General features: G+C 52.8%; 56 protein-coding genes and 4 tRNA genes (1 of these 60 cut by a window edge). 32 read left to right on the top strand and 28 right to left on the bottom strand.

Annotation, left to right across the window (positions count from 1 at the left end; genetic code table 11):
• The 5 genes in view from OGX89_RS00895 to OGX89_RS00875 are tightly spaced (at most 22 nt apart) and all read left to right on the top strand, a layout consistent with a single transcriptional unit that may run on beyond the window.
• Positions 1 to 100 carry the 3' end of a hybrid sensor histidine kinase/response regulator gene (locus OGX89_RS00895; RefSeq protein WP_125112828.1) on the top strand. 2033 nt of this gene lie to the left of the window's left edge, so the window shows 100 of its 2133 coding nt (coding positions 2034-2133); its start codon lies beyond the left edge, outside the window; it ends in the stop codon at positions 98 to 100.
• A 22-nt stretch (positions 101 to 122) separates the two neighbouring features.
• Entirely contained in the window at positions 123 to 482 is a 360-nt protein-coding gene (locus OGX89_RS00890) for a response regulator (protein ID WP_003825854.1), read from the top strand.
• Positions 483 to 499: 17 nt separating this feature from the next.
• Positions 500 to 2176, top strand: a complete 1677-nt coding sequence (locus OGX89_RS00885) for a diguanylate cyclase (RefSeq protein WP_003825856.1) — start codon at positions 500 to 502, stop codon at positions 2174 to 2176.
• Between the two features lie 11 nt (positions 2177 to 2187).
• Complete coding sequence (locus OGX89_RS00880; RefSeq protein ID WP_003825859.1) at positions 2188 to 2712, top strand: chemotaxis protein CheW; 525 nt, start codon at positions 2188 to 2190, stop codon at positions 2710 to 2712.
• Complete coding sequence (locus OGX89_RS00875) at positions 2696 to 3055, top strand: hypothetical protein (protein WP_003825861.1); 360 nt, start codon at positions 2696 to 2698, stop codon at positions 3053 to 3055. The genes OGX89_RS00880 and OGX89_RS00875 overlap by 17 nt, the downstream gene beginning before the upstream one ends.
• Positions 3056 to 3113: 58 nt before the next feature.
• Here the strand turns inward: OGX89_RS00875 and OGX89_RS00870 are convergent, their stop codons facing one another.
• The 8 genes from OGX89_RS00870 to OGX89_RS00835 form a co-directional block, all read right to left on the bottom strand.
• A complete protein-coding gene (locus OGX89_RS00870) occupies positions 3114 to 4736 on the bottom strand; it encodes a serine hydrolase (RefSeq protein WP_003825862.1) in 1623 nt (540 codons plus the stop codon).
• A 94-nt stretch (positions 4737 to 4830) separates the two neighbouring features.
• Positions 4831 to 5553 (bottom strand): cysteine hydrolase family protein, encoded by a 723-nt coding sequence (locus OGX89_RS00865; RefSeq protein ID WP_003825864.1) that lies wholly within the window; start codon positions 5551 to 5553, stop codon positions 4831 to 4833.
• A 163-nt stretch (positions 5554 to 5716) separates the two neighbouring features.
• Complete coding sequence (gene sitD, locus OGX89_RS00860) at positions 5717 to 6568, bottom strand: iron/manganese ABC transporter permease subunit SitD (protein ID WP_032944764.1); 852 nt, start codon at positions 6566 to 6568, stop codon at positions 5717 to 5719.
• Positions 6565 to 7422, bottom strand: coding sequence for an iron/manganese ABC transporter permease subunit SitC (gene sitC / locus OGX89_RS00855; RefSeq protein ID WP_008785642.1), 858 nt, complete (start codon positions 7420 to 7422; stop codon positions 6565 to 6567). The genes sitD and sitC overlap by 4 nt, the downstream gene beginning before the upstream one ends.
• A gap of 2 nt (positions 7423 to 7424) precedes the next feature.
• The gene (gene sitB / locus OGX89_RS00850; protein ID WP_003825870.1) at positions 7425 to 8240 is read right to left on the bottom strand and encodes an iron/manganese ABC transporter ATP-binding protein SitB; all 816 of its coding nucleotides are present in this window, start codon (positions 8238 to 8240) and stop codon (positions 7425 to 7427) included.
• On the bottom strand, positions 8237 to 9154 hold the full coding sequence (locus OGX89_RS00845; protein ID WP_125112827.1) for a metal ABC transporter substrate-binding protein: 918 nt from the start codon (positions 9152 to 9154) through the stop codon (positions 8237 to 8239). Before OGX89_RS00845 ends, sitB begins: the two co-directional genes overlap by 4 nt.
• Before the next feature lie 182 nt (positions 9155 to 9336).
• Entirely contained in the window at positions 9337 to 10110 is a 774-nt protein-coding gene (locus OGX89_RS00840) for an SGNH/GDSL hydrolase family protein (RefSeq protein WP_003825874.1), read from the bottom strand.
• 10 nt (positions 10111 to 10120) lie between these two features.
• Positions 10121 to 11161 carry a porin gene (locus tag OGX89_RS00835; RefSeq protein WP_125112826.1) on the bottom strand — a complete coding sequence of 347 codons (1041 nt, stop codon included), beginning with the start codon at positions 11159 to 11161 and terminating at the stop codon, positions 10121 to 10123.
• Between the two features lie 405 nt (positions 11162 to 11566).
• On the opposite strand from OGX89_RS00835, the gene OGX89_RS00830 reads away from it, so the two are divergent.
• Positions 11567 to 12937, top strand: a complete 1371-nt coding sequence (locus OGX89_RS00830; RefSeq protein WP_125112825.1) for a class-II fumarase/aspartase family protein — start codon at positions 11567 to 11569, stop codon at positions 12935 to 12937.
• A 46-nt stretch (positions 12938 to 12983) separates the two neighbouring features.
• Here OGX89_RS00830 and OGX89_RS00825 read toward each other — a convergent pair whose 3' ends face one another.
• On the bottom strand, positions 12984 to 13877 hold the full coding sequence (locus OGX89_RS00825) for a MurR/RpiR family transcriptional regulator (protein WP_003825882.1): 894 nt from the start codon (positions 13875 to 13877) through the stop codon (positions 12984 to 12986).
• A gap of 354 nt (positions 13878 to 14231) precedes the next feature.
• Between OGX89_RS00825 and dcuC the strand changes: the two genes are divergently transcribed.
• From dcuC to OGX89_RS00810, 3 genes are all read left to right on the top strand, one after another.
• The gene (dcuC, locus tag OGX89_RS00820; protein ID WP_003825883.1) at positions 14232 to 15599 is read left to right on the top strand and encodes a C4-dicarboxylate transporter DcuC; all 1368 of its coding nucleotides are present in this window, start codon (positions 14232 to 14234) and stop codon (positions 15597 to 15599) included.
• Between the two features lie 51 nt (positions 15600 to 15650).
• Entirely contained in the window at positions 15651 to 17345 is a 1695-nt protein-coding gene (locus tag OGX89_RS00815) for an NAD-dependent malic enzyme (RefSeq protein ID WP_125112824.1), read from the top strand.
• Between the two features lie 86 nt (positions 17346 to 17431).
• Positions 17432 to 17776 carry a nitrous oxide-stimulated promoter family protein gene (locus OGX89_RS00810; RefSeq protein WP_003825888.1) on the top strand — a complete coding sequence of 115 codons (345 nt, stop codon included), beginning with the start codon at positions 17432 to 17434 and terminating at the stop codon, positions 17774 to 17776.
• Positions 17777 to 17898: 122 nt separating this feature from the next.
• Here the strand turns inward: OGX89_RS00810 and OGX89_RS00805 are convergent, their stop codons facing one another.
• The 7 genes from OGX89_RS00805 to hypA form a co-directional block, all read right to left on the bottom strand.
• Positions 17899 to 18327: a TOBE domain-containing protein gene (locus OGX89_RS00805; protein ID WP_003825890.1), complete on the bottom strand. Its 429-nt coding sequence runs from the start codon at positions 18325 to 18327 to the stop codon at positions 17899 to 17901.
• A 44-nt stretch (positions 18328 to 18371) separates the two neighbouring features.
• Positions 18372 to 20450, bottom strand: a complete 2079-nt coding sequence (gene flhA / locus OGX89_RS00800) for a formate hydrogenlyase transcriptional activator FlhA (RefSeq protein ID WP_032944751.1) — start codon at positions 20448 to 20450, stop codon at positions 18372 to 18374.
• A gap of 220 nt (positions 20451 to 20670) precedes the next feature.
• Positions 20671 to 21681, bottom strand: a complete 1011-nt coding sequence (hypE, locus tag OGX89_RS00795) for a hydrogenase maturation carbamoyl dehydratase HypE (RefSeq protein ID WP_003825897.1) — start codon at positions 21679 to 21681, stop codon at positions 20671 to 20673.
• The gene (gene hypD, locus OGX89_RS00790) at positions 21678 to 22799 is read right to left on the bottom strand and encodes a hydrogenase formation protein HypD (protein WP_003825899.1); all 1122 of its coding nucleotides are present in this window, start codon (positions 22797 to 22799) and stop codon (positions 21678 to 21680) included. The genes hypE and hypD overlap by 4 nt, the downstream gene beginning before the upstream one ends.
• Positions 22800 to 23072, bottom strand: coding sequence for a hydrogenase 3 maturation protein HypC (hypC, locus tag OGX89_RS00785; protein WP_003037411.1), 273 nt, complete (start codon positions 23070 to 23072; stop codon positions 22800 to 22802).
• Positions 23063 to 23935 (bottom strand): hydrogenase nickel incorporation protein HypB, encoded by an 873-nt coding sequence (gene hypB, locus OGX89_RS00780; RefSeq protein ID WP_003037409.1) that lies wholly within the window; start codon positions 23933 to 23935, stop codon positions 23063 to 23065. Before hypB ends, hypC begins: the two co-directional genes overlap by 10 nt.
• A gap of 103 nt (positions 23936 to 24038) precedes the next feature.
• Complete coding sequence (gene hypA / locus OGX89_RS00775) at positions 24039 to 24410, bottom strand: hydrogenase maturation nickel metallochaperone HypA (RefSeq protein WP_003825904.1); 372 nt, start codon at positions 24408 to 24410, stop codon at positions 24039 to 24041.
• 198 nt (positions 24411 to 24608) lie between these two features.
• Here hypA and hycA point away from each other — a divergent pair, with 198 nt between their 5' ends.
• The 9 genes from hycA to hycI all read left to right on the top strand — a co-directional run bounded on the left by hycA (position 24609) and on the right by hycI (position 32487).
• On the top strand, positions 24609 to 25067 hold the full coding sequence (gene hycA, locus OGX89_RS00770) for a formate hydrogenlyase regulator HycA (RefSeq protein ID WP_003825906.1): 459 nt from the start codon (positions 24609 to 24611) through the stop codon (positions 25065 to 25067).
• 143 nt (positions 25068 to 25210) lie between these two features.
• Positions 25211 to 25822 (top strand): formate hydrogenlyase subunit HycB, encoded by a 612-nt coding sequence (gene hycB, locus OGX89_RS00765; protein WP_003825909.1) that lies wholly within the window; start codon positions 25211 to 25213, stop codon positions 25820 to 25822.
• A complete protein-coding gene (gene hycC, locus OGX89_RS00760) occupies positions 25819 to 27645 on the top strand; it encodes a formate hydrogenlyase subunit 3 (RefSeq protein WP_003825912.1) in 1827 nt (608 codons plus the stop codon). The genes hycB and hycC overlap by 4 nt, the downstream gene beginning before the upstream one ends.
• 2 nt (positions 27646 to 27647) lie before the next feature.
• The gene (locus OGX89_RS00755) at positions 27648 to 28571 is read left to right on the top strand and encodes a respiratory chain complex I subunit 1 family protein (RefSeq protein WP_003825914.1); all 924 of its coding nucleotides are present in this window, start codon (positions 27648 to 27650) and stop codon (positions 28569 to 28571) included.
• 17 nt (positions 28572 to 28588) lie between these two features.
• Positions 28589 to 30298 (top strand): formate hydrogenlyase subunit HycE, encoded by a 1710-nt coding sequence (hycE, locus tag OGX89_RS00750; RefSeq protein ID WP_125112823.1) that lies wholly within the window; start codon positions 28589 to 28591, stop codon positions 30296 to 30298.
• A gap of 9 nt (positions 30299 to 30307) precedes the next feature.
• On the top strand, positions 30308 to 30850 hold the full coding sequence (locus OGX89_RS00745) for a formate hydrogenlyase complex iron-sulfur subunit (RefSeq protein WP_003825918.1): 543 nt from the start codon (positions 30308 to 30310) through the stop codon (positions 30848 to 30850).
• Entirely contained in the window at positions 30850 to 31617 is a 768-nt protein-coding gene (hycG, locus tag OGX89_RS00740) for a formate hydrogenlyase subunit HycG (protein ID WP_003037388.1), read from the top strand. Before OGX89_RS00745 ends, hycG begins: the two co-directional genes overlap by 1 nt.
• Positions 31614 to 32024: a formate hydrogenlyase maturation HycH family protein gene (locus OGX89_RS00735; RefSeq protein ID WP_003037385.1), complete on the top strand. Its 411-nt coding sequence runs from the start codon at positions 31614 to 31616 to the stop codon at positions 32022 to 32024. Before hycG ends, OGX89_RS00735 begins: the two co-directional genes overlap by 4 nt.
• Complete coding sequence (hycI, locus tag OGX89_RS00730; RefSeq protein ID WP_003037382.1) at positions 32017 to 32487, top strand: hydrogenase maturation peptidase HycI; 471 nt, start codon at positions 32017 to 32019, stop codon at positions 32485 to 32487. The genes OGX89_RS00735 and hycI overlap by 8 nt, the downstream gene beginning before the upstream one ends.
• A 56-nt stretch (positions 32488 to 32543) precedes the next feature.
• Here hycI and OGX89_RS00725 read toward each other — a convergent pair whose 3' ends face one another.
• From OGX89_RS00725 to ascF, 3 genes are all read right to left on the bottom strand, one after another.
• Positions 32544 to 32783 (bottom strand): SymE family type I addiction module toxin, encoded by a 240-nt coding sequence (locus tag OGX89_RS00725; protein WP_008785630.1) that lies wholly within the window; start codon positions 32781 to 32783, stop codon positions 32544 to 32546.
• A 172-nt stretch (positions 32784 to 32955) separates the two neighbouring features.
• A complete protein-coding gene (locus OGX89_RS00720) occupies positions 32956 to 34380 on the bottom strand; it encodes a 6-phospho-beta-glucosidase (RefSeq protein ID WP_125112837.1) in 1425 nt (474 codons plus the stop codon).
• A gap of 22 nt (positions 34381 to 34402) precedes the next feature.
• Positions 34403 to 35857: a PTS cellobiose/arbutin/salicin transporter subunit IIBC gene (gene ascF / locus OGX89_RS00715; RefSeq protein WP_003825926.1), complete on the bottom strand. Its 1455-nt coding sequence runs from the start codon at positions 35855 to 35857 to the stop codon at positions 34403 to 34405.
• Between the two features lie 264 nt (positions 35858 to 36121).
• Here ascF and OGX89_RS00710 point away from each other — a divergent pair, with 264 nt between their 5' ends.
• The 3 genes from OGX89_RS00710 (at position 36122) to hypF (ending at position 40210) form a co-directional block, all read left to right on the top strand.
• Positions 36122 to 37135, top strand: a complete 1014-nt coding sequence (locus OGX89_RS00710) for a LacI family DNA-binding transcriptional regulator (RefSeq protein WP_125112836.1) — start codon at positions 36122 to 36124, stop codon at positions 37133 to 37135.
• A 145-nt stretch (positions 37136 to 37280) separates the two neighbouring features.
• Positions 37281 to 37826, top strand: coding sequence for an electron transport protein HydN (hydN, locus tag OGX89_RS00705; RefSeq protein ID WP_003037366.1), 546 nt, complete (start codon positions 37281 to 37283; stop codon positions 37824 to 37826).
• A 143-nt stretch (positions 37827 to 37969) separates the two neighbouring features.
• Positions 37970 to 40210, top strand: a complete 2241-nt coding sequence (gene hypF / locus OGX89_RS00700) for a carbamoyltransferase HypF (protein ID WP_125112822.1) — start codon at positions 37970 to 37972, stop codon at positions 40208 to 40210.
• 148 nt (positions 40211 to 40358) lie between these two features.
• Here hypF and norW read toward each other — a convergent pair whose 3' ends face one another.
• Both norW and norV read right to left on the bottom strand, forming a co-directional pair.
• Positions 40359 to 41492 carry an NADH:flavorubredoxin reductase NorW gene (gene norW / locus OGX89_RS00695; RefSeq protein WP_003825933.1) on the bottom strand — a complete coding sequence of 378 codons (1134 nt, stop codon included), beginning with the start codon at positions 41490 to 41492 and terminating at the stop codon, positions 40359 to 40361.
• On the bottom strand, positions 41489 to 42937 hold the full coding sequence (norV, locus tag OGX89_RS00690; RefSeq protein WP_003825935.1) for an anaerobic nitric oxide reductase flavorubredoxin: 1449 nt from the start codon (positions 42935 to 42937) through the stop codon (positions 41489 to 41491). The genes norW and norV overlap by 4 nt, the downstream gene beginning before the upstream one ends.
• A 191-nt stretch (positions 42938 to 43128) precedes the next feature.
• Here norV and norR point away from each other — a divergent pair, with 191 nt between their 5' ends.
• Positions 43129 to 44649 carry a nitric oxide reductase transcriptional regulator NorR gene (gene norR / locus OGX89_RS00685; protein WP_125112821.1) on the top strand — a complete coding sequence of 507 codons (1521 nt, stop codon included), beginning with the start codon at positions 43129 to 43131 and terminating at the stop codon, positions 44647 to 44649.
• Here norR and gutQ read toward each other — a convergent pair.
• The 7 genes from gutQ to srlA form a co-directional block, all read right to left on the bottom strand.
• Positions 44646 to 45611: an arabinose-5-phosphate isomerase GutQ gene (gutQ, locus tag OGX89_RS00680; RefSeq protein ID WP_286559747.1), complete on the bottom strand. Its 966-nt coding sequence runs from the start codon at positions 45609 to 45611 to the stop codon at positions 44646 to 44648. The genes norR and gutQ overlap by 4 nt on opposite strands.
• Entirely contained in the window at positions 45604 to 46377 is a 774-nt protein-coding gene (srlR, locus tag OGX89_RS00675; protein ID WP_103285685.1) for a glucitol operon DNA-binding transcriptional repressor SrlR, read from the bottom strand. Before srlR ends, gutQ begins: the two co-directional genes overlap by 8 nt.
• A gap of 70 nt (positions 46378 to 46447) precedes the next feature.
• The gene (gene gutM / locus OGX89_RS00670; RefSeq protein ID WP_003825941.1) at positions 46448 to 46807 is read right to left on the bottom strand and encodes a transcriptional regulator GutM; all 360 of its coding nucleotides are present in this window, start codon (positions 46805 to 46807) and stop codon (positions 46448 to 46450) included.
• A 55-nt stretch (positions 46808 to 46862) separates the two neighbouring features.
• On the bottom strand, positions 46863 to 47642 hold the full coding sequence (srlD, locus tag OGX89_RS00665) for a sorbitol-6-phosphate dehydrogenase (RefSeq protein WP_003037345.1): 780 nt from the start codon (positions 47640 to 47642) through the stop codon (positions 46863 to 46865).
• 17 nt (positions 47643 to 47659) lie between these two features.
• The gene (gene srlB / locus OGX89_RS00660; RefSeq protein ID WP_125112820.1) at positions 47660 to 48022 is read right to left on the bottom strand and encodes a PTS glucitol/sorbitol transporter subunit IIA; all 363 of its coding nucleotides are present in this window, start codon (positions 48020 to 48022) and stop codon (positions 47660 to 47662) included.
• A gap of 13 nt (positions 48023 to 48035) precedes the next feature.
• Positions 48036 to 49007, bottom strand: coding sequence for a PTS glucitol/sorbitol transporter subunit IIB (gene srlE / locus OGX89_RS00655; protein ID WP_125112819.1), 972 nt, complete (start codon positions 49005 to 49007; stop codon positions 48036 to 48038).
• Complete coding sequence (gene srlA / locus OGX89_RS00650; RefSeq protein WP_003825953.1) at positions 49004 to 49567, bottom strand: PTS glucitol/sorbitol transporter subunit IIC; 564 nt, start codon at positions 49565 to 49567, stop codon at positions 49004 to 49006. The genes srlE and srlA overlap by 4 nt, the downstream gene beginning before the upstream one ends.
• Before the next feature lie 264 nt (positions 49568 to 49831).
• Between srlA and mltB the strand changes: the two genes are divergently transcribed.
• The 10 genes from mltB (at position 49832) to OGX89_RS00600 (ending at position 57307) form a co-directional block, all read left to right on the top strand.
• On the top strand, positions 49832 to 50911 hold the full coding sequence (mltB, locus tag OGX89_RS00645) for a lytic murein transglycosylase B (protein ID WP_003037336.1): 1080 nt from the start codon (positions 49832 to 49834) through the stop codon (positions 50909 to 50911).
• Between the two features lie 191 nt (positions 50912 to 51102).
• A complete protein-coding gene (gene pncC, locus OGX89_RS00640; RefSeq protein ID WP_003825955.1) occupies positions 51103 to 51600 on the top strand; it encodes a nicotinamide-nucleotide amidase in 498 nt (165 codons plus the stop codon).
• 92 nt (positions 51601 to 51692) lie between these two features.
• A complete protein-coding gene (gene recA / locus OGX89_RS00635) occupies positions 51693 to 52757 on the top strand; it encodes a recombinase RecA (RefSeq protein ID WP_003037330.1) in 1065 nt (354 codons plus the stop codon).
• Positions 52758 to 52843: 86 nt separating this feature from the next.
• Positions 52844 to 53344 (top strand): recombination regulator RecX, encoded by a 501-nt coding sequence (gene recX / locus OGX89_RS00630; RefSeq protein ID WP_125112818.1) that lies wholly within the window; start codon positions 52844 to 52846, stop codon positions 53342 to 53344.
• Positions 53345 to 53472: 128 nt separating this feature from the next.
• Positions 53473 to 56100: an alanine--tRNA ligase gene (gene alaS / locus OGX89_RS00625; protein WP_125112817.1), complete on the top strand. Its 2628-nt coding sequence runs from the start codon at positions 53473 to 53475 to the stop codon at positions 56098 to 56100.
• A gap of 238 nt (positions 56101 to 56338) precedes the next feature.
• Entirely contained in the window at positions 56339 to 56524 is a 186-nt protein-coding gene (gene csrA, locus OGX89_RS00620) for a carbon storage regulator CsrA (RefSeq protein WP_000906486.1), read from the top strand.
• A gap of 336 nt (positions 56525 to 56860) precedes the next feature.
• Positions 56861 to 56953 (top strand) — tRNA-Ser (locus OGX89_RS00615).
• A 3-nt stretch (positions 56954 to 56956) separates the two neighbouring features.
• Positions 56957 to 57033 (top strand) — tRNA-Arg (locus OGX89_RS00610).
• A 60-nt stretch (positions 57034 to 57093) separates the two neighbouring features.
• Positions 57094 to 57170, top strand: a tRNA-Arg gene (locus tag OGX89_RS00605).
• A 60-nt stretch (positions 57171 to 57230) separates the two neighbouring features.
• Positions 57231 to 57307, top strand: a tRNA-Arg gene (locus tag OGX89_RS00600).

Raw genomic sequence — 57307 nt, 5'->3', positions numbered from 1 at the left:
CCGGCGACGGGGGATTCAGGTGGGCGCGGATGCCTACATCGCCAAGGGCGATTTTGAGCAGGACAGTTTGATAAAAACATTAAAAATGCTTTTGTGCTGATGGCGCAAAATCGAGAGAGAAAATGCGAATTTTATTAGTTGATGATGATCTTTTTGCGGCTGAACTGGCATCCATATTTTTGCAAATGGACGGCTACGATGTGGTGATTGTGGAAAGCGCGATTTCCGCCCTGGCATGCCTGGACTCGGATAACAGCATCGACCTGGTGATTAGCGATTTGCATATGCCAGAGATCAGTGGGTTGGATTTGCTGGCGCTGTTACGCGCTCAGGATTGGGCTAAGCCTTTTATTTTACTGAGTGCCAATGAAGTAACGGGCAGCGACGCTCTGTACGACCGTTGGGTGAAAAAAGATGAAAACCTCGCGGAAAATCTGGGGGCTGCTGTCAATGCGCTACTGCAACCATCTGCGATTAACTGAATAAGCCTACGTGTCTGATGAAACAAGAAAATAAGCATATAGCGATGGCGGCAGCGCAGGAAAAAATAGCGCGTTTGCGGCAGGGGTTTCTACGCCGAATTCCCGACATGCTGGCACAAGCGGAAAGATTACTCGTTCAACTGGTCGCAGAGCCTAGCGAAGCCTGCCGCAAACAGCTACATATCCTGCTGCACAGTATTCACGGTTCGGCAGGGTCCTTTGGCTTTAGCCCGCTGGCGAATGCCTCAGCAGAAGGTGAGCGTTTACTAACAGAGCCGGAAACAGAGCAAAGCACATTGCATTACGATGAGCTGCGGCGAATCATCAGGTGGTTGTACACCCTGACCCAGGAGCAGCTCAATCTTGAACATCGTATCAGCGATACGGAGTTCACATTACCGATCACCGCGCAGCGCCCGGAAGAGGGATATGTTCGGCGGGCCAATAAGCCTATCTACCTGTGTGATGATGATATTGACCAGGTCGAGCTTCTCGCGACCCAACTGCGCTGTTTTGGTTTTACCTGCCATGTGTTCGCGAACACGCAGGATTTCACTCAGGCCGTATTGTCGCAACCGCCCGCCGTGGTGATTATGGATGTTAGCTTTCCGGACAACGCCTACGGTGGACCGCTGGCGATGTCGGATCTGAAACAAAAAGTGGGCAAACCTTTCCCGGTGCTGTTCCTCTCGTGTCATAGCGATTTCAATGCCCGCGTCAACGCCATCAAATCTGGCTGCGATGGCTACTACGTAAAACCTGCGTCTATCACCGATTTAGTCCAGGAACTTCATCGCCTGACTCAACCGTCGCTGAAAAAGCCTTACCAGGTATTGTTGATCGATGACGAACCGGCGGTGGCGGAATACAACGCGGAGATGCTGCGCTTGGCGGGCATGGAAGTGCATGTGCTGGAAAAACCTCACTATCTACTGCATGTACTGAATGCGCAGCCGATCGATCTGGTGTTGATGGATTACCACATGCCGGAGTTCAGCGGTGAGGAACTGACAAAACTGATTCGCCAAATACCGCAGCATATTGGCCTGCCTATCGCCTATCTCTCCAGTGAGACCAACAAGCATGCGCAGTTGGGAGCAATGAGCATCGGCGCGGAGGATTTTATCCTCAAACAGAGCGACCCTGAGGAGCTGATCCGCGCCGTATCGATTCGCGCGGAAAGAATGCGCGTCCTGCGTGCCCGTATGTCGCAGGACAGTCTGAGCGGGTTATATAACCACTCAACGACCACCCATTTTCTCAAAAGCGCGATTGCCGAGTCGAACTACAGCGGCAACCCGTTTTGTATGGTGATGGTGGACCTGGATCGCTTTAAAAGTATTAACGATACCTACGGCCATGCGGTCGGTGACCAGGTAATTGTCGGTATTTCGCAGTTGTTCTCCCATCGATTACGCAGCACCGATATCGTTGGCCGTTACGGTGGTGAAGAGTTTGTCATCATTATGCCCAACACCAGCAGTGACAAGGCTGCGCGCGTGGTCGAACGATTGCGCAGGGATTACGAGCAGGTCACGTTTTCCGTTAACGACGCCAGTTTTCACAGTACCTTCAGCGCGGGCATTGCCCAGTGGCAGTTTGGCGATCGGATTGAAACGCTGCGCGAGCGTGCCGATCAGGCGCTGTATGCCGCGAAGCAAAATGGCCGTAACACTTTCTGCATTGCCGAGTAAAAGGAGTCAATATGAGCCAACAGCTGGAGCAGATGCTTGCGCTGAACCATGGTGAAAAACCGGAGTGTGAAAACGTTGATGAACCCCAGCGCACGCTGGTGTTATTTCAACTGGCGGGTAAAAATTTTGCCTTCTATGGGGCGCAAATTAAAGAGATCCTTGCTGAGCGCCCGATCTCCTGGGTTCCCTGTTGTGCGCCAATGCTTGAAGGGGTCATCAACTATCGTGGACGGGTGGAATCGGTGATGAGACTGGACAGCCTGATCGATAAACCTACCGTTAATTCGGCAGGTAAGCGCACTATTCTGATTGGATGCGCCGAGAAAATGCAAAGTGGGATCCTGATAGATAAATTGATTGATGTGTTGGAAGTCGCCGAAAGCCAAATTCATTTGCCAGGAGATTCGTTGCCCCCGGCGTTACAAAGCATCGCTGTGGGGGTGGTTAACGTGATGGAAACCTGGTACACGCTGCTCGATCTGAATCTGGTCTTTGAGCGTTATCAGGAGACCAGCGGTTATGACGGCTCCCACTAATTTGGCGGCGGTACGTATTACTTTGGGAGCGCTAACGTTGTATATACCGGCAAACCAGGTTGGTGTGTGCTCGTTAGTGACTCAGGTTGTGCCTGAAATCCCCCGATTTAGCCAGTGGCTGGGGATTGCGGATGAGCCGCAGGAGGGATGGCATTTGCATTTGCGCGTCCCTGACAGTGGCGTTGAAACCGGCTGGTACCTATGGGGACAACTTGAGAATGTGATGCTCTCCGGCGACATTATTTTTGCCGTACCTCCGCTTCTGGCGCGTAACTGTCATCTACCTGCGCTTCGGGCCTTGGTGGGCCGCGAGGCGTTTAGCCCGCTATTAAGCTGGCGCTGACACGCTGCGGGAGCTTTAACGGTCCCGCAGCATGAGAAGGCTGGAGTGCTATATCCCGTTACTGGATATAAGCATCAACAGCCCGACTGACCAGCTTAGTCATAAAGTTGTCAATCTTATCAATGGTCTGCTTGTCCTGAAGATCGTAGGTTTTTGCTACGTCATCCAGGTTTTCATAACCGACCCAAACTCGCCCGATCTTATCCTGCCATACGGAGACACGTAACGGCAGATCCAGCGCGACACCCTGTTTATCCTGCATCAGTTTTGTGCCGACTTTAGGGTTACCAAATACCAGGACTTTCGTTGGCCTCAGGTTCATTCCCGCGCCCTCGGCATTTTTCTCGTGATCAATTTCAGTGAATACCGGAACGCCTTCGCTTTTCAGAATGGCTTTCAGTCGGGAGACCGTTTCATCGACAGAGAATTTACTTTCCTGGTTTTTGATCTTCTCTGAATTTAACCCAGAACCCAGCCCGATTTTATAGGCTTCAGCGATATCACGAGCCACCTGAGTCATGTCTACGCCTTCTTTGTTGGTCAGCATTGTCACGCAAACCAGTTCATCACCGGCGGTAAAACGACTCAGATAGGCACTAAATCCACCTGTGGTTCCTTTGATTTCCAGAAAACCAGGATGGCGGGTAAATTCCCAGCCTGCCATGGCAGGCACGACTTTGCCATTTTTCAGTTTTGCCGGGCTATAGATAATGTCGCGCAGCTTTTTGTCTTTAACCAGCGTGCTGCCGGCAAGACCGATATCCCACTTACTGATGTCTTCCGCTGACGACCACAGACCACCATAGGCGTACAGATTATCAGTGGCGATCGCGCTGACAGGCGCCAGTTTGTCACCCGCTGCGACGTAACCTGTTGCAGGCTCAACAGGGTTGATCCAGTCAATTTCTGACTTAAATTTCGAATGCTGATTATGTTGCTTATCAGGCGTCGGGCGATCAAGGAATGCTTTCGTTGGCATGTCTTTTGCGAACATGGTGCTTTGCAGACCTAACGGCGCAATTTGGTATTTGTTGACGAAGTCCACGTAACTCATTCCGCTGACTTTCTCGATAGCCATACCTAGCAGGATAAAGTCAGTTGCGCTGGAGTTGATATCCGTGCCGTTTTTAAATTCGAGCGGTTTATCTTTAACAAGATCAACCAGCTGCGCAGGTGTATATTTTTGCTCTTGTTTATAGCCGAAAGATCTGAAATCAGGGATCCCGGATGAGTGCTGCATTAATTCCAGAATCGTAATGTTATGCCAGCTTTCCGGTAGGCCAGGCAAATAAACACTCACAGGAGTATTCAGATCCAATTTGCCTTGCTCTACAAGTTGCATTACTGCGACTGCAGTAAAAGCTTGCGTGATAGGGCCAATTCCCCACATGGTTTTGGTGGAAGCAAGCTCATCATTGGCTGCTGTTGCCAGACCGTATCCCGCTGAGCGCGGAATATAAGGCGCCTGAACAATCGCCATGGATAAACCCGGCAGATTATTTTTCGCCATTACCTCAGCAATGATCTGATCGATATATTTGCCGTTGACCTTTAATTGTGGATCACCACGGTTAACTAAGTAAGTTGTCTCATTTGTATTGGCAGCGGCCAATACCTGAGTAGCTGAAACTGACATGGAAAGTAAAATACATGCCGAAATAACCTTTAACTTAAGATTCATGGAAAAGCTCCGCGCTTAATGAAATTTATTTTGATGGCTAATGGATAAGCGATGTTGTACATACAATTACCCTCGGTAACCGTACTCATAGCTATTACTTAGCTGCTGCCTTTACCTTTTCAACCGTGGTGTCGGTGTCCCATAAATCATTGGCAATGATGCGGTAGTTGGTTAGAGCGGCGAGATAACCGTCACCTTCCGGAATGCGCGGACCCGCTGTCGCATCTTTAACGACGACAACTTCAAAACCTTGCTCAATCAATTCACGCATATGGGATTCAATACACAGATTGGCAGCCATACCGGCGAGAATGACCTGTGAGACACCGCGTTTTCTTAATTGCAGTACCAGGTCGTTGGTCTCTGGTCCGAAAATCTTATGCGGTGAGGCAATGACCGTTTCGCCATCATAAATATATGGCTTAAACTGCGGTAAAAAGTCTGCGCCGGAATTTTCAAAATTTTCCATTGTCAGTGGACCTTTACGATTGAACATTCCAGTGCCGTGCATAAATGTTTCTCCCGGTGCGGTAGATTGCCATTTATGGTCGTGCGGAAAGTAATAATGCGGAGAGACAAAAACAGGCATTTGTGCTTCTTTTGCCATTTTGAATAACGTCTCGAGATTTTCTACGGTATTATTTTCAATAATGCTGTCTTTGAAAACCTCCCAGCCAATACCCTGAGGGCTTAAAAAATCGATCTGTGGATCGACTACCACCAACGCAGCTTCCTTATTATTAAGTGTTATACCTTTGCGTGGTAAGCCATAGGCCTCTGGTTCAGAATAGATTTCTGACATGCTCATCTTGCTCATAAAATTTACCTGTATTTTTATCTAATGTGATAGTGACTATCTGATTATTAAATAGCGCTGGTAAATATGGCATGGTTTCAGAACGGGGCATTTGTTCAGGACGCTGGGAATATTGTCATTACGTATTCTAAAAACGATAGCGGGCATATCACTGCCCACTCCATCAGAGGTCGTATTGCTGGCGTCGCCGTTCTAAACGACGATCGCGCAGGGTGGAATAAATAAAGGTCATCACAAACAGTAGCGAAAATAGTACGACGATGGTGGGGGCCGGTGCACTGTCGATGAAAAAAGACAGGTACACGCCCATAAACGAGGTAACGACCGACATAATCACCGCCAGCCACAAGGCGTGGGAAAATTTCCGCGTCATTAAAATCGCAATGGCGCCAGGCGCAATCAGTAAGGAGATCGACAAAATAATCCCTACTGATTTTAGCGTGGCGACAATCGTCAGGGCGATCATGCACAGCAGGCCGTAATGTAGCAGCGCAGTATTAAGCCCACTGGCCTTTGCCTGATGCGGGTCGAACGCATGCAGCAGCAGATCTTTCCACTTAAGCCCAATAATAAGCGCTATCCCAAGCGTAATAACCGCGGTTTGTATGATGTCGCTGAACGATACGCCCAGCATGTCGCCGAACAGAATATGATCGAGATGGACCTCTGACTGGATAGAGACGTACAGCACCAGTCCTGCACCAAACATGCCGGAAAAGACGATTCCCATCAGGGTATCGCGTTTGATGCGGCTGTTATCGTCGAGATAACCCGTCGCCACCGCACAGAACAGCCCGGCGATAAATGCGCCAATTGCCAGTGGGATGCCCGCAATCCACGCCAGTACAATTCCCGGGAAAACCGCGTGGCTCATTGCATCGCCCATCAGAGCCCAGCCTTTGAGTACTAAAAATACAGACAGCAGCGCGCAGGGCACGGCGACAATGGTGGAGATGACCAGCGCATTGACCATAAAACCAAACTGAAAGGGTTCCAGCAGCGTTGTTAAGATCATACTGACTCCTTGTTCACCAGACGGGCGCGGCGGCGATTCGCCAGCAGACCGTGTTTTGGCGCGAAGACAAATGCCAGCAGGAACAGCAGCGTTTGCAGAACGACAATAATTCCGCCGGTTGCACCGTCCAGCCAGTAGCTCAGCCAGGCGCCGAAAAAGCTGGTCAGGCTGCCAATAGCTACGGCGATAGTGAGCAGGCGTGGAAAACGATCGGTCAGCAGCCAGGCCGTTGCACCTGGCGTAACCACCAGGCAAATCACCAGAAATGCGCCGACGGTTTGCAGCGCGGCGACTGTGGAAACGGAGAGCAGCGTAAAAAATAACAGCTTCAACCGGCCCGGATTCAGACCGATAGAGCGCGCGTGGTTTTCATCAAAAAAAACCACCATCAGATCTTTCCACTTCAAAAACAGGATGGTTAGCGAAATAACCCCGATGATGGCCAGTTGTAGAATATCTTCTGGCGCAATCGCCAGCACGTTGCCGAGAATAATGGTCTGAATGTTCACCGACATCGGATTGAGCGACACCATAAACAGCCCGATACCGAAAAAAGACGAAAAAATCAGTCCGATAATCGCATCTTCCTTCAGGCGCGAACGTTGATTAAGAAACAGCATACTGCCCGCCGCCAGTCCGCCGGAAAGGAATGCGCCAAGCGCGAAGGGAAGCCCTAACATATAAGCGCCTGCCACGCCCGGAACGATAGAATGCGACAGCGCATCGCCAATCAGCGACCAGCCTTTGAGCATCAGATAGCAGGAGAGAAACGCACACAGGCCGCCGACCATCGCCGAGACCCACATGGCGTTGAGCATGTACTGGTAGCCAAACGGCTCCGTTAGCCAGTTCATGGTTATTCCCCCTCGTTTGCCGTGCGTCGCGAAATAAACGGGCGTTCATCATCGGTAATCACGTGCTGTTCACCGCCGCTCAGCGCAACGTGACGCAGTACGCCGCTGAATGCCAGTTCAAGATTCTCGGGGGTAAAGGTGGTTTCGGTGGGGCCACTTGCCAGCACCGTGCCCTTAATCATCACCGTGTAATCACAAAACTCAGTGACGGATCCCAAATTATGGGTAGAGACCAGCATGGTTCGACCCTCATCACGCAGTTCACGCAGCAGGTCGATGATCCGGGCCTCGGTTTTTACATCCACACCGGTAAAGGGTTCATCCAGTAAAATAACCTGTCCGTCCTGTGCGATGGCCCTTGCCAGAAAAACACGCTTTTTCTGCCCACCGGACAGTTCACCTATCTGACGATGGCGATAATCCAGCATATCAACCCGCGCCAGCGCCGCATCTACGCAGGCGTGGTCAATTTGTTTTGGTCGACGCAGCCAGCCCATATGGCCAAAGCGTCCCATCATCACCACATCTTCCACCAGTACCGGAAACGACCAGTCCACCTCTTCTGACTGGGGGACATAGGCGATCAGATTCTGTTTGAGCGCCTTATTTACCGGCTGTTGCAGAATTGAGATTTCCCCCTGCGCCAGGCGGACAAAACCCATCAGCGCTTTAAAAAGCGTTGATTTTCCTGAACCGTTTACGCCGACCAGAGCGGCAATTGAGCCGCCCGGAACCTGAAAAGTGGCGTCCCGCAATGCGGTATGACCGTTGCGATACGTCACCGTAACCTGATTTACGGTAATCGCAGAGTGACTCATGGTTGGCTCTCCAGACCCTTGTTGATGCCGTTAACAATGGTTTGCGTGGTGACGCGCAGTAAATCCAGATAGGTCGGTACCGGACCGTCGGCTGCACTGAGCGAATCGACATACAGCACGCCGCCGTAATGTGCGCCAGACTCACGGGCAACCTGACGCGCAGGTTTGTCGGACACGGTGCTTTCGCTAAATACCGTTGGAATATGATGCGCTCTGATGGCATCGATAACCTTGCGTACCTGCTTGGGCGTACCTTGCTGATCGGCATTGATCGGCCACAGATACAGCTCCTTGAGATTGTTATCACGAGCTAAATAAGAGAATGCGCCTTCGCTGGTGACCAGCCAGCGTTTATCAGCAGGGAGCTTTGCCAGCTCTGTATGCAGTGGCGCCAGAGTCTGCTGGATTTTCGCTTTATAATTCTGCGCATTATTCTGGTAGGTTGCGGCATTGTCCGGATCGTATTTGATCAGCGCATCACGAATGTTATCCACGTAGATAAGCGCGTTCTCCGCTGACATCCAGGCGTGCGGGTTTGGTTTACCGTTGTACGGCCCTTCGCTGATGCCCATTGGTTGCACGCCGTTTGAGACCATCACTTCCGGTACGCCGGACAAATTTTGGTAGAAGCGGGCAAACCATAGTTCGAGGTTAAGGCCGTTGGAGAGAATAAGCTGTGCGCCTTGCGCCCGTTTAATATCGCCTGGGGTTGGTTGATATTCGTGAATTTCAGCACCCGGTTTGGTGATAGAACTAACGTCCGCCGCGTCGCCTGCCACATTGCTTGCCATATCGGCAATCACCGTAAAGGTGGTTACCACTTTGAATTTTTCTTTCGCCCAGGCGGGTGACAGCGTCAGCGCTGTTAACACGCTGGCAAGGAGAAATGACTTCAGATGGGGCAGATGCGGCATAGTATCCCTCGCAACAAAATGGTTAATTTATCATCGAATATAGCCTTTGCTATGTTATATAGCACATGGCATAAATAAATGAAAATAATTCTTATTTGCGTAGGTTGCTAAGGAATAGACGGGGGATAATGTATTTTACGCCGGCACGATTGCCGGCGTGTTGGGGATGAATAACCCGGTGATTATGACTTTTGGAACTCAGTAACGGTTTCCCATGCTACCTGTTGTAACGCTTTGGCGGTGGCAGGGGTCATGTCCGTATCAACAGGAAGCGCGCCGCCGACCGGAGACTGGTTATACAGGGTGGCGAAGAATACGCAAGCGGCGAGATACGTTCCAGAAATAGAAGGGTGGACACCATCATGATAATACAGGTTGATTTCCGGATGGGTCTTGCGCGCTTTCTCGAAAGCAAGACCTACCGGAGCCACATATCCCCCCGTTTTCTGCGCAATCGAGATATAAGCATCCGCCAGCTTTTGGCTATCTTCGGGTTTAGCTTTCTTCGGCCAGGTCATGAAATAGACAACTTTTGCACCTGCTTTATGCGCCATCTCAGCCATTTGGGTTGCAGAGTCAACGAAATTTTGCCGGGTACTTTCTTTCTTTGAAATTGTTTCTGTGGAGTTCCCCTGTAATACCACTACATCCCATTTCTGTAACGTGTTCTGGTAGCGCATATTCTCAATTTGCCAGCCTAAATGACCGCTGGAAATCGTGATCCCCCGATATTTATAGCCTTTGGCATGGTCAGGCAATAAAGACTGCGTCAAATCCCGTAATCGGGTATTGATATTATTATTATAGAACGTGAACGAGTTTCCATAAAGCGCGACGATTTTATTCTCGCCATCCATTTTAGCATGTGCGGAAGGCGCTAATAACGTATCCGCGTGAGCGCAGATACTGCTCAGTGCCAGGGCCGTTGCTGCAGCAAGTAAAGTTATCTTTTTCATCGGTTATCTCTTAGAAGTCGTAACGGAGTCCAACGATGAGCGCATCATCATTGGTTTTTTTGTTCTTACTGGCGAATTCTTTATCGTAAGTAAATGATAACCACGTATCCTCAGCTAATGTTAATTGCGCTTCAGCACGCCAGTCTTCTTTTTCAGCGATATCTTTACCATCTTCATTTAGAAAACTATATCCGGTGAGAACCTTGACGGTGCCAAATTTGTAGGAAATAAGTGAATCCATCCCTTTATAATTATTATCACTTTTGTTATCGCGAGAAATAGAAGTACGCAATGCGGTTACCGCGACTTCATAGGCTTTATAGCTGAGTTGTAATCCTCCCATAATTTGATCGTTTTGATTACGCCCATCGGTGGTCACTACGCCATCCTGTCGTTTGTAACGACTGGCCGCGAGTGCTGGTGTAATTCTAAAATCACCAAATTTGAAAGACTTACGATAGCTGGCCATCGCGCCGTAATCCAGGGCTTCGTTATCGCTGTTGCCATTACCGGAAACCCATGCCAGCTGAATTTCATTTCCGGCAAATTTGGCGTTCCACTGAACGGTGCCATCCTGTCGGTTGAACTGGTATGAATCATCAATGGTTGTAATGCCATAGCTGTAGATATTGGGAGTGAAGTTTTTGTACTTATCGGTCATTTTCATTACCTGATATAACGGGTTTTTGGTTCTCCCGGTGATCAGTTCACCCCATGTTTTATTTGACAGACCGACATAGGAATAACGGGCCTCCATATCGCTTTCACCGGTATTGTTATCATTTTTTTCGGTACGTACCTGCCATTCCAGGCGACCCACGATTTTGGTATCTGGCAGAATATCCAGATCTCGGGTGAGGTAAATACCTACACGGCCACCCAGATCGCTTCGGCTTTCACTGCCAGCAAATGAATTCTGGCCACTTGCTATTTTTCCCTCAACGCGGCCATAGATATCCAGCGTATTTCCATCCTTATTATAGACATTTAAGGCGAACGCCGAGGAACTCATACCCATTAGTAATATTAGTGAATAGTTTTTTAGCTTCATGTCATCCCTCAAACCAGCATTAGTTTCCTGACCATAAAATAAAGTGCACAGCGGGATAATTGTTTGTGGAAAATGAATATCAGCGGTATGGGAATTATTTTTTCTCGTAATGAAATGTGATTATTCACGCATAAATATCACTAATTTCACTATTGTATTAATGGTTCTTATATTTAATGTGCATTTTTGTTGAAATATTACGCCTGTTTGGAATGTAATTCGCAAATTACTGTGAAATACATCGCATTTCTACTTGATGGAAAAAATGAAAATGGGAATATTGTATTCTCATAGCCATTTTTGGGGCGGGAATACTATTTTCCCCTATAATCTGGAAAACAGATCCTGCAAAATTGATTAATCACATTTCGATTATGACGCATTCATTGGCCGGAGAGGCGCTGTATGTTCGGTAAGCAAACAACGGTATTTGATTCTGATCTTTATTCTTCATTGTTCACCCAGGGGCGGATGCGGGAAATATGGTCTGACGACAATCTGCTGCGGTGTTGGTTGCGGTTTGAGGCAACAGTCGCTCGCGTGCAAGGCGAGCTGGGCATTATCCCTGAGCAAGCCGCCGTCGAAATTGAAAAAACGTGCAGGGAAATACAGATAGATTGGCCAGCCCTGGCACAGGAAACACAGACGGTTGGTATGGCGATAAAACCGCTGATCGATCAGATCTCTGCTTGCGGCACACCGTTAGTAAGTCAGTATCTGCACTGGGGATGCACTACCCAGGACCTGCTGGACTCTGGCATGGCGATGAGACTGCAACAAACGTTGCAGCTGCTGCGCGAGCAATTGCTCGATGTTGGCGAAGCGATGAAAGCGATGGCAATACGTCATACCCGAACGGTGATGGTTGCGCGCACCAATTCAGTGGATGCTTCTGCGACAACGTGGGGGCTGCATGTTTGCAGTTATCTGGCAGAGATTAACCGCCATCTGATAAGACTTCAGCAGCTGTACCCGCGAGCTGTAACCGGGCTCTTTGGCGGCGCGGTAGGTAATTTGGCCTCCGTAGGCGAGCAGGGAATGGAAACACGTGAACGACTGATGTTGGCACTGGGTCTGAACGTACCCTGCGGCATTAATAATGCCAGCCAGGATGCGGTTGTTGAAGTTGTGCAGTTTTTTGCCCTTGTTCACGGCACGCTATGTCGTCTGGCCAACGATGTCGAAACAATGGGACGCACGCCGATTGCTGAAGTGCTTGAGGGAGAAGGTGGCGGAGGGTCGAGCACGATGCCGCACAAGGTTAATCCGCGCGCCAGTAACATGATGCAAACGCTGGCAAGGATGGGATGGATGTATGCGTCTGGCGCTCCGGCCATGCTGGATCAACAGGATGTGCGAGCCGCCTCAATGAGGGTATTAAACTGGACAATCCTCCCGGAGGCCTCAAATGCTTTATCGACCAGCCTGACACGCGCAAAGAATCTGCTTTCGCATCTCATCATTAATGAAGAGAAGATGCGTGCTAATTTCGATTGCTCAAAGCACTTTATTATGTCGGAATCACTGACGATGAAACTTGCCGCCAAAATTGGCAGAGAGTCCGCCTATAACTTAGTGAAAAACCTGCTAAAGCATGCAACTGGAGAGCACAGCTTCATGGAGATCGTGCAGGCTAGCCCGGAAATCCGCGCATCATTGTCTGTAGAGGAAATTACCGCTGCCTGCGAGCCGCTGTCATATATCGGGGCTAACGACGCGCTAATCGCTGAAACTATAGCTGAGTTCGATCGCGTGAAAACCGCAGAGATAGCTTGATTCGTCATGTTGCCAGGAGCCAGAATACTTCTGGCGGCTGGCGGAGCTAAGTGTTGTGTGCTGATGCAGAAAACGTTTCGAAAAAGACAAATAATTCCTCCAGTTGGGCAAAATTCCCCTCGTTATCTCCTTTCTCGTAAGCCAAATGCAATATGAGTTCGATAAAAAAGAAGCCGAGTATACGGCTTTGAAAAATGGACTGTACGTCGCTGGGAAGAACAAACTGCAGATCGCAGAACTTGCCGTAAGGGTTCGCTTCTGAATTGGTAACCAGTACCACGACGGCATTCTTTTTTCTGAACCACTTTGCAATATTGAGGGCAACCCGATTAAATCGATAGTAGGAGAACACAATCAGGACATCCTCTTCCTCAATATTGATGAGACATTTGGGGAGTTCGCTGATGTCCGTCGGTAACAGGGTGATGTCACTGCGAAAGTACTTTAGCAGTGTACAAAAATGCGTTGCCATTGCATGAGATGATGACGGGCCGACGACATAAATATGACGTTGATTGTTCAGTACCAGATCGATAAACGCATTAAGGCTTTCAATATCGATATTATTTTTAAATTGATTAAATAATTCTGATACTTTATGGGTGAAATCAGTAACGATACTTTCAGTGGTAATGCTGGGATTGTTACGTAGTTTGATGTTTTTCTCAAAAGGTGCGGATATTTTATTTTTTGACAGAGTAATGTCTAATGCTTTGCGAAAAGCGGCGTAACCCGTAAACCCAATCTTATTTAAAAATCGGCCAATGGTTGCTTTGCTTACCATCGCATTTTGCGAGAGGTCAACAATGCCATGATAGGGAAGTTCATTGAAGTGTTTATTAATGTACTCATTGAGTCGGCACTCAGATTCAGTTAGATCACCCATATTAAGAGTAAGTAAGTTATACTCATCCAGACTTAACGTGTTTTTTTTGTACATGGATAACACCCGATGACTATTGTATATCAACGTTGTTATAGGGTAATACACTTTCGACGTCAATCATAGAATGAATATGTTGGAAACCCGCACCCAGCCTTTTCTGAGGTCTGCGACTACATTCAGATGTAGTTGCGATCTTACTCACAAAAAGAGGTGGGAAAACACCTTTCCCGTATTTTACAACCACACAACCCATTACAATTAAATCTCAATATTTGAGTATGTAATACGATAAATTTACGTACATATTATAGCTGCTTATATATGGGGGTGATTTTTTATTATCCTATATAAGCTATGATGATATGACAGGTAACCCTACCCGATTTGTATGGCATAGGAATTGTTATTATGACGGCGTTTATTATAGCAATAGTGATAACAGTTATTGCTGCATGGTTAATTGTGAAAAATTATCAGCCGCAAACTGTTTTATTACTCGCTGGACTGGCATTATTGACCATTACCGTACTGTTTTATCCTGAAAACAGCATTCTCTACGATAAAGCAAAATCCACGGGGTCAACCTGGTTGGATATCTTTAGCTTTGCAAAAGAATCGCTCACCACACAAATTGCAGGTATTGGTCTTATCATCATGGCTGCGGGTGGATTTGCCAGCTATATGGATCACATTAAAGCGTCGAATGCGATGGTCAATATGTGCATTCGACCGCTGCAGGTGATTAAAGCGCCTTACCTGATCCTTGCGCTGGGGTATATCTGCGCACAGCTTCTGCATGTGGCAATTTCAAGTGCGGCGGGGCTGGCGATGTTGCTGTTGGTGACATTCTTCCCGGTTCTGGTTCGTCTGGGGGTCAGTAAAGCCTCTGCGGCCGCGATGATTGGTCTGTGCGCGTTTATGGATCTAGGGCCCGCGGTAGGTACTGCGAATCTGGCGGCTAAACATGCTGGCATGGAAAGCGCGATCTACTTTGCGCATTACCAGATGCCGGTGGCGGTGGTGGTGATGCTGGCCGTTGCGGTGGTGATTTACTTTACCGCGAAGTATTTCGACAAAAAAGATGGCTTCGTACCGGGAGCGCAAAGCGTGGCGCAAGCGGAAGAAGAAGGCCGAAAGGTACCCGCTATTTACGCGCTGTTACCCGTCCTGCCTGTCGTACTGGTGCTGGTCTTTAGCCCTTTGGTTATCAAGTCCATCAAAATAGACGTGGTCACGGCGATGATCCTTGGCGCTGTCGTCGCATTTTTCTTTGAACTGGTGGCTACTCGGGATTTCAAAAGCTGTTGCAAAGGAATTCAGGTCTTTTTCAAAGGGATGGGCAGCATGTTTACCAGCATCGTTTCCTTGCTGGTGTGTGCGGATATCTATGCCCAGGGGCTGCAGAAAATTGGCGCGGTGGACTACCTGTTACAGTCAGTGCAAAACGCAGGACTGGGCTTTACCAGTATGACGCTGGTGATGACCGCGCTGGTGGGCGTCACCGCCGTCCTGACAGGCTCTGGTGTTGCCGCCTTTTTCTCCTTCTCCGGCCTGGCCCCCTCCATTGCGGCAAAATTTGGTGAGAGCGCCGTTAATATGATCCTGCCTATGCAGTTAATGGCGGGAATGGGGCGCTCAATGTCTCCGGTGGCTGGAATCATTATTGCGGTGAGTAAAGCAGGAGAATGTTCGCCGTTTATGATCGTCAGAAGAACGCTGCTTCCAGCGCTGGCCGGTATCGCGGCGATGCTGGTTGCCAACTATGTCCTGATTTGAATCCCGGGAGCCTGCTAATGCAGGCTCTTATTTTTTATCTGGTTGTAATTTATGGATGGCAACGTGACAAACGATGTTTTATACGTCCCGTTTACGGGGAAGTTACTGCTTGAATCTCCGTTATTAAACAAGGGAAGCAGCTTCACGCAGCAAGAAAGGCATGACTTTAACCTGAGTGGGCTACTGCCTTGTGCCATTGAGAATATTGATGAACAAGCCGAACGGGCGTATCAACAATATCTTGAGGCTGAATCCCACAACGCTCGACATATTTACCTGCGTAATATCCAGGATACTAACGAAACGTTATTTTATTACCTGTTGAAAAAGCATCTTCCAGAGATGCTGCCCATCGTTTATACCCCGGTAGTCGGGGCCGCCTGTGAAAAATTCTCGTGGATATATCGTCGTGCACGCGGTGTCTTTATCTCCTGGCCCGATCGTGATCGTATTGACGATATTTTGCATGATATTCCACGGCACGATATCAAGGTCATCGTCGTCACCGATGGTGAGCGCATTCTGGGGCTAGGTGACCAGGGCGTTGGCGGTATGGGGATTCCTATCGGGAAACTGTCGCTCTATACCGTCTGTGGCGGGGTAAATCCGGCGAATACGCTACCTATTCTACTGGATGTCGGTACGAACAATACGCGACTGCTTGACGATCCGCGCTATATCGGCTGGCGACATCCGCGCATAACTGGTGAAGACTACTTCGCATTTATTGGAATGTTTATTGCTGCCGTAAAACGGCGCTGGCCTAACGTTCTGCTGCAGTTTGAAGATTTTGCCCAGCATACTGCGGTGCCGCTGCTGGACCGTTATCGCGATGAGATGTGCTGTTTTAACGATGACATTCAGGGCACGGCGTCGGTGGCTCTGGCGACTCTGGTTGCGGCCTGCCGAGGCAGCGGTCGTGACTTCCGTCAGCAATCAATCGTAATTGTGGGGGCGGGTGCTGCAGGATGTGGGATCGCCCGGCATATTATTGCCTGCCGCATCAGTGAAGGAATGAGCGAGGCCGAAGCCAGACGGACCATTTTTATGGTGGATCGCGACGGTCTGGTGATGACCACCAATAATGCCTTAGCTGATTTCCAGCAACCGCTGGCGCAGTCTCCCGAGGCTGTATCTGACTGGCAGTATGAGGGGCTGGCACCGTCGCTACTGGAGGTTATCCACAATGCCAAACCCACGGTGATGCTGGGTGTGTCGGGTCAGGCTGGATTGTTCTCGCAGGAAGTCATTAGCACGATGTACCAATACTGCGGCCGCCCGATCGTTATGCCGTTGTCGAATCCCACTTCGAGAATGGAAGCGCGACCAGAAGATATCATTCGCTGGACCGAAGGGCAGGCCATCATCGCGACCGGCAGTCCCTGCGATGCGGTTGAATTTAATGGACGCTCCATTCCGGTGGCGCAGTGCAATAACGTGTATGTTTTCCCGGCCATCGGTCTGGGGGCCATCGCCAGTGGCGCGACACGCGTAACAGAAGCTATGCTGATGGCGGCAAGCCGTGCGCTGGCCGATGCTTCCCCGTTAGTGCGTATCGGGGAAGGCGCTCTGTTGCCGGAGATTGGGACAATCGGTGAGGTGACCCGCAGCATTGCCTTTGAGGTCGGTAAGGCAGCGCAGCTGTCGGGCGTGGCAGAGAAGATGAGCGACGACGCGCTGTTGCAAAGCATAAAAGATAACTTTTGGTTACCACACTACCGTCCTTATAAACGCAGGGCAATTTAGCCGTTGTGACGAGTAAGCGGTACTCGGGTCTTGGTTGCCTTCATGATTAAGGTGTATTATTTATGCAACTTAATTGTGGAGGCATCATGTCCGGCAAACGCATTGCACGTGAAAAAATGACGATCCAGAGAATGATTTCGCTCTACGAGAGCCAGTGCCCGCAGGCTTCAGACGAGCCGGGGCATTACGATGCGTTATTTGCCTATGCGCAAAAGCGCCTCGACAAGTGCGTATTTGGTGAGGAAAAACCGGCCTGTAAACAGTGTCCAGTGCACTGTTATCAACCGGCTAAACGCGAAGAGATGAAGCAAATTATGCGTTGGGCTGGGCCGAGAATGCTCTGGCGTCACCCGATTCTGACCGTACGCCACCTGATTGATGACAAACGTCCAGTGCCGGAGTTACCCGAGAAGTACCAGCGGAAAAAATAAGGTCGCTGTGCGCCGGATGGCGGCTGCGCCTTATCTGGCCTACGAGAATAAGTGCATCTGCCGCGTAGGCCCGATGCGCATTGCGCCATCGGGCAACTTAGCCATGCGGTGATGAATGGCGATTACGCTTTGGTGGCAATCAGAATAGCTGAGGCTTTGATCAGCGCAACAACACGGCTTCCCTGACTCAGTTTCATCTCTTGCTGACTTTCGTTGGTGACGACGGCAACAATCTCGAAGCCTGCGTCAGTTTTGATATGTACGGTGGCGTTGACTGCGCCTTCTGTGACCTGGGAAACACTGCCAGCAAACTGGTTGCGCGCAGAGAACTTCAGACCACAGTCTTCAGTTGCCAGCGTCACCCATGGCGCTTTAATCAGAGCAATTGCTTCTTTCCCTTTCGCCAGACCCAGCGCCTGCTGGCTGCTATGGGTTACAATCGCGACCAGTTTTGCGCCGCCAGCCAGCGTCAGTTCAACTTCATCATTCACTGCGCCCGTAGCGACTGCGCTCACCGTACCGGTTAATTGATTACGTGCTGATACCGCCATACTGCCTCCTTTCGTTGAGATATCACCCAGTATAGCCACACTAGCTAAACCAGTGCATCCTTATCAATACCCAATCTCTTCATGCGTGAGAGTAACGTTGTACGTTTCAGCCCCAGCCTTTGTGCCGCGCCTTTGGGACCGGCAACCACCCCGTTGGTTTCTTTCAGTACGCGCATAATCAACTGGTATTCATCTTCACCGTCCTGTGCAACTTCGGTTGCCACCGGAGGCGTAGACGGCGTCAAAGGGGCAATATCCGGAAGGGACAGTTGCAGTACGTTGCCTCGGGTAAGCAGAACCGCACGTTCCACCACGTTTTCCAGCTCACGCACGTTACCCGGCCATTCCATACAGCTCAGCGTGCGCAGAGCCTCGGCGGGAATACTGTCGATATTGCGTCCCATCCGACGAGCAATTTTAAAGGTGAAGGCTTTTACCAGCAGCGGAATATCTTCCGGGCGCTCACGCAGCGGCGGCAGATGGATCGGGAAGACGTTCAGTCGGTAATACAGATCGTTACGAAATTCGCGATCGGCAACCATCTTCTTCAGATCGCGGTTGGTCGCGGCGATCAAGCGCACGTCGGTCTGGATCAGCTTATTACTGCCCAGGCGTTCAAATTCCTGCTCTTGCAGAACCCGCAGTAGCTTAGGTTGAAGCTCCAGCGGCATATCGCCAACTTCATCGAGGAACAGCGAACTTTTATCTGCCAGCTCGAAACGACCAATCCGCTGCGTGCTGGCACCGGTAAACGCGCCACGCTCGTGACCAAACAGATCGCTTTCCAGTAATCCGGCAGGCATTGCCGCGCAGTTCATCTTCACCATCCGACGGGCGTTACGTCCGCTCAGGTTGTGAATGGCTCGTGCGATCAGCTCTTTACCCGTTCCGGTCTCACCCAGAATCAAGACGGTGCTGTCGCTTTGCGCCACCATTTCGACCTGCTTGAGTACGCTGTACATCGCTTCGCTGCGACCAATGATTTCGCCGAACTCACTCTCTACGTTGTTGAGTTGTTCAGTCAACGCCAGGTTTTCATCGACCAGACGTTCCTTCAGGCGGTGGATCTCCTGATAGGCGAGGGCGTTATCCACGGCAATTGCCACACGCTCGGCAATCTGGCGCAATAGCTTGAGGTTGGCGGTAGTGAAAACTTTCTCTTCGCACTGTGCCAGTTTGAGTACGCCGAGCATAGTATTGCCGGACATCAGCGGTAGCAGACACAGGGTTTGTAGCTGGTTGCCCCAGGTTTCGAACAGCATCCGTTCGTAAGGGGCAAGGATGTCACGTTCGCTCAGGTTAATCAGCAGCATCTCTTTGCTTTTGAAGACCCGTTCAGAGAGCGTTCCCGCTTCGTCCACTTCACTCTGTTCGTGTGCCGGATGATGTTCATCCAGATAGTGAGTGGAATAGATACTGAGTTTATTTTTGCGATCGCTGCGTAACACGATGCTGATGGCATCGATGTCGAAGTAGTGGTGGATCTCTTTGGCGACTTCGCTGACCAGCTCATCAATATCCAGTCGGGAGAGCACGGCATTGGTGATGGCGACCAGGATGCGAAAGTTGTCACGCTCACGACACAGCAGATCGTAATCGACGTTGTTGCTGACTCTGCTTTGAATTTGTTCAGCAACGACGCCGACTATCTGAGTGAAGGTCTGTAGACGGTTATATTCTTTTTCACTCCACGGACGGTCTTCGTTACGGATGAATTCGCAACCGCCAAAGATGCGCCCATCTGCCGCCAGCGGCAGCAGGCAGTAGTGGCCAAATTCAGAATACAGTCCACCTGAAGCCAATTGTGGCCATGTTTCCGTAAACTCATGATAGTTGCAGTGCAACGCATCAGGGCGAGACAAAATACGGCGTACCGGACCATGTGCCAGCACCGTTTCGTCTTCATAATCGATGGGTTTACCATTTTCACGCGTTGCAAAATAACGCGCACGTTGCGTTTGTGCCTGCCATAAGACAATAGCCGCGCAGTCGGCCAGCGCTGAACGCTTGACCAGCTGCGAAAGCGCCTCGCTAAGAGACGGGAGATCGGGCTGCTGTAATAATGTACGAGTAATATCGAACAGGCCTTGCTGTCCGAGGTCACTCATCGGTGTATACGACATATTGCTTTTCCAGGGAAAGCACCGCAGAACGGTGCGAAAACGGTAAATGAATTATAGGTATAAGTCGTAAATTATTGCCGGATGGCCTGCCACTGAACTGGCCAGGATATACAATCCGTTGGCCCGATCAGCAAAGCGGTATCAGGCATAATGCAGCATTAATGCCGGATGTTGACGCTAATGCGTCTTATCCGGCCTACAGCATGCTGCCAACCGGCTGCTAGCATATACGAGGTAATGGTTCGGCGTGTGGTAAATCGAGGGTTCGTTTCACGCCGTAGAGTCCGGCAAGACGAACACCTTTGCGTTCGACCACTTCACCAATCATTGCAGCATCGCACCCTAACGGATGCGCGCGCAGCGCGGCAAGTACGGTTTCAGCGGCCTGGCGTTCAACGGCAATCACTAGTTTGCCTTCGTTAGCAAAGTTGAGCGCATCCAGACCCAGCAGCTCGCAAACGCCACGCACCGCAGGCTTCACGGGCAGGGCAGCTTCAGACAGCTCAATACCAAATCCGCATGCAGCGGCAAATTCATGCGTGACCGCATTCACGCCGCCACGGGTGGCGTCACGTAGCGCCTTCACGCCAGGAATATCACGCAGCGTCTGGATAAGCGGCGTTAATACCGCGCAATCGCTGACCAGTTCGCCATCCAGACCTAGCTGTTCACGTAGGTTAAGGATAGTTGCGCCGTGATCGCCAAGAGAGCCACTTACCAGCAGCACATCACCCACGCTGAGAGTCTGTGCACCCCAGTGAATGTTGGCGGGAATTGCCCCCATTCCGGCAGTGTTAATGAACAGCTTGTCTGCTGCACCACGCTGCACGACTTTGGTATCGCCAGTCACGATGGCGATACCTGCTTCGCGTGCGGTTGCTGCCATGCTGTTAACAACGGTTTTCAGTGTCTCCATCGGCAGGCCCTCTTCGAGGATAAAACCGCAGGAGAGGTAGCGTGGAATAGCTCCGCTGACCGCCACGTCGTTAGCCGTACCGCAGATGGCCAGCTTGCCGATATTGCCGCCGGGGAAGAACAATGGATCGATAACGTAGCTGTCAGTTGAAAACGCCAGACGGTCGCCTTCTGCCACCAGTTGTGCCAGTTCCAGACGCGCTTGATCTTCTTGTTCCGCCAGCCACGGATTCGCGAAAGCCTCCATAAACAGACTGTTGATCAACTGCTGCATAGCCTGACCGCCGCTACCGTGGGCGAGTTGTACGCTGTTCATGCTTCACACTCCTGCTGACGATACTGATACCAGGCGGCACATGCGCCTTCTGAGGAGACCATCAGGGCGCCAAACGCGGTCTCCGGGTTACACGTTTTGCCAAATAACGGGCACTGATGTGGTTTACATCTGCCCGTCAGCACTTCCCCACAACGCGCGCGCGGATCGTCATACACCTGCTGCGGCGCTGGCTGGAAATGTGCTTCGGCATCAAAGCGCTGATAGTCCGGCGTCAGGTGAACGCCAGAGGATTCGATAACGCCCAGACCGCGCCATTCGCTGTCACCATTGACGCAGAACACCTCGGCAATGGCCTGTTGCGCTAACGCGTTACCGGCATCCGGTACCACGCGGCGGTACTGGTTTTCTACCTGGCTTTGGGCTGCAATTTTCTGCTCAATTAACATCACTACGCCTTGCAGGAGATCGAGCGGTTCGAAACCGGCGACCACCAGCGGGCGATGGAAATCTGAAGCAATGAAGTTGTAGGCGTCGGTGCCAATCACCATGCTGACGTGGCCCGGTGCTAAAAAGGCGTCGATACCGTTGTCCGGCTGTTCCAGCAGGCTACGCAGCGTAGGGATAAGCGTGATGTGCTGGCAGAAAAAGTAAAAGTTCTGCACGTCACGCTGCTTTGCCTGTTGCAGGGTGATAGCGGTCGTTGGCATTGTGGTTTCAAAACCCAGGCCAAAGAACACCACTTTACGCGTTGGGTTTTCCTGTGCCAGCTTCAGTGCATCCATCGGTGAATAGACAATACGGATATCCGCACCGCGCGCCTTGGCTTGCAGCAGGGAGCCTTGCTTACCCGGGACGCGCATAGCGTCGCCAAAGGTGCAGAAAATCACTTCTGGATGGCTGGCAATTTCTACACAGCTGTCGATTCTGCCCATTGGCAGAACGCAAACCGGGCAACCCGGACCATGAATAAACTCCACGTTTTCCGGTAACAACTGGTCGAGCCCGAATTTGAAGATAGCGTGGGTATGACCACCACAAACTTCCATGATTCGCAGCGGGCGTTCAGCCGTGTAGGAGAGGTGGGCGGCACGTTCACACAGGTGCTCTATCAACTGCATCACCTGCTCTGGTGCGCGGTATTCGTCAACAAAACGCATTTATTTTTCCTCGCCGTACAGCAACGCGCCGACATCCGGCTCAACGTCAAACATGTTTTGCAGCGCGTCGAGCGTATCGCGCGCTTCAGCTTCATTAATGATGCTCATGGCAAAACCGACGTGGACCAGTACCCACTGGCCGAGGCGCGGTTGGCCATGTTCATCACAGCTACCGACCAGCGTCAGGTCAACGTCGCGCTGAATACCGCAAACGTCGACTTTGGCCTGGTTGCCATCAATGGTGCGGATTTGACCCGGAACACCTATGCACATCGCTGCGTCTCCAGCCAGGAGAGCCATTGATCCATCCCTTCACCACTGGTGGCGGAAATTAGGATAATCTCAATCCCCGGGTTCACTTCCCGGGCGCTGGCGATGCATTTTTCAACGTCAAAATTGAGGTACGGCAGTAGGTCCACTTTGTTGAGCAGCATCAGCGATGCGGCGGCAAACATATGCGGGTATTTCAGCGGTTTGTCTTCACCTTCGGTTACTGAAAGCACGGCCACTTTATGGCGCTCGCCGAGGTCGAAGCTGGCCGGGCAGACCAGGTTGCCGACGTTTTCAATGAACAGAATACCGTTATCGTCAAGCGGCAAACGCGGCGCGGCGTCAGCAATCATTTGTGCGTCAAGGTGGCAACCTTTACCGGTGTTGACCTGAATGGCGGGTGTGCCAGTGGCGCGAATACGGGCGGCATCGTTCACCGTCTGCTGGTCACCTTCAATAACGGCGCACGGCACGCTATCTTTCAGCTTCATCAGCGTTTCGGTCAGCAGGGTGGTTTTACCAGAGCCCGGGCTTGAAACAAGGTTCAGTACCAGATGCTGACGGGCCGCAAAGCGGGCACGGTTGCGCTCGGCGAGGCGGTTGTTTTTGTCCAGTACGTCAATTTCCACTTCCAGCATACGGCGTTGGCTCATACCTGGTGCGTGGGTTCCTGCCTCACCGTGACCGTAGTGCAAATCGCCTTCTTCGGTCTGGCTCGGTGTGAAATTTGAGGTCTTCACACCGGTAATATTCAGCGCCGGACGAGCCGCTGGGGCAAATGGCGCGCTGCGAAACGCCGAGTGGGGATTATGCTCATCACCCTCTATATACAGGTTGCCTTCAGCGCAACCACATGTCGTACACATCGCTCACTCCTGATCTTTTTACTTGCGATACATCTGTTGCCGGATGGCTGCGTTGCCTTATCCGGCCTACAAACGAGCTCTTTCTGTAGGCTGGATAAGACGCTTAAGCGTCGCCATCCGGCGCTGGAGTTTCATCTATTTCAATACGTCGAATCTGTAAGCCGTCATCGGCCACAATTCTCAGCATATCGCTGTTGCATTGCGGACATCGGCGCACGCGTTGCGTCAGTAACGTGACGTATTGCTGACAAGATTCGCACCAACATTCGGCTTCTTGTTCTTCGAGGTGGAGTTTACAACCTTCTGCAAGGGTCCCGCGGCATACCAGATCAAAACAAAAGGAGAGAGCGCTGGTTTCTACGCAAGAAAATGCGCCAATTTTGAGCCAGACCCCAGTTACTCGCTGAGCACCGTGTTGCGTGGCCTGTTGTTCAATCAATTCCAGTGCCCGTTGGCAGAGGGTTATTTCGTGCATACCGCCTCCTGTGAAGTTGCCGTATTAAAAGCAATAAGCATGCCAGGTTGAATTTTTTCATTTGTGACAATGACGACGATGACGAAATGACATGTCGTCACCCGCCTTTGATTTTTTATCTATATGAAAATTAAGTGATTTAATTTTGGCATGAAATGTGCTTAAGGCTGTTCATCTCTGCTAAACGGGTAACCTGACATGACTATTTGGGAAATAAGCGAAAAAGCCGATTACATCGCTGAACGGCATCGTCGCCTACAGGACCAGTGGCGTATTTACTGCAACTCGCTGGTTCAGGGGATCACCCTGTCAAAAGCGCGTTTGCATCATGCGATGAGCTGCGCGCCGGACAAGGATCTCTGCTTCGTCCTTTTTGAACACTTCACTATCTACGTCACGCTGGCGGACGGCTTTAACAGCCATACCATCGAATACTACGTCGAAACGAAAGACGGTGATGATAAACAGCTGATTGCACAGGCAGAATTGACTATCGACGGTAAGGTCGATGAGCGTATTAGCAACCGCGATCGCGAGCAGGTGCTGGATCACTATCTCGAAAAAATCGCCACCGTCTACGACAGCCTGTACACCGCGGTTGAGAACAATATGCCGGTGAATTTAAGCCAGCTGGTTGAGGGACATAGCCCGGCTTAAGCCTCGGGTGCTGCCCACTTTGTCATGGTGCGGTCTACATACTGCATCACGACGTTTTAGGGAATGGGCATGTCGAAAAATGTCGAAATGACATTTGGTAGACATGTTTTCGTCAAAAATGACTATCACCTGAGGAATGCCTGGTGAATCGTTTTGTAATTGCTGACTCCACTCTTTGTATTGGCTGCCACACCTGTGAAGCCGCCTGCTCAGAGACACATCGCCAGCATGGCCTGCAGTCAATGCCGCGCCTGAAAGTGATGTTAAATGAAAAAGAATCCGCGCCGCAGCTTTGCCACCAGTGTGAAGATGCGCCTTGCGCCACCGTGTGTCCGGTTAATGCCATTAACCGCGTTGATGGCGCCGTACAGCTGAACGAAAGCTTGTGCGTAAGCTGCAAACTGTGCGGGATCGCTTGTCCGTTTGGCGCGATAGAGTTTTCCGGTAGCCGTCCGCTACATATTCCGGCAAACGCCAATACGCCAAAAGCGCCTCCGGCTCCGCCAGCGCCTGCTCGCGTGAGTTCGCTGTTGGACTGGGTTCCCGGCGTTCGTGCCATCGCGGTGAAATGCGATCTGTGTAGTTTTGACGAGCAAGGTCCTGCCTGCGTGCGCATGTGTCCGACCAAAGCCCTGCATCTGGTGAGCAACATGGATATCGCCCGCGCCAGCAAGCGTAAGCGTGAGCTGACTTTCAATACCGATTTCGGCGATCTCACCTTGTTTCAGCAGGCTCAGAGTGGGGATGCAAAATGAGCGCAATTTCACTGATTAACAGCGGCGTAGCCTGGTTTACAGCGGCTGCGGTTCTGGCATTTCTGTTTTCATTTCATAAATCGCTGAGCGGCTGGATTGCTGGAGTTGGCGGTGCGGTCGGCAGCCTGTGTACGGCAGCCGCGGGTTTTACCGTTCTGACTAATGCGCTGGCGGTGAGCGGCGTGATGCCGTTTATTGGTCACAGTCTGCAAATTACTCCGCTGAATGCTATCTGGCTGATTACGCTGGGCCTGTGCGGCCTGTTTGTCAGCCTGTACAACATTGACTGGCATCGTCATCCGCAGGTGAAAGCTAACGGCCTGCTGGTGAATCTGCTGATGGCCGCGGCGGTATGTGCGGTGGTTGCCAGCAACCTCGGTACGCTGGTGGTGATGGCGGAAATCATGGCGCTGTGTGCCGTGTTCCTTACCGGATGCAGTAAAGAAGGCAAACTGTGGTTTGCACTGGGGCGTATTGGTACGCTACTGCTGGCGGTCGCCTGCTACCTGGTGTGGCAACGTTACGGCACTCTGGAGCTGCGTCTTCTTGACCTGCGCACCCAGGAGCTGCCGCTCGGGTCTGACATCTGGCTGCTGGGCGTGGCTGGTTTTGGCCTGCTGGCCGGCATTATTCCGCTGCACGGTTGGGTGCCACAGGCACACGCCAATGCCAGCGCACCGGCTGCGGCGCTGTTCTCTACCGTCGTCATGAAGGTTGGTCTGCTGGGTATTCTCTCCCTGTCGTTGCTGGGCGGTAACGCGCCGCTGTGGTGGGGGATTACGCTGCTGGTGCTGGGCATGATCACCGCGTTTGTTGGCGGTCTGTATGCGCTGATGGAGCACAACATCCAGCGTCTGCTGGCGTACCACACGCTGGAAAACATCGGCATTATTCTGCTGGGTCTGGGTGCTGGCGTGACCGGAATTTCCCTGAATCAACCGGCGCTGATTGCGCTGGGTTTGACCGGCGGTCTGTATCATCTGGTTAACCACAGCCTGTTCAAAAGCGTTCTGTTCCTGGGTGCAGGCAGCATCTGGTTCCGTACCGGTCATCGTGATATCGAAAAACTGGGCGGTATCGGTAAACGTATGCCGGTTATCTCGCTGGCGATGCTGGTTGGTCTGATGGCGATGGCCGCGCTGCCGCCGCTGAACGGTTTTGCCGGTGAGTGGGTTATCTACCAATCCTTCTTTAAGCTCGGCAATAGCGGCGCATTTGTCGGTAGCCTGTTAGGACCGTTGCTGGCGGTAGGGCTGGCAATTACCGGCGCGCTGGCGGTGATGTGTATGGCGAAAGTCTATGGCGTTACGTTCCTTGGCGCACCGCGCACGAAGGAAGCTGAAAATGCCTGCTGCGCGCCAATCCTGATGGGGGTGAGCGTCGTCGCGCTGGCTATCTGCTGCGTGATTGGCGGCGTTGCTGCGCCGTGGCTGCTGCCGATGATCTCCTCTGCCGTTCCGCTGCCGTTGGAAACCGCGAACACCACCGTTTCTCAGCCAATGATCACGCTGCTGCTGATCGCGTGTCCGCTGCTGCCGTTCATCATCATGGCCATTTTCAAAGGCAACCGTCTGCCATCGCGTTCACGCGGTGCGGCGTGGGTGTGTGGTTACGATCACGAGCAGTCAATGGTGATTACCGCGCACGGTTTTGCCATGCCGGTGAAAGAAGCTTTTGCCCCGGTACTCAAACTGCGTAAATGGCTGAACCCGGTATCACTGGTTCCGGGCTGGCAGAATGCGGCTGCACCGGTGCTGTTCCGTCGCCTGGCGCTGATTGAGCTGGCGGTGCTGGTGGTGATTGTGGTTTCACGAGGAGCCTGAGAATGAGTGTTTTATATCCGTTAATTCAGGCGCTGGTGCTGTTTGCCGTTGCGCCGCTGCTGTCCGGTGTTACCCGCGTGGCGCGTGCGCGTTTGCACAATCGCCGCGGTCCGGGCGTTTTGCAGGAATACCGCGACATTATCAAACTGCTGGGCCGTCAGAGCATTGCGCCTGCGGATTCCAGCTGGGTTTTCCGCCTGACGCCGTTTGTGATGGTGGGCGTGATGCTGACTATCGCCACTGCGTTGCCGGTTGTGACCGTTGGCTCGCCGCTGCCACAACTGGGTGATCTGATCACCTTAATTTACCTGTTCGCCATCGCCCGTTTCTTCTTCTCTATCGCGGGACTGGATACCGGTAGCCCGTTTACCGCCATTGGCGCCAGCCGTGAAGCGATGCTCGGCGTGCTGGTTGAACCTATTTTGCTGCTGGGACTGTGGGTAGCGGCACAGGTTGCGGGTTCAACCCATATCAGCAATATCGCCGATACCATTTACCACTGGCCTGCTGCGCGCAGCATCCCGCTGATTCTGGCACTGTGCGCCTGTGCTTTCGCCACCTTTATCGAAATGGGCAAACTGCCGTTCGATCTGGCGGAAGCAGAGCAGGAGTTGCAGGAAGGTCCATTGACTGAATACAGCGGCAGCGGTTTTGCCGTGCTGAAATGGGGCATTAGCCTCAAACAGCTGGTCGTTCTGCAAATGTTCGTTGGCGTGTTCCTGCCGTGGGGACAGATGGAAACCTTCACCGCCGGTGGGCTGCTGCTGGCGCTGGTGATTGCCGTCGTCAAGCTGGTCCTCGGCGTGCTGGTCATCGCCCTGTTCGAAAACAGCATGGCGCGTCTGCGTTTTTGCGCCACTTCACGCGTGACCTGGGCCGGTTTTGGGTTTGCGTTTTTAGCGTTCGTCTCCTTGCTGGTGGCGTGATTTAAGAGAGTTTGAGCATGTCTGAAGAAAAATTAGGTCAACAATATCTCGCTGCGCTGCACCAGGCCTTTCCGGGCGTGGTGCTGGATGAAGCCTGGCAGACCAAAGATCAGCTGACGATCACCGTCAAGGTGAACTACCTGCCGGAAGTGGTTGAGTTCCTGTACTACAAACAGGGCGGCTGGTTATCCGTGCTGTTTGGTAACGACGAACGTCAGCTGTGCGGTCATTACGCCGTTTATTACGTGATGTCGATGGAGCAAGGCACCAAGTGCTGGATAACCGTCCGCGTTGAAGTCGATGCCAATAAACTGGAGTTCCCGTCCGTCACGCCGCGCGTTCCAGCAGCGGTCTGGGGCGAGCGTGAAGTGCGCGACATGTACGGTTTGATCCCGGTTGGTTTACCGGATGAGCGCCGTCTGGTGCTACCGGATGACTGGCCGGATGAACTCTATCCGCTGCGTAAAGACAGTATGGATTATCGTCAGCGCCCGGCGCCGACTACCGATGCTGAAACCTACGAGTTCATCAACGAACTGGGCGACAAGAAAAATAACGTGGTGCCGATTGGCCCGTTGCACGTCACCTCCGATGAACCCGGTCACTTCCGCCTGTTCGTTGACGGCGAGAACATTATCGACGCCGATTACCGTCTGTTCTATGTCCACCGCGGCATGGAGAAACTGGCGGAAACCCGTATGGGTTATAACGAAGTGACGTTCCTGTCGGATCGCGTGTGCGGCATCTGCGGCTTTGCGCATAGCACCGCTTATACCACCTCCGTTGAGAATGCGATGGGCATCGTGGTGCCGGAACGTGCGCAGATGATACGCGCCATTCTGCTGGAAGTTGAGCGTCTGCACTCGCACCTGCTCAACCTCGGCCTGGCCTGTCACTTCACCGGTTTTGACTCCGGCTTTATGCAGTTCTTCCGCGTGCGTGAAACGTCGATGAAGATGGCGGAGATCCTCACTGGGGCACGTAAAACCTACGGTTTGAACCTGATCGGCGGTATTCGTCGTGACCTGCTGAAAGAAGATATGATCCAGACCCGTCAACTGGCGCAGCAGATGCGTCGTGACGTGCAGGAACTGGTCGATATGCTGCTCAGCACGCCGAACATGGAACAGCGTACGGTTGGTATTGGTCGTCTGGATCCGGAAATTGCCCGTGACTTCAGTAACGTCGGCCCGATGGTTCGCGCCAGCGGCCACGCACGTGACACCCGCGCCGATCACCCGTTTGTCAGTTATGGTCTGCTGCCGATGGAAGTTCACAGCGAGCAGGGCTGCGACGTTATTTCTCGCCTGAAAGTCCGTATCAATGAAGTCTACACCGCGCTGAATATGATCGACTTTGGTCTGGATAACCTGCCGGGCGGCCCGCTGATGGTGGAAGGCTTTACCTATATTCCTCACCGTTTCGCACTGGGCTTTGCTGAAGCGCCGCGTGGAGATGACATCCACTGGAGCATGACCGGCGACAACCAGAAACTGTATCGCTGGCGCTGCCGTGCGGCGACTTACGCCAACTGGCCGACGCTGCGCTACATGCTGCGTGGCAATACCGTTTCCGATGCCCCGCTGATTATCGGTAGCCTCGATCCTTGCTACTCCTGTACTGACCGTATGACTGTGGTCGATGTGCGTAAGAAGAAGAGCAAAGTCGTGCCGTACAAAGAACTTGAGCGCTACAGCATCGAGCGTAAAAACTCGCCGCTGAAATAAGGAATCGCCATGTTTACCTTTATCAAAAAAGTCATCAAAACCGGGGCGCCGACGTCGTCGTATCCGCTGGAGCCGATTGCGGTCGATAAAAACTTCCGTGGCAAACCGGAACATAATCCGCAGCAGTGCATCGGCTGTGCGGCCTGTGTGAATGCGTGCCCGTCGAACGCGCTGACGGTAGAAACCGATCTGGTCACCAATGAGCTGGCGTGGCAGTTCAACCTTGGGCGCTGCATTTTCTGCGCCCGCTGCGAAGAAGTCTGCCCGACAGCGGCAATCAAGCTGTCGCAGGAGTATGAGCTGGCGGTGTGGAAGAAAGATGATTTCCTGCAGCAGTCTCGTTTTGGGCTGTGCAATTGCCGCGTATGTAACCGTCCGTTTGCGGTGCAAAAAGAGATTGATTACGCCATTGCGCTGCTTAAGCACAACGGTGATACCCGCGCGGAAAATCACCGTGAAAGCTTTGAGACCTGCCCGGACTGTAAGCGCCAGAAATGTCTGGTGCCGTCTGACCGTATTGAACTGACTCGCCATATGAAAGAGGCCAGCTGATGAGCAATTTATTAGGCCCACGTGACGCCAACGGTATTCCGGTACCGATGACGGTGGATGAATCCATTGCCAGCATGAAAGCGTCGCTGCTGAAAAGCATTAAGCGTTCAGCGTATGTTTACCGCGTGGACTGCGGCGGCTGCAACGGTTGCGAAATCGAAATCTTTGCCACGCTTTCTCCGCTGTTTGATGCCGAACGTTTTGGCATCAAAGTCGTACCGTCACCGCGCCATGCGGATATTCTGCTGTTTACCGGCGCGGTAACTCGTGCCATGCGCTCTCCCGCGCTGCGTGCCTGGCAGTCTGCGCCAGATCCGAAAATTTGTATCTCTTACGGTGCCTGCGGTAACAGCGGCGGTATCTTCCACGACTTATACTGCGTATGGGGCGGCACGGACAAAATCGTACCGGTGGACGTGTATATTCCTGGCTGTCCGCCGACGCCTGCGGCAACGCTGTACGGTTTTGCCATGGCGCTGGGTCTGCTGGAGCAAAAAATTCACGCGCGTGCGCCGGGTGAACTGGACGAACAGCCGGCGGAAATTCTGCATCCGGACATGGTTCAGCCGCTGCGCGTGAAAGTGGATCGCGAGGCTCGCCGTCTGGCGGGATACCGCTATGGTCGCCAGATTGCTGATGACTATATGACGCAGTTAGGGCAGGGCGAGCATCAGGTGGCGCGTTGGCTGGAAGCGGAAAACGATCCGCGTCTGACCGAGATCGTCACGCATCTTAATCATGTTGTCGAAGAGGCGCGTATCCGATGAGTGAAACGGTGGTGTTCAGTCAACTGAGCCGTAAGTTTATTGATGAGAACGATGCGACGCCCGCTGAGGCGCAGCAGGTTGTCTATTACAGCCTGGCGATTGGTCACCACCTTGGGATCATCGATTGCCTGGAAGCGGCGTTAACTTGTCCATGGGACGAATATCTGGCATGGATTGCTACCCTTGCTGAGGGAAGCGAAGCCCGCCGGAAAATGGAAGGCGTGCCAAAATACGGCGAGATCGTTATCGATTTCAACCATGTGCAAATGCTGGCGCGCGCGTTCGATGATGCGCGTGCCGTGCAGACCCCGCAGCAGCAGGAGTGGAGCAAGCTGATGCTTAGCATGCTGCACGACATACACCAGGAAAGCGCCATCTATCTGATGGTGAGGAGACACCGTGACTGACGTTTTATTATGTGTGGGTAACAGCATGATGGGCGATGACGGCGCGGGCCCGCTGCTGGCTGAAATGTGTGCTGCAAATCCTCAAGGCAACTGGGTTGTCATCGACGGCGGTAGCGCGCCGGAGAACGATATTGTCGCCATCCGCGAGCTGCGCCCGCAACGTTTGTTGATTGTTGATGCCACCGATATGGGGCTGAACCCAGGCGAAATCCGCATTATCGATCCCGATGATATTGCCGAGATGTTCATGATGACCACCCACAACATGCCGCTGAACTACCTGGTAGATCAGCTGAAAGACGATGTTGGTGAGGTAATTTTCCTCGGCATTCAACCGGACATCGTCGGTTTTTACTACCCGATGACACAGCCGATCAAAGATGCGGTTGATACCGTCTATCAGCGATTAGCCGGTTGGGAAGGACACGGTGGATTCTCCGAGCTGGAAGCGCCAGAAGAGTAAACCGTATCAGTGCCGGATGTGAAAGACATCCGGCCTGTTTTCCCTGTGTATCCTCGTCATTCAATTGCCTGCTCAATAATTAACTTCCCCTGCATCACTGATACATTCACTGCCGTACCGGTCGGAAATCCAGCTTGTTCCAGCCAGTCGCCGTTCAGCGTGAGCGAGGCGTGACGACTGATTCGTCGCGTATAACCCGTTTTTGGATCTTCATGGCGTTTTCTGACATAGCTGACTTTCAAGCGACGTACCGGTTTGGTGATTGCCACCGCTGTTTTGCCCTTTTTATCAAACATGCACGCTTCCTTGTGGTGAATGGCCAGGATTAAAAACTACTGAATAAAATGCCAGTAAAAAAGGGGGAGGGCAAACGTGAAACTGGAAGGACGATTCCAAATCCGGAATGTAATAAATGAAATGAAAATATGTACTTTTGCCGGAAGGCTGTAACCCCCTCCGGCAGATCCGTCATGCCAGATCGGCACCGTTACTGGCGATGACTTTTTTGTACCACCAGAATGATTTCTTGCGTGTACGTGCCAGCGTGCCGTTGCCCGCATCATCGCGGTCAACATACACAAAACCGTAGCGTTTGCTCATCTCACCGGTTGAGGCAGAAACCAGATCGATACAGCCCCAGGTGGTGTAACCCATCAGCGGCACGCCATCTTCAATCGCGTCTGCCATGGCGCGAATATGTTCGCGTAAATAGCTGATGCGATAGTCGTCATTGATCTCACCGTTAGCATCGATTTCATCTTTCGCTCCCAGCCCGTTTTCCACCAGAAACAGCGGTTTCTGGTAGCGGTCATACATCATATTCATGGTGATGCGCAGGCCGAGCGGATCGATTCCCCAGCCCCATTCGCTGGCGGCAATGTACGGATTACGCAGCGACTTCACCACGTTGGCAGCACTGGTATTGCCCGTGTTCATTTCAGCGGAGGCGCAGCGCGATGCGTAATAGCTGAACGAGACGAAATCGACGGTGTTTTTCAGGATGTCGTCGTCTTCCGGGGCTTTTTCGATTATCACGCCTTTTTCGCGAAACACGCGGGCAGAGTAAGCCGGGTAGGCCCCGCGCGCCTGCACATCAATAAAGAACAGGTTTTCACGGTCTTTTTCCAGTGCGGTCCACACATCTTCCGGCTTACACGAGTAAGGATAAAAATTACCGCCAGCCAGCATACAACCGACCTGGTTTTGCGGATTAATTTCATGAGCTATTTTAGTCGCAAGGGCGCTGGCTATCAGTTCGTGGTGAGCGGACTGATATTTCACCTGATCCTGATTTTCACCTTCTTCAAATACCAGCCCTGCGCCTGAAAAGGGGCTGTGCAGCATGATGTTGATTTCGTTGAACGTCAGCCAGTACTTCACCAGACCGTCAAAGGCCTCGAAGCAGGTACGGGCGTAGCGGGTAAAGAACTCCACCATTTTGCGGTTACGCCAGGAGCCGTACTCAGTGACCAGATGCATAGGCACATCGAAGTGACACAGCGTGACTAATGGCTCAATACCGTATTTTTTACACTCGGCAAACACGGCCCGATAAAACGCGATTCCGTCTTCATTCGGCGTCAGCTCGTCGCCGTTAGGGTAGAGGCGGCTCCAGGCAATGGAAGTACGAAAAACCGTAAACCCCATTTCCGCCATCAGCGCGATATCTGCTTTATAGCGATGATAAAAGTCGATCGCCTGATGGCTGGGATAAAATTCGTCATCCCGCAGCGTAAAGCGCCTTTCCTGACCCAGTTTGACGGGCATGCGGTGTGTGCCGTGGGGGATCATATCGACGGTAGTCAGCCCTTTGCCGCCTTCCCGGTATGCCCCTTCAGACTGGTTGGCGGCCAGTGCGCCGCCCCATAAAAATCCTTGCGGAAAAACAGACATAATTAACCTCAGTTCATACCAGTCAAATGCTGGCTCCATTGATATTGCCCGGTTGTGCGGCCTGGTTTTTTCTGGCCTGCGCGGCTGCATCTTCGACAGGAATATCTTCAAAGCCGAGAATCAGCGTTAGTACAAAAGAAAGCACTACCGCCAGCGCCATCACGCCAAATACCCAAACGATGGTCATCGGATTGGCCGGATCGAAAAACTGGACGCTGGTGAACAGACCTGGAGCCGCCATGGAGTGGCTTGCAAGCCCGGCCATTCCAGCAACAGCACCGCAGATAAAACCGCTGATAAGGCTCGCAATCAGCGGACGTTTCAGGCGGATTGCCACGCCATACAGCGCGGGTTCGGAAATGCCCGCCATGATGGCTGAGGCGGCGGCCGCTAACGCCGTCTGGCGCAGCTCCGGGTTTTTGGTTTTCCATGCCACTGCCAGCGATGAACCACCTAACGACAAATTGGCGCCAATTTCCGATGGCATTACCATGCCTTCTTTTCCGGTTTCGGCAATGGTCTGAATAATGGTTGGCGTAAAGACACGGTGCATACCGGTCATTACCAGCAGCGGCCACAGCGCGCCCATAATGGCTACCGACAGCCAGCCGAGATAGCCGTGGATGGTATAGACCAGCGCTGAAATCGCGCTACCGATCCAGATACCGATCGGGCCAATGATGACGATGGCTAGCGGGGCGGCGATCAGCACGATCAGCATCGGTTTGAGGAAGTTTTTGGTCACCGCCGGAGTTATACGATCGACCCAACGTTCGATGTATGACAAGCACCAGGTCATGACCAGCGCCGGGATCACCGTGTAGGTGTATTTCACCGCCGTCACTGGGATCAGGGCAAACTCAACGTGCTCACCCTGCGCGGCCTTCGCCATCAGGTCGATAAAGCTGGGATGCACCAGTACGCCCGCGATGGCGATAGCCAGCGACATGTTGGTTTTGAATTTGATAGCGGCCGACGCGGCGACCATCAGCGGCAGGAAGAAGAATGCGCCGTCACCGATAACGGTCAGAATGGTGAGCGTGGACGATCCTTTCACCAGCACGCCAGTCATTTCCAGAACCATCGCCAGCAGCTTGAGCATTGATCCGCCGATAATCGCCGGGATCAACGGCGACATAGTGCCGATCAGCGCATCAAGGATCCCCGCGCCAATCCGCTTCAGCGTCAGTCGGGGTTTGATTTGCGGCTCAGCAGGCTGCATGTTGGCAGGCAACAGGCTGACCACTTCACGATACGCCTGCGAAACGGTGTTGCCGATAATCACCTGACACTGGTTCTCGTTACGCACCACGCCGAGCACGCCAGTGAGGGTTTTCAGCGTAGCACTGTCGACCAGCGAGTCATCTTTGAGAACGAAACGCAAACGGGTCATACAGTGGGTCACTGCTGTGATGTTGTTGACGCCTCCCAGAGCCGTCACAACGGAGCGCGCCAGCGCTGCATAATTCTTGGACATCGGATTTTATCCTGTTTTATCAGTAGAGTACGTTATGTTTTATCCGTTTACGTGGGTCGCTTTTCTGAGTTGATGAAACGCAGATAGGAAACCGGTTCCACAAAATCATGTTTAAATTGCATTAACTGATCAAGGTTTAATTTTGATCATTTTTTGTAATTGTGACTCCGATCACCAGATGTCAGCGTCTGTGATTTAGCAGCAAGGACAGCGGCAAAACGGTGAAGTACACTGCGTCACATTGAGAGAAAAGGGATGAGTAATATGACCACGATGCTGGAGGTGGCGAAGCGTGCCGGGGTGTCGAAAGCGACGGTTTCCCGGGTGCTTTCCGGAAACGGCTATGTCAGCCAGGAAACCAAAGACCGCGTGTTTCAGGCCATTAAAGAGAGTGGTTACCGCCCAAATTTGCTGGCGCGCAGTCTGGCGGCGAAAACCACGCAGACGCTGGGTCTGGTGGTAACGAATACCCTTTATCACGGCGTCTATTTCAGCGAGCTGCTGTTTCATACCGCGCGGATGGCGGAAGATAAAGGACGCCAGCTGTTACTGGCTGACGGTAAGCACAGCGCTGAGGAAGAGCGCCAGGCGATCCAGTACCTGCTCGACCTGCGCTGTGACGCGATTATGATTTATCCGCGTTTTCTCAGCGTGGATGAGATAGACGATATCATCGATGCCCACAGCCAGCCGATTATGGTGCTTAATCGACGCCTGCGGAAAAACAGTAGCCACAGCGTATGGTGCGATCAAAAGCAGACCAGCTTTAACGCCGTTACTCAGCTCATTGCCGCCGGGCATAAAGAGATTGGTTTTATTACTGGCTCGATGGATTCGCCAACCGGCGTGGAGCGACTTTCAGGTTATAAAGACGCGCTGGCACATCATGGTATCGCCCTAAATAATGATCTGATTGTTAAAGGGAAATGGACGCCAGCCTGCGGCGCTGCGGGTGTGGATACTTTGCTTTCGCGCAAGGTCAATTTTACCGCATTGGTGGCCAGCAATGACGATATGGCGATCGGCGCGATGAAGCAGTTGCACGGGCATGGTGTGAGCGTTCCCGCACAGGTGTCGGTGATTGGCTTTGATGATATCGCCCTCGCGCCATACACTATTCCGGCGCTTTCCAGCGTTAAAATTCCGGTAACAGAAATGATTCAGGAAACGATTGGGCGCCTGATCTTTATGTTGGGTGACGGGGCGTTTACGCCGCCAAAAACTTTCACCGGTGAATTCATTGCGCGCGACTCAGTTGCGCCTCCCGCTTCGCGCTGACGGCTGTCATTTGTCATCGTCACTAGTGACGATGACACACCCTTCTTGCGTACTTCAAAACAAAATTCCTTTAATAACAGCAAATTAAATTCTGGCACGATTTGTGTATGTTTCGGCAGATATTCTGTCATTGCTGGAGAAATTGATGAACCGTTTCATCATTGCAGACGCCAATAAATGCATTGGTTGCCGTACCTGTGAAGTGGCCTGCGTGGTATCCCATCAGGATAACCAGGACTGCGCATCGCTGACCCCTGAAACCTTTTTACCCCGCATTCACGTCATCAAAGGCGTTAATGTCTCCACGGCGACGCTGTGCCGCCAGTGTGAAGACGCGCCGTGCGCTAACGTCTGCCCGAACGGTGCGATCAGCCGTGATAAAGGCTTTGTCCACGTAATGCAGGAACGTTGCATTGGGTGTAAAACCTGCGTTGTGGCTTGTCCTTACGGCGCAATGGAAGTGGTCGTGCGTCCGGTTGTGCGTAACAGCGGCGCGGGTCTGAACGTCCGTGCAGAAAAAGCGGAAGCCAATAAGTGCGACCTGTGCCACCATCGTGAGGCCGGTCCTGCCTGTATGGAAGTGTGCCCGACTCACGCGCTGATTTATGTGGATCGCAATAAGCTTGAGCAACTGAGCGCGGAAAAACGTCGTCGCGCTGCGCTGGATTCCACCGCATCTTTGCTGTTCTGATATCTGAAAATCCGCGTAAAATACGGTAGTACTTATGCCGGATGGCGGCTTCGCCTTATCCGGCCTACTGTTCGCATCCACGTAGGCCTGATAAGCGTAGCGCTATCAGGCAAACCGGGATAGATGACTGCGGGAACGACTTAATGACAATAAACAACCACTCCGGCGTACAGCTGCGTATTCGCGGTAAGGTACAGGGCGTCGGATTTCGCCCCTACGTCTGGCAACTGGCGCAGCGCTTACAACTGCATGGCGATGTGTGTAACGACGGTGACGGTGTGGTTGTGCGCTTACAGGAAGATCCAGCGGAATTTATTGCGCAGTTGCATCAACACTGCCCACCGCTGGCGCGCATTGACAGCGTTGAAAGCGAACCATTCGCCTGGACGCAGCAGCCTGCCGATTTCTCGATTCGTCAAAGTGCTGGCGGTACGATGAATACGCAAATCGTTCCGGACGCCGCGACCTGTCCCGAATGCCTTGTAGAAATGAACACCCCCGGCGAACGTCGTTACCGATACCCCTTTATCAACTGCACCCACTGTGGTCCGCGTTTTACGATTATCCGCGCCATGCCCTACGATCGTCCGTTTACCGTAATGGCATCATTCCCACTCTGCGCGCAATGTGACAAAGAGTATCGCGATCCGTACGACCGTCGCTTCCACGCCCAGCCAGTGGCTTGTCCGGCATGCGGCCCTCATCTGGAGTGGTTCTGTGCGGGTGAGCGAGCGGAGAAAGAAGAGGCGCTGCAGGCGGCGGTATCGCGGCTGAAAGCAGGCGGTATTGTGGCGGTTAAAGGCATTGGTGGGTTTCATCTGGTGTGCGATGCGCGAAATGATAACGCCGTAGCGCTACTCAGGCTGCGCAAACACCGTCCGGCGAAACCTCTGGCAGTGATGCTGCCCTCTGATGAAGGATTGCCTGAACCCGCTCGTCGTTTGCTGACTACCCCTGCTGCGCCGATCGTGCTGGTGCAGAAACGCTATGTCGCTGCATTGAGCGAGGGTATTGCGCCAGGGTTAACGGAGGTTGGCGTCATGCTGCCAGCGAATCCGTTACAGCATTTGCTCTTACAAGAGATGAATTGTCCGCTGGTGATGACCTCTGGCAACCTCAGCGGCAGGCCTCCGGCCATTACCAACGCCCAGGCGCTGGAAGATTTACACGACATTGCCGACGGTTTCCTGCTGCATAATCGCGAAATTGTGCAGCGGATGGATGACTCCGTGGTGCGCGACAGTGGGGAAATGCTGCGTCGTTCCCGAGGATATGTGCCAGATGCGGTCGCACTACCGCCAGGATTTCGCGACGTGCCGCCAATGCTGTGCTTAGGGGCGGATCTGAAAAATACTTTCTGTCTGGTGCGCGGCGAGCAGGCGGTTATCAGCCAGCATTTGGGCGATCTCAGCGATGACGGCATTCAGCAACAGTGGCGTGATGCGCTACGCCTGATCCAGAACATTTATGACTTTATGCCGCAGCGTATTGTGCATGATGCACACCCTGGCTATGTTTCAAGTCAGTGGGCCAGTGAAATGGAGCTGCCAACTGAAACGGTGCTGCATCACCATGCGCATGCCGCTGCGTGTCTTGCGGAGCACGGCTGGCCGCTCAATGGCGGCGATGTGATTGCTCTGACGCTAGACGGTATCGGTATGGGGGAAAACGGCGCGCTGTGGGGTGGTGAGTGTTTGCGGGTTAACTATCGTGAATGCGAACACCTTGGCGGCTTACCGGCGGTAGCGCTGGCGGGCGGTGATCTGGCGGCAAAACAGCCGTGGCGTAATCTGCTCGCGCAGTGCCTGCGTTTTGTTCCTGACTGGCCGCATTATCCGGAAACATCGGTGCTGCAACATCAAAACTGGAACGTGCTGGTGCGCGCGATTGAACGGGGAATTAACGCTCCGCTGGCGTCATCGTGCGGACGACTGTTTGATGCCGTTGCCGCCGCGTTGCAATGTGCACCGGAATCATTGAGTTATGAAGGTGAAGCGGCTTGTGCGCTTGAGGCGATGGCATCGCAATGTGATGGTGTTGATCATCCGGTCACGGTGCCGCTTGATGACAATCAGCTGGACTTAGCGGTTTTTTGGCAGCAATGGCTGAACTGGCAGGCCAAACCAGCAGAAAGGGCATGGGCGTTTCACGACGCGCTGGCGTGTGGGTTTGCCACTCTGATGCGAAAGCAGGCTGAAGTGCGCGGGATCAAGACGTTAGTATTCAGTGGTGGCGTGATGCATAACCGCTTATTGTCGGCCCGTCTGGCGTTTTATCTGCGTGATTTTACCTTACTGTTCCCGCAGCGTTTACCGGCGGGCGACGGCGGGTTGTCATTGGGGCAGGGCGTGATTGCCGCGGCGCGAGCGTTGGCGCAAAAATAAAAAAAGCCCCGGGACTGGCGGGGCAAGAAAAACATGTCGGGGCATACCGACAAGTGGCAACGCACATCCATGTGCGTGAGGTTAATAAATCAGTAGCAGCGTTGCCGGGCAAAGTCGTAGGCCGGAGGCGCCATTCGGCATCCCAGACTTACACAGGCAACGTTTTCAGTAGCGCAAAGGCCTCTTTCATGCGGTCTTCACTGACGACAAACGCACACAGCTGGCCTTCGTCGTTCATCCCTCTGGCGACCATTCCCTGCGCTTCGGCGGCGATGTGCCAGTTCAGATCGCGGCGCTGGGTTTCCCCGGCCAAATGCAGAGGCAGTTCTGGCGTTTTGACTTTTACCAGCATGGCTGGCAGTTTCAATGGCGCATTGCCGCCGAGCAGGTTTTTCGCCAGATACATGGCACTCAGCTGAATCGGCTGCAGGAACGGGAGCACCTGACCGTTAATCTCCGCACAGTCGCCGAGAGCATAAATGTCCGGGTGGCTGGTTTGCAGGTAGCTATCGACGCAGACACCACGATTGATGTTCAATCCGGCGCGACGCGCCAGTGCGGTCTCCGGGCGTAAGCCGGTGGCGGCGATCACCGCATCGACTTCCACGCTGCGGCTACGATCGAGCGTGGCACGAATACCTGGCGCCGTTTTCTCCAGCCCCTGAAGCTGTGATTTCAGCAGCAGGTGTACGCCCATATCGGTCAGACGATGCTGTAAGCGACTGCTGACTTCCGGCGGCATCAGCGAAGCCAGAATGCTGGCGGCGTTGTCGATAAGCGTTACCGCTTTACCGGCACGGCAGAAATCCATCGCCAGTTCACTGCCAATCAAGCCGCCGCCGACAATCAGTACCCGCTGGGCGTCACGCAGCTGTGTTTCACAAGCGCGATACTCTTGTTGGCTGTTCAATGTGAGCATTAACTCACGTCCGGTAACCGGCGGTACAAAGGCTGAAGCGCCCGTCGCCAGCACCAGCTTGTCGTACTGCCACTGCTGATCCTGGCTTTTCACTACGTGGGCATCAGCATCGATGTCGGTTACCCAGGTGTGCGGAAACAGGCGCAAATTAAACTGTTCGGCAAACTCACCCGCCGACTGGCGGGTGAGGTCGTCTGCACGCTGTGACTGACTGATAACATGGCTGAGATCGGGCTTGTTGTACTCATCCATGCTGTCCGCAGCAATCAAGGTCAGCGGGACATTTGCATCCTGCTTACGGATATTTTTGACTAACTGGCGGGCGGCGAAGCCCGAACCAATAATGACAATTCCGCGGCTCATTTTGCCTCCGTTGCCAGTACGTCGAAGACGTCTTTACCTAATGAACATTCTGGACACAGGAAGTTATCCGGCACGTCGCTCCACGGTGTACCCGGCGCGACATCCTGCAGCGGTTCACCTTTTGCTGGGTCGTAAATCCACTGGCACACGCTGCACTGCATGCTAGGGCCAAGATCGGCGGCAGCCGCAGCGGCGCAAGCGCACTCTTCTTCTTTGGAAGCTGCTTTCACGGTTGCTTCCGGCAGTGGAGCAAGCGCCCACTGACGAGCGATTTCACGGCCGTGCTGGCGGCACAGTTCCAGCGCATCCAGGTCCGGACGCCATTTTGCCTTCAGGCTCAGCGACATTTCGAAACCTGCATCCTGCAAACGCGTGGACAAACGGTCTACTGCACCGCCGCTCCAGCCGTGTGAACCAAAGGCGCTGGCGCGTTTGTTACGAAAACGCAGGCCGGTCATCTCTTCCACCAAACCGGCGATTTTTGGCATCATCACGTTGTTCATCGTCGAAGTACCGACCAGCACGCCTTTAGAGCGGAAGACGTTAGTCAGAACTTCGTTCTTATCGCTACGGGCGACGTTAAAGATTTTCACGGCCACGTTCGGGTCAACTTCGTTGATGCCCTGGGCAATGGCGTCGGCCATCATGCGGGTGTTGTTGGACATGGTGTCGTAGAAAATGGTGATGCGGTCTTCCTGATAATCCGCCGCCCATTTCAGATACATTTCCACGATTTGCGTCGGGTTGTCGCGCCATACCACGCCGTGGGAAGTAGCAATCATATCGACAGGCAGGTTGAAGCCGAGGATCTCAGTAATTTTCGGTGTAACCAGACGGCTGAACGGCGTCAGAATGTTGGCGTAGTAACGCTGGCACTGTTCGAACAGTTCGGTTTGGTCAACTTCGTCGTTAAACAGACGTTCGTCGCAGTAGTGCTGACCGAAGGCGTCGTTACTGAACAGCACCGCGTCGCCGGTCATGTAGGTCATCATGCTGTCAGGCCAGTGCAGCATTGGCGTTTCAACGAAGATCAGCTGTTTGCCGTTACCAATGTCCAGTGAATCACCGGTTTTCACCACGTTGAAATTCCACTCCGGGTGATGGTGATGCCCGTTGATGGAGTCAATGGCGTTGGCTGTGCAGTAAATCGGCGTGTCCGGGATGCAGGACATCAGCTCAGTCAGCGCCCCTGCATGGTCTTCTTCCGCGTGGTTAATAATGATGTAGTCGATATCCGCGAGGTCAATTTCACTGCGCAGGTTCTGCACGAATTCACGGCTAAACTTGTGGTCTACTGTATCGATCAGGACATTTTTTTCTTCACGGATGAGATAGCTGTTGTAGCTGCTGCCGCGCAGCGTTTTGTATTCAGTCCCGTGGAAATCACGAACTTCCCAGTCACGTTGGCCAACCCAATGAATGTTATTTTTAACCAGAATAGACATAGCAACCTCAGTAATTAATTCAGCGTTTTTCTAAAAAAGATGTTTTGCTTATTGCAGGTTGCGTGCCAACTTTTTATTTTATTGATTTTAATGGTTTTATTTTTTTCTGCTTATTAAGTGGTAGTCAAAATGACTATTCATTTTATTGTCAATATGACAATGTGAATTGTCAAAATGACAATGAGGTAGTTATGAGCTTTTCCGTAGACGTGCTGGCGGGCATCGCCATTGAATTACAAAGCGGTATTGGACATCAGGACCGTTTTCAACGTCTGATAACCACCTTGCGTCAGGTGCTGGAGTGCGACGCGTCGGCGCTATTGCGCTACGAGTCGCGACAGTTTATTCCGCTGGCGATCGATGGGCTGGCGCAGGATGTTCTCGGCAGGCGCTTTACTCTGGAAGGGCATCCGCGTCTGGAGGCGATTGCCCGCGCCGGAGACGTGGTTCGTTTCCCTGCCGACAGCGATTTGCCAGACCCATATGATGGTCTGATTCCGGGGCAGGAGAGTCTGAAAGTGCATGCCTGTATTGGGCTGCCGTTGTTCGCCGGTCAAAATTTGATTGGTGCGTTAACCCTGGATGGCATGGAGCCCGATCAGTTCGATGTTTTCAGCGATGAGGAGCTTAGGCTGATTGCCGCGCTGGCGGCGGGCGCGCTGAGCAATGCGCTGCTGATTGAACAACTGGAAAGCCAGAATATGCTGCCAGGCTCATCAACGGCTTTTGAGCAGGTGACGGAAACCCAGATGATTGGCCTGTCGCCCAATATGATGCAGTTGAAAAAAGAAATTGAGATTGTGGCGGGGTCCGATCTCAACGTGCTGATTAGCGGCGAAACAGGGACCGGGAAGGAGCTGGTGGCTAAAGCTATCCATGAAGGTTCGCCGCGCGCGGTGAATCCACTGGTGTATCTGAACTGTGCGGCGTTGCCGGAAACCGTAGCCGAAAGTGAGCTGTTTGGTCACGTAAAAGGCGCATTTACCGGGGCTATCAGCAATCGTAGCGGTAAGTTTGAAATGGCCGACAATGGGACGCTGTTTCTCGACGAGATAGGCGAACTCTCGCTGGCGCTACAGGCTAAGCTGCTGCGCGTATTGCAGTACGGCGATATTCAGCGCGTGGGTGACGATCGCAGCCTGCGTGTGGATGTGCGGGTGCTGGCGGCGACGAACCGTGATTTACGCGAAGAGGTGCTGGCCGGGAATTTCCGCGCGGATTTGTTCCACCGTCTGAGCGTCTTCCCCCTTTCTGTACCGCCTCTTCGCGAGCGCGGCGAAGATGTGGTGCTGCTGGCCGGCTATTTTTGCGAGCAATGCCGACTGCGGCTGGGTCTTTCCCGCGTGGTGCTAAGCCCCGGCGCGCGTAGTCATCTGCTGAATTACGGCTGGCCCGGAAATGTGCGCGAGCTGGAACATGCCATTCACCGGGCGGTTGTTCTGGCAAGGGCTACCAGGGCAGGTGATGAAGTGGTGCTGGAGACGCAGCATTTTGCCCTGCAGGACGAAGGTCCGGCTTCGCAGGCGGCGGAAGTTGTTGCGGAGATCCCGCAACATCACAATCTGCGTGAAGCAACAGAGTCGTTCCAGCGGGAGATGATCCGCCGGGCACTGGCGCAAAATAATCACAGTTGGGCGGCAAGTGCGCGGGCGCTGGAAACAGACGTCGCCAACCTGCACCGGCTGGCGAAACGTCTGGGTCTGAAGGATTAGATAATACCGGCCTGATAAAAATCCTGCAGGTTGATAGCACCGGTGAGTTTACCGTTTTCATCGACCACCGGTGCGGCAGTGATTTTACGCTTCATCAGGATCTCTTTGGCGTCAATCGCGCGGCTCTGCGCCTGTAGCGTAATGCCATTCTGAGTCATAGCTTCGCTAACCTGGGTGGTAAGCGCTCCGCCGCCAACCAGCCAGCGGCGCAGGTCGCCGTCGGTAAAGACCCCTTTCACCAGTGACTGATCGTCGCAGACCGCGACCAGGCCAAGACCCGTGCGGCTGAGTTCCAGCATCGCGTCCATCACGCTGGTGGTGAGCTTCACCTGAGGTATGGCATCGTCACGGCGCATCAGATGATGCACTTTATTCAACAGACGAGCGCCCAGCGCACCTGCCGGATGTGAGCGGGCAAAATCTTCTTCGTTAAAGCCGCGCGCCTGCATTACGGCGATCGCCAGCGCGTCGCCCATCATCAACGTATTTACGGTGCTGGACGTCGGTGCCAGGCGCATCGGACAGGCTTCGCGCTCAACGGAAATATCCAGCACGGCTTTGGCTGCCAGACCCAACGGTGAGGTCGGTTTTCCGGTCATTGCCAGCAGTGCGACGGATTTGTCTTCCAGGCGTGGGATGATGAGATCCAGCTCTTTCGCACCGCCGGAGTAGGAGATAAACAGCATGACATCACGGCTTTCGATTATCCCTAAGTCGCCGTGCAGCGCTTCCGCCGGATGCACAAAAAAGGCGGGTGTGCCGGTACTGGCGAGGGTCGCCGCAATTTTTTTGCCAATATGACCTGATTTACCAATACCGGAGACAATGACTTTGCCTTCACAGTGGATAATCGTATTGGCGGCGCGGACAAAATCATCGCCCAGGCGTTCTGGCAGTCGGCTGGCTTCCTGTAGTTCCAGCATTAACGTCTGACGGCCCGCGTTCAGTAGTGCATCACTCATTGGTTTCTCCGGTTATGATCACTTCAATCCCTTTTGCTTCCAGCGCCTGACGAAACACAGGGTCGATGCCCGCATCGGTAATCAGCTTGTCGACGCTTTCCAGACTGCATACAACATTAGGGCTTTTGCGCCCAAATTTTGACGAGTCAGCCATCAGAATCACTTCGCGAGCGGCATTGCACATCGCTTTACTGACGCTAAACACCTCATTAAAGGTGGTCACGCCGGCATTGAGGTCAATGCCGTCGGTGCCCATGAAGAGTTTATCAAAGCTGAACTGCTCAAAGGCGTTTTCTGCCAGCTGACCGTGAAATGACGCAGATTTTTTGCGAAAGGTCCCGCCGGGCATCAGGATAGTTTGCTCGTTGTCCAGCTCCGAAAGGGCGTTAACAATGTGCAGACTGTTGGTCATGACGGTGATGTTGCTAAAGCGCGTGAGCATCGGCACCATCTGCAGTACGGTGCTACCCGCATCCAGAATAATAGAGTCGCCATCGTGTATAAAACGGACGGCGGCTTCGGCAATCTGCTCTTTTTTATGCGTATTGATTAGCGTTTTGTGATCGATTGGCGGGTCGGATTCGTCTTTATTTAATACTACGCCGCCATAGGTACGAATGACGGTTCCGGCATTTTCCAGAATGACCAGGTCTTTGCGAATGGTCGTGCCGGTCGTGTCAAAGTAGTGGGCCAGTTCTTCAACCGAGCATTTTCCCTGCTTTTGCAGATGCTCCAGTATGGCAGCCTGACGCTGACGAGGTTTCATAGGCGTGATTACCCTGACTTAATAGGTTGCAAAATGATAATTTCGCAAGCTATTAGCATTCACAACGAAATTACCCATGTTTCAGTTTAAGCGCCAATGATAGAGCATTCTGCGCTAACGGATCATGGGGAAAGATCACATCAGGCTGTAAATCATCAAGATGTTTGCCCATTATTGTGGCAATTTTGCCGGGTCTGGCGAATACCGTAAGACCTTTCATAAACAACGTATCGGTAACCCGTTGCTGCTCATCCAGCGCAATGGCTACCACCACGCGCGGTTTAAAACGCCCACCGGAGCGACCAACACCAACCCGACCTTGCTGGCAGAGTTGATCAAACGCCCGGTTAAAGCGGGATATTTGCCAGCCACCAAGCGCCAGTTGCAGGCACCAGGCGATAGCGGCGACGGTAATCAGTGCGGAAACCATTATGTACTCCTTTGATTTTGCCGGATAAGCGCAGCCGCCATCCGGCAATTCAACATTAAAACATCACCTGACCGCCGGTCACGTTGATGGACTGCCCGGTGCAGTAAGAGGCTTTTGGACTGGCGTAAAACAGCAGCATGTTCAGTACGTCCTGATAATCGCAGCCGCGCTTAAGCGGAACCTTATCAATGTAATACTGCTCAACTTCGTCTGGCTTAAGGCCAAGCTTGGTCGCATATTGCGGCAATAACGACTGAAACATCGGTGATTTCAGCAGATTACCGAGCATCAACGAATGCACGGTAATCCCGTATTCCGCCAGATCCAGCGCCAGCGATTGGGTTAGGCCCACGCCGCCAAATTTTGCCGCGCTATAACCTGAGTTGTGTTTACTGCCCACTTTCCCTGATTTGGAGTTGATCTGGATAATGCGTCCCTGCACGCCATCGCGGATCATCAGGCGTGAAAATTCACGTGCACAGAGGAAGTAGCCGACCAGATTGACCTGCAGCGAGCGGTCGAAATCCCCAAGCTGAAAGTCGCTGATAAACGCGGCTTTAGCGATACCCGCGCTGTAAACCAGCAGATCGACACGACCGAATATTTCATCCACTCCGCGCGACAGCGCCAGCACGCTCTGTTCGCTGGTGGCATCTGCGCCAAAACCGTACGCGGTACCTTCGCCAAACTCGGCGTTAATTTCTTGCGCGACGTTGGCAGCTTTATCGCTTTGAATATCCACCACCGCGACGCGGTATCCTTCTGTCGCAAGCCCACGGCAAAGGAATGCCCCCAGGGTCTGGCCTCCACCAATGACAACGGCAACCTGATTCATTTTTATCTCCTTCAATCTTAAGCAACAAACTTCAAAATACAGCCCGGGGCGATATCGTCCGGGACGGGGCCCGCAACGTGTACAGTGCCGGGGAATTCCGCTTCGCTCTGCCCGTCAAAGCGCAGGGTTATATGCCCGAGTTCACGTAAGTTTTGTTCCGCAACGCTGCCAACGGCGGTGACCGGGTAGTGGTGCTGGCCCAGTTCAAACTGGATCCCGGCTTGCAAAGAGCCGTTCAGCTCCCCGTGGCTATGGATGAAACAAAACTCTTCGATATCCGCTGGCGCGCCTTCACGAAAGGTAATCAGCATCTGGTCGCACAGTGCATCCGGGGCGCTCTGGCCGATACGGGTAATGGTGGTTTGATAAATTACGGTCATTTTTGAGTGCCCCTTATTGGTAAATAAAGCCAGAAACAAACCAGGCGATGAGAACGGTAGGCGCGCCGGTCAGAAAACGGCTCACCAGTACGGATGGCACGCCGACGCGGACCGTGTCCTGGCGCGCTTCGGCCAGCGACAACCCAACCGGAATAAAGTCACATGCAGCCTGGGCGTTAATGGCGAACAGGGCAGGTAGCGCCAGATGCGGAGGAATGTTCCCCAGACCAATCTGTACACCGATCAGAACGCCGATAACCTGGGCGATAACCGCACCGGGGCCGAGGAAAGGCGACAGCAGCGGGAAAGAGCAGATCAGCGCCAGAGTAACCAGTCCCAACGGATGGCTGGCCAGCGGCGCGAGTCCATGGGCAATCCAGTCTCCCAGACCCGAAGCCATAATGATGCCGATCAGTGCCGAGACGAACGCCATAAATGGCAGAATAGTTTTCAGGACGGTATCGATGGTGTCGCGTCCTGACTGGAACAGAACCGCAACGGCTGAACCCATGCCCATTCCCACTTTTGCCAACAGGCCGTCGCTTTGTTCGGTAATCTTTTTGCTGGTGTCGTAATCGCGACCGATAGTGCTGCTGGCTGGTTGCGGCGCAGCGGATGTCTCGCCGACAATCGTGATGTTTTCTTCTTTTACGCCAGAGACATAGATATCTTCGATAATGTACTGGGCCAGCGGGCCAGATTTACCCGTGGCGTGAATATTCACCGTCGGTATCCTGCGTTTGGGATAGATCCCACAGCGCAGCGTGCCGCCGCAGTCGATGATCGCCACGCCAATTTCGTTCTCCGGCGGCTCGCCTTCTTTGAAGCCATCAACGGCCTGCCAACCGGTCAGGCTTGCTATCCTGTCGACGATTGCGGGACGAGTTCCGGCGGTGATATAGACAATTTTCTTGCCCGGAACGGCATCCAGTTCAAGCGGGCCACCCCAGCCGCCGGTGCCTTTTTCAATACGAATACGCGTCATGATGTTGCTCCCGCCAGATGCACTTTCTGCTCAAGTTGAATGCCCATTTTTTTCTCAAAGATGGCGGTGGTGAAATCAGTTACCCAGCCGCGGAAGAAGTTGGTCACCAGACCGACCAGCAAATAGCTCACCGCTAGCGGGCCAAGCGGAAGCCCCAGCGTGGTCAGGCCGCTGGCGATCCCCAGATAGACAAACAATTCGCCGGGGTTGATGTGTGGGAATAAGCCGTTCATGGAATGGCAACTGTATGAGGCGGCGGCGTAGTAGCTGGGCTTGTACTTTTCTGGCATAAAGCGGCCCAGGCTCAGCGTCATTGGGTTACAAAACACAAATGTGCCGATGCACGGCAGCAGCAGATAGCGGGACAGCGGGTTTCCGGCGCAGCGCTGGGCAAAACGTTCAATGCGCTGCTGACCGATAAAGTTAATTAGCGCATTCATGATGACCAGCAGACTGATCAGCAGAGGCAGAATACCGGTTACCATGCCGGTAAAGACCTCTCCGCCTTTCTGGAACAACCCGATAAACCACTCAGCACCGAGTGTGATGGTGTCGATCATTATTCTCTCCTGTAGGGTTTTTAGTTATCTTGCCAAACGGTAACTAATTTTAATCAGATCGAAAGATTTAAAAGTGTTATTTTGATCTCAAAATGAAAGATAAATATTTTAATTTGAAAGATTGTGCGTAAGAGATCGCAAATGTGCCGGCCGGGGGGGCAAGAGGGGGGAAATTCTGTGAAGGAGAGTGACTACTACTTCCTTGTATGGAGGAGGATGCTTTACCATACTTCTCCCAGGCTGAATTTGTTTAATGGATGTCTCATGTTCAAGCGTCGTTATGTAGCGTTACTCCCCCTTTTCGTACTGCTCGCTGCCTGTAGCAGCAAACCTAAACCTTCAGAGACTCAAACGACTACGGGGGCGCCATCCGGCGGCTTCCTGCTTGAGCCACAGCACAACGTCATGCAAACGGGCGGTGATTTTGCCAATAATCCGAACGCGCAGCAGTTCATCGAGAAAATGGTGAACAAGCACGGCTTTGACCGCCAGCAGCTGCAGGAGATCCTGTCGCAGGCCAAGCGTCTGGACTCGGTATTGCGTTTGATGGATCGCCAGGCACCGACGACTCAGCCGCCAGCCGGTCCTAACGGTGCATGGCTGCGCTACCGCAAACAGTTCATCACACCTGACAACGTGCAAAATGGCGTGGCCTTCTGGAATCAATATGAAGATGCGCTGAACCGTGCGTGGCAGGTCTATGGTGTTCCGCCGGAAATTATCGTTGGCATTATCGGCGTTGAAACGCGCTGGGGCCGCGTGATGGGCAAAACCCGTATTCTGGATGCGCTGGCGACGCTGTCGTTTAACTATCCTCGTCGTGCGGAATACTTCTCTGGTGAACTGGAAACCTTCCTGCTGATGGCGCGAGATGAAAGCGACGATCCGCTCGATTTGAAAGGTTCTTTTGCCGGCGCGATGGGTTACGGCCAGTTTATGCCGTCTTCCTATAAACAATATGCCGTTGATTTTAATGGTGATGGCCACATTAACCTGTGGGATCCGGTTGATGCCATCGGTAGCGTGGCGAACTATTTCAAGGGCCACGGCTGGGTGAAAGGCGATACGGTCGCGGTTCCGGCAAATGGTCAGGCACCAGGGCTGGCGAACGGCTTTAAAACCCAGTACAGCATTTCTCAGCTTGCTGCCGCGGGTCTGACGCCACAGCAGTCGTTGGGTAATCATCAGCAGGCCAGCCTGCTGCGCCTGGATATTGGTACCGGCTATCAGTACTGGTATGGATTGCCGAACTTCTACACCATCACCCGCTACAACCACAGTACCCACTACGCGATGGCCGTGTGGCAACTGGGTCAGGCGGTCGCGCTGGCGCGCGTGCAGTAACCGCTCCACCGGCCTACAGGACGATATCGCTTGTAGGCCGGATAAGATGCCCTGACATCGTCATCCGGCAGGTCTTATTTCTGCAACGGAGCAATTTTTGGAATCCCCCTCGTAAAACGTTCTCTCCATCCCCACATTGGTTATGAAAGTGCTATCTTGTCCGGCATATTTTTTAACTGACAGAGGCTGAAATGACTGACAGTGAACTGATGCAGTTAAGCGAGCAGGTTGGCCTGGCGCTGAAAGCGCGTGGGGCGACCGTTACGACGGCGGAATCCTGCACCGGCGGCTGGGTGGCCAAAGCGATTACGGATATTGCCGGAAGCTCCGCCTGGTTTGAGCGTGGGTTTGTGACCTACAGCAACGAAGCCAAAGCGCAGATGATTGGCGTGCGCGAAGAGACGTTGGCCCAGCATGGGGCGGTGAGCGAGCCAGTGGTGGTGGAAATGGCGATTGGCGCGCTAAAAGCTGCCCGCGCGCATTTCGCGGTCTCGATCAGCGGTATTGCGGGTCCGGATGGCGGCAGTGAAGAAAAGCCCGTGGGTACCGTATGGTTCGCCTTTGCCAGCGTGAGCGGCGAGGGGATTACCCGCCGGGAATGCTTCAGCGGCGATCGCGACGCGGTACGTCGACAGGCGACCGTCTACGCGTTACAAACCCTGTGGCAACAATTTCTACAAAATACTTGATACTGTATGAGCATACAGTATAATTGCCTCAACAGAACATTATCTACCACGTTTCGCGGTTTAACCCGAAAGCGGCATGACAGGAGTAATTAATGGCTATCGACGAAAACAAACAGAAAGCGTTGGCGGCAGCGCTGGGTCAGATCGAAAAGCAATTCGGTAAAGGCTCCATCATGCGCCTGGGTGAAGACCGTTCCATGGATGTGGAAACTATCTCCACCGGTTCGCTTTCTCTGGATATCGCACTGGGCGCGGGCGGTCTGCCAATGGGCCGTATCGTCGAAATCTACGGGCCTGAATCCTCCGGTAAAACAACGCTGACCCTGCAGGTTATTGCCGCTGCGCAGCGTGAAGGTAAAACCTGTGCATTTATCGATGCGGAACACGCGCTGGATCCGGTCTATGCCCGTAAGCTTGGCGTTGATATCGACAACCTGCTGTGTTCTCAGCCGGATACCGGTGAACAAGCGCTGGAAATCTGTGATGCGCTGGCGCGCTCCGGTGCGGTTGACGTTATCGTTGTCGACTCCGTTGCCGCATTGACGCCGAAGGCAGAAATCGAAGGCGAGATTGGCGACTCTCACATGGGCCTTGCGGCGCGTATGATGAGCCAGGCGATGCGTAAGCTGGCCGGTAACCTGAAGCAGTCCAACACGCTGCTGATTTTCATCAACCAGATCCGTATGAAGATTGGCGTTATGTTCGGTAACCCGGAAACCACCACCGGTGGTAACGCCCTGAAATTCTATGCGTCTGTTCGTCTGGATATCCGTCGTATTGGCGCGGTGAAAGAAGGCGACAACGTGGTCGGCAGCGAAACTCGCGTTAAGGTTGTGAAAAACAAAATTGCAGCGCCGTTCAAACAGGCTGAATTCCAGATCCTCTACGGTGAAGGCATCAACTTCTACGGCGAACTGGTTGACCTGGGCGTGAAAGAGAAGCTGATTGAAAAAGCCGGTGCATGGTACAGCTATAACGGTGAGAAAATCGGTCAGGGTAAAGCGAATGCGACCAACTGGCTGAAAGAGAACCCGGCAACTGCGAAAGAAATTGAGAAGAAATTACGTGAGTTACTGCTCAATAACCAGGATTCAACGCCTGATTTCTCCGTTGATGACAGCGGCGAAGATGTAAAAGAAACGAACGAAGATTTCTGATAATCTGTTTTGAATCGCATGTTGTGAATCACATATAGTAAAGGGCTGCATATCATGCAGCCCTTTTTCATTTCTGAAGGCTTACTATGACAGAAGCAACTTCCCGCCGTTCTGCTTATTCCCGACTGCTTGACCGCGCCGTACGTATTCTGGCGATGCGCGACCACAGCGAGCAGGAAATGCGGCGCAAGCTGGCCGCTCCGGTGATGGGGAAAAATGGACCAGAAGAAATTGATGCCACGCCGGAGGATTACGACAAGGTCATCGCCTGGTGTATTGAAAGCCGTTATCTGGATGATGATCGTTTCGTGCGGCAGTTTATCGCCAGCCGTAGCCGCAAAGGTTATGGACCAGCCCGAGTGCGCCAGGAATTAAACCAAAAAGGGATCGCACGTGAAGCTATCGAGCGGGCCATGCGTGAGTGCGAAGTTGACTGGGCAGTGCTTGCACGCGAGCAGGCCATTCGGAAGTACGGTGAACCTTTACCTGTCGATTTTTCAGATAAGATAAAGGTCCAGCGTTTTTTGCTCTATCGCGGCTATCTGATGGAAGATATTCAGGCAATATGGCGAAATTTTGACGATTGACCGCATACGGGATTTTACTTCCCAGTAAAGAAAACTTATCTTATTCCCACTTTTCGATTGCCAGAGGCGCAGTTTGCGTGCCGATGCTGGTAATGACATTTCGTTAGCTTGATTTCTTCAGGATAATTATGAGCAAGAGCACCGCTGAGATCCGTCAGGCGTTTCTCGATTTTTTCCATAGTAAAGGACACCAGGTAGTTGCCAGCAGCTCCCTGGTACCGAACAATGACCCTACTTTGTTGTTTACCAACGCCGGGATGAACCAGTTCAAGGATGTTTTCCTTGGCCTCGACAAGCGTAATTATTCCCGCGCAACCACCTCGCAGCGTTGTGTACGTGCGGGCGGTAAGCACAATGACCTGGAAAACGTCGGTTACACTGCACGTCACCACACTTTCTTCGAAATGCTGGGCAACTTCAGCTTCGGCGATTACTTCAAACACGACGCTATTCAATATGCATGGGAACTACTGACCGGTGAAAACTGGTTTGCCCTGCCAAAAGAGCGTCTGTGGGTAACCGTCTATGAAACTGACGATGAAGCCTATGAAATCTGGGAAAAAGAAGTCGGTATTCCGCGCGAACGTATCATCCGTATCGGTGATAACAAAGGTGCGGCTTATGCTTCAGACAACTTCTGGCAGATGGGTGATACCGGTCCTTGCGGTCCATGCACAGAAATTTTCTACGACCACGGCGACCATATCTGGGGTGGACCTCCGGGAAGCGCAGAAGAAGATGGGGATCGCTACATTGAGATCTGGAACATCGTCTTCATGCAGTTCAACCGTCAGGCTGACGGCACCATGGAACCGCTGCCGAAACCGTCCGTGGATACCGGTATGGGTCTGGAGCGTATTGCGGCCGTGCTGCAACACGTTAACTCCAACTATGAAATCGACCTGTTCCGCTCATTGATCGAATCCGTGGCGAAAGTCACTGGCGCAACCGATCTGAGCAACAAGTCTCTGCGTGTTATCGCCGACCATATCCGTTCTTGTGCATTCCTGATTGCCGATGGCGTTGTGCCGTCGAATGAAAACCGTGGCTATGTGCTGCGCCGTATCATTCGTCGCGCGGTACGTCATGGCAACATGCTGGGCGCGAAGGATACCTTCTTCTACAAGCTGGTTGGTCCGTTGGTGGACGTCATGGGCTCTGCAGGTGAAGAACTGAAGCGTCAGCAGGCTATGGTTGAACAGGTTCTGAAAACCGAAGAAGAGCAGTTTGCGCGTACTCTGGAGCGTGGTCTGGCGCTGCTGGACGAAGAACTGGCAAAACTGTCTGGCGATACGCTGGATGGCGAAACCGCATTCCGTCTGTATGACACCTACGGTTTCCCGGTTGACCTGACGGCAGACGTTTGCCGCGAGCGTAACATTAAGGTTGATGAAGCGGGCTTTGAAGCTGCAATGGAAGAACAGCGCCGTCGTGCGCGTGAAGCCAGCGGCTTCGGCGCAGACTACAATGCGATGATTCGCGTTGATGGCGCCTCTGAATTTAAAGGCTACGAGCACCTGGAACTGAACGGCAAAGTGACCGCGCTGTTTGTTGATGGTAAAGCGGTAGACGCAATTAACGCAGGTCAGGATGCCGTTGTCGTACTGGATCAGACTCCGTTCTATGCGGAATCTGGTGGTCAGGTTGGCGACAAGGGTGAGCTGAAAGGCGCAGGCTTCGCGTTTGCCGTTAGCGACACGCAGAAATATGGCCAGGCCATTGGTCACATCGGCAAGTTGTCTGCGGGTTCTCTGAAAATTGGTGATGCGGTACAGGCTGATGTGGATGAAGCCCGTCGTTCGCGTATTCGTTTGAACCACTCCGCAACGCACCTGATGCACGCAGCGCTGCGCCAGGTTCTGGGCACACATGTGGCACAGAAAGGTTCGTTGGTTAACGATAAACTGCTGCGCTTCGACTTCTCTCATACCGAAGCAATGAAGCCTGCTGAAATCCGTGCCGTTGAAGATCTGGTGAACGCGCAAATCCGTCGCAACTTGCCGATTGAAACGAACATCATGGATCTCGAAGCGGCAAAAGCCAAAGGCGCAATGGCACTGTTTGGCGAGAAATATGACGACCATGTGCGCGTTCTGAGCATGGGTGATTTCTCTACCGAACTGTGTGGCGGTACTCACGCCAGCCGTACAGGTGATATCGGTCTGTTCCGCATTGTGTCCGAGTCAGGTACTGCGGCAGGCGTTCGTCGTATTGAAGCCGTAACCGGTGAAGGTGCTATCCAAACCGTGCATGCTGAGAGCGATCGCTTAAGCGATATTGCGCAGCTGCTGAAAGGCGATAGTCAGAATATCGGTGACAAAGTTCGTTCCGTGCTGGAGCGTACACGTCAACTGGAAAAAGAATTGCAGCAATTGAAGGAACAGGCTGCGGCGCAGGAGAGTGCAAATCTTTCCAGCAAAGCGGTTGATATCAACGGCGTGAAGCTGCTGGTCAGCGAACTCGCGGACGTTGAGCCGAAAATGTTGCGTACCATGGTTGATGATCTGAAAAATCAACTGGGGTCTACCGTTATCGTTCTGGCAACGGTAGTGGAAGGTAAGGTTTCTCTGATTGCGGGTGTGTCTAAGGACGTGACAGATCGCGTGAAAGCAGGGGAACTGGTTGGAATGGTCGCTCAGCAGGTCGGCGGCAAGGGTGGCGGTCGTCCGGACATGGCGCAAGCCGGTGGTACGGATGCAGCGGCTCTGCCTGCAGCGTTAGCCAGTGTGAAAGGCTGGGTCAGCGCAAAACTGTAATAATTATAAGCGTAAGTCGACGCTGCGGACTTCAATCCGCAGCGTTTGTATCAACGCTATCGACAACGATAAAGTCAGGTTGAAGTTGTGTATATCGGCTAAACTTAGGTTTAACAGAATGTGATGCCGTGACTGCTTACACTTAGGTGTTTGTCATCGCTTACTTTTTGGCGTTATATGATGGATAATGCCGGGATACAGAGAGACCCGACTCTTTTAATCTTTCAAGGAGCAAAGAATGCTGATTCTGACTCGTCGAGTTGGTGAGACCCTCATGATAGGCGATGAGGTCACCGTGACAGTTTTAGGGGTGAAGGGCAACCAGGTGCGCATTGGCGTAAACGCCCCGAAAGAAGTTTCTGTCCATCGTGAAGAGATCTACCAGCGTATCCAGGCTGAAAAATCCCAGCAGTCCAGTTACTAAGGTTTTCGCGTCTCACCTCTCTGGTGAGGCGCAACCTGATTGAGTGACCCTTTTTCTTCTCTTTTCTTCTTCGTCTTCCCCATTTTTTCGATTCCACTGTGCGTAATGCCTTTTCCTGCGAAGTTTCCGTTTGCTCACTCCTTCAGGAAATTGCCAATTTATCTGTTGATAAAACACTCTTTTTGCCGTTTTTGCAGACTAATTGCGCGTGAAATGTGCAAACGATAAAAGCTCTGGAAAAATTGTTTGACTTATAAGTCCCAGAAAGTAATATGTGCGCCACGCAGCGACGATGAGCAGAAACAAGTTCTTCGAAGCACTCGCAAGAGGCGTGTTGGTGAGGTGGCCGAGAGGCTGAAGGCGCTCCCCTGCTAAGGGAGTATGCGGTCAAAAGCTGCATCCGGGGTTCGAATCCCCGCCTCACCGCCATTTGCATCCGTAGCTCAGCTGGATAGAGTACTCGGCTACGAACCGAGCGGTCGGAGGTTCGAATCCTCCCGGATGCACCATATTACTTGATATCGCTTTAGCAGCGATATCAAATCTGCAGTAAAGTAAGTTTCCCTGATGCATCCGTAGCTCAGCTGGATAGAGTACTCGGCTACGAACCGAGCGGTCGGAGGTTCGAATCCTCCCGGATGCACCATCTCTTACTTGATATCGCTTATCACGGTATCAGTATCGGCAGTAAAGCAAGTTTCCCGATGCATCCGTAGCTCAGCTGGATAGAGTACTCGGCTACGAACCGAGCGGTCGGAGGTTCGAATCCTCCCGGATGCACCA

The sequence above is a fragment of the Citrobacter sp. Cpo103 genome (genome assembly GCF_030332605.1).
Classification (GTDB): domain Bacteria; phylum Pseudomonadota; class Gammaproteobacteria; order Enterobacterales; family Enterobacteriaceae; genus Citrobacter; species Citrobacter portucalensis.
Note: the sequence above shows the minus strand (reverse complement) of the source record. Positions and strands in the feature narration are given on the sequence as shown.

Bases quoted from the DNA above. Each gene is read 5' to 3' on its own strand.
- hycE (WP_125112823.1), top strand. From the start codon at position 28,589: ATGTCTGAAGAAAAATTAGGTCAACAATATCTCGCTGCGCTGCACCAG.
- pncC (WP_003825955.1), top strand. From the start codon at position 51,103: ATGACTGACAGTGAACTGATGCAGTTAAGCGAGCAGGTTGGCCTGGCG.
- dcuC (WP_003825883.1), top strand. From the start codon at position 14,232: ATGACGGCGTTTATTATAGCAATAGTGATAACAGTTATTGCTGCATGG.
- OGX89_RS00720 (WP_125112837.1), bottom strand. From the start codon at position 34,380: ATGTCTGTTTTTCCGCAAGGATTTTTATGGGGCGGCGCACTGGCCGCC.
- sitC (WP_008785642.1), bottom strand. From the start codon at position 7,422: ATGAACTGGCTAACGGAGCCGTTTGGCTACCAGTACATGCTCAACGCC.
- hydN (WP_003037366.1), top strand. From the start codon at position 37,281: ATGAACCGTTTCATCATTGCAGACGCCAATAAATGCATTGGTTGCCGT.
- OGX89_RS00845 (WP_125112827.1), bottom strand. From the start codon at position 9,154: ATGCCGCATCTGCCCCATCTGAAGTCATTTCTCCTTGCCAGCGTGTTA.
- OGX89_RS00830 (WP_125112825.1), top strand. From the start codon at position 11,567: ATGTTCGGTAAGCAAACAACGGTATTTGATTCTGATCTTTATTCTTCA.
- OGX89_RS00865 (WP_003825864.1), bottom strand. From the start codon at position 5,553: ATGAGCAAGATGAGCATGTCAGAAATCTATTCTGAACCAGAGGCCTAT.
- OGX89_RS00875 (WP_003825861.1), top strand. From the start codon at position 2,696: ATGACGGCTCCCACTAATTTGGCGGCGGTACGTATTACTTTGGGAGCG.
- norW (WP_003825933.1), bottom strand. From the start codon at position 41,492: ATGAGCCGCGGAATTGTCATTATTGGTTCGGGCTTCGCCGCCCGCCAG.
- srlD (WP_003037345.1), bottom strand. From the start codon at position 47,642: ATGAATCAGGTTGCCGTTGTCATTGGTGGAGGCCAGACCCTGGGGGCA.
- srlB (WP_125112820.1), bottom strand. From the start codon at position 48,022: ATGACCGTAATTTATCAAACCACCATTACCCGTATCGGCCAGAGCGCC.
- recA (WP_003037330.1), top strand. From the start codon at position 51,693: ATGGCTATCGACGAAAACAAACAGAAAGCGTTGGCGGCAGCGCTGGGT.
- OGX89_RS00815 (WP_125112824.1), top strand. From the start codon at position 15,651: ATGGATGGCAACGTGACAAACGATGTTTTATACGTCCCGTTTACGGGG.
- norV (WP_003825935.1), bottom strand. From the start codon at position 42,937: ATGTCTATTCTGGTTAAAAATAACATTCATTGGGTTGGCCAACGTGAC.
- srlE (WP_125112819.1), bottom strand. From the start codon at position 49,007: ATGACGCGTATTCGTATTGAAAAAGGCACCGGCGGCTGGGGTGGCCCG.
- hypF (WP_125112822.1), top strand. From the start codon at position 37,970: ATGACAATAAACAACCACTCCGGCGTACAGCTGCGTATTCGCGGTAAG.
- sitD (WP_032944764.1), bottom strand. From the start codon at position 6,568: ATGATCTTAACAACGCTGCTGGAACCCTTTCAGTTTGGTTTTATGGTC.
- OGX89_RS00755 (WP_003825914.1), top strand. From the start codon at position 27,648: ATGAGTGTTTTATATCCGTTAATTCAGGCGCTGGTGCTGTTTGCCGTT.
- OGX89_RS00745 (WP_003825918.1), top strand. From the start codon at position 30,308: ATGTTTACCTTTATCAAAAAAGTCATCAAAACCGGGGCGCCGACGTCG.
- recX (WP_125112818.1), top strand. From the start codon at position 52,844: ATGACAGAAGCAACTTCCCGCCGTTCTGCTTATTCCCGACTGCTTGAC.
- OGX89_RS00840 (WP_003825874.1), bottom strand. From the start codon at position 10,110: ATGAAAAAGATAACTTTACTTGCTGCAGCAACGGCCCTGGCACTGAGC.
- hycG (WP_003037388.1), top strand. From the start codon at position 30,850: ATGAGCAATTTATTAGGCCCACGTGACGCCAACGGTATTCCGGTACCG.
- OGX89_RS00890 (WP_003825854.1), top strand. From the start codon at position 123: ATGCGAATTTTATTAGTTGATGATGATCTTTTTGCGGCTGAACTGGCA.
- OGX89_RS00710 (WP_125112836.1), top strand. From the start codon at position 36,122: ATGACCACGATGCTGGAGGTGGCGAAGCGTGCCGGGGTGTCGAAAGCG.
- hypB (WP_003037409.1), bottom strand. From the start codon at position 23,935: ATGTGTACGACATGTGGTTGCGCTGAAGGCAACCTGTATATAGAGGGT.
- hypD (WP_003825899.1), bottom strand. From the start codon at position 22,799: ATGCGTTTTGTTGACGAATACCGCGCACCAGAGCAGGTGATGCAGTTG.
- OGX89_RS00725 (WP_008785630.1), bottom strand. From the start codon at position 32,783: ATGTTTGATAAAAAGGGCAAAACAGCGGTGGCAATCACCAAACCGGTA.
- OGX89_RS00805 (WP_003825890.1), bottom strand. From the start codon at position 18,327: ATGGCGGTATCAGCACGTAATCAATTAACCGGTACGGTGAGCGCAGTC.
- ascF (WP_003825926.1), bottom strand. From the start codon at position 35,857: ATGTCCAAGAATTATGCAGCGCTGGCGCGCTCCGTTGTGACGGCTCTG.
- hypC (WP_003037411.1), bottom strand. From the start codon at position 23,072: ATGTGCATAGGTGTTCCGGGTCAAATCCGCACCATTGATGGCAACCAG.
- norR (WP_125112821.1), top strand. From the start codon at position 43,129: ATGAGCTTTTCCGTAGACGTGCTGGCGGGCATCGCCATTGAATTACAA.
- gutM (WP_003825941.1), bottom strand. From the start codon at position 46,807: ATGGTTTCCGCACTGATTACCGTCGCCGCTATCGCCTGGTGCCTGCAA.
- flhA (WP_032944751.1), bottom strand. From the start codon at position 20,450: ATGTCGTATACACCGATGAGTGACCTCGGACAGCAAGGCCTGTTCGAT.
- sitB (WP_003825870.1), bottom strand. From the start codon at position 8,240: ATGAGTCACTCTGCGATTACCGTAAATCAGGTTACGGTGACGTATCGC.
- hypE (WP_003825897.1), bottom strand. From the start codon at position 21,681: ATGAACAGCGTACAACTCGCCCACGGTAGCGGCGGTCAGGCTATGCAG.
- hypA (WP_003825904.1), bottom strand. From the start codon at position 24,410: ATGCACGAAATAACCCTCTGCCAACGGGCACTGGAATTGATTGAACAA.
- OGX89_RS00880 (WP_003825859.1), top strand. From the start codon at position 2,188: ATGAGCCAACAGCTGGAGCAGATGCTTGCGCTGAACCATGGTGAAAAA.
- alaS (WP_125112817.1), top strand. From the start codon at position 53,473: ATGAGCAAGAGCACCGCTGAGATCCGTCAGGCGTTTCTCGATTTTTTC.
- OGX89_RS00885 (WP_003825856.1), top strand. From the start codon at position 500: ATGAAACAAGAAAATAAGCATATAGCGATGGCGGCAGCGCAGGAAAAA.
- OGX89_RS00810 (WP_003825888.1), top strand. From the start codon at position 17,432: ATGTCCGGCAAACGCATTGCACGTGAAAAAATGACGATCCAGAGAATG.
- mltB (WP_003037336.1), top strand. From the start codon at position 49,832: ATGTTCAAGCGTCGTTATGTAGCGTTACTCCCCCTTTTCGTACTGCTC.
- OGX89_RS00825 (WP_003825882.1), bottom strand. From the start codon at position 13,877: ATGTACAAAAAAAACACGTTAAGTCTGGATGAGTATAACTTACTTACT.
- srlA (WP_003825953.1), bottom strand. From the start codon at position 49,567: ATGATCGACACCATCACACTCGGTGCTGAGTGGTTTATCGGGTTGTTC.
- gutQ (WP_286559747.1), bottom strand. From the start codon at position 45,611: ATGAGTGATGCACTACTGAACGCGGGCCGTCAGACGTTAATGCTGGAA.
- hycC (WP_003825912.1), top strand. From the start codon at position 25,819: ATGAGCGCAATTTCACTGATTAACAGCGGCGTAGCCTGGTTTACAGCG.
- csrA (WP_000906486.1), top strand. From the start codon at position 56,339: ATGCTGATTCTGACTCGTCGAGTTGGTGAGACCCTCATGATAGGCGAT.
- srlR (WP_103285685.1), bottom strand. From the start codon at position 46,377: ATGAAACCTCGTCAGCGTCAGGCTGCCATACTGGAGCATCTGCAAAAG.
- OGX89_RS00870 (WP_003825862.1), bottom strand. From the start codon at position 4,736: ATGAATCTTAAGTTAAAGGTTATTTCGGCATGTATTTTACTTTCCATG.
- OGX89_RS00735 (WP_003037385.1), top strand. From the start codon at position 31,614: ATGAGTGAAACGGTGGTGTTCAGTCAACTGAGCCGTAAGTTTATTGAT.
- hycA (WP_003825906.1), top strand. From the start codon at position 24,609: ATGACTATTTGGGAAATAAGCGAAAAAGCCGATTACATCGCTGAACGG.
- OGX89_RS00835 (WP_125112826.1), bottom strand. From the start codon at position 11,161: ATGAAGCTAAAAAACTATTCACTAATATTACTAATGGGTATGAGTTCC.